Source organism: Acidobacteriota bacterium, assembly GCA_039030395.1.
Lineage (GTDB): Bacteria > Acidobacteriota > Thermoanaerobaculia > Multivoradales > JBCCEF01 > JBCCEF01.
In genome coordinates, this window is record JBCCEF010000012.1 from 57672 (window position 1) to 115342 (window position 57671).

Consider the following 57671-nt stretch of genomic DNA (forward strand, 5'->3'; position numbering starts at 1 on the left):
TGCCGGTACTCGATGCCGGTGGCCGCCACCAAATCCTCTACGAGTGGAACGACACCCTACTGCCGGAGGGCCTCGCCGACGGGCTTCTCCACGGCGACTTCGAGCGGCGTGCGGCGCAGACGCCGGAAGCAACGGCCATCGTCTGCGGCGATCAGGTGGTGCGTTACGGCGAGTTGGCGGCCGGTTCCCGCCGCCTGGCGCGCCATCTGCGCTCCCTGGGGGTGGGGCCGGGAGTGCTGGTGGGAGTCCATCTCGAGCGCTCGCCGCGCATGATCGAAGCGGTCCTCGGCATTCTCCAGGCCGGCGGCGTGTATGTGCCGCTGGAGTCGCTGTGGCCCGCCGAGCGCATCCGCTGGATCGTGGAGGCGGATGAGATTCGGCACTGTGTGGCCGAGGCGGCGACCCTCGACCGGCTGGTGGAGGTCGCCGCCCCGGGAGAACTCCATCCGACGGCCCACGCCCTCGCAGCGGTGCTCCTCGGCGGCGAGGACATCGCCGGTGAAGTGCCACCGGAAGTCACCGTCAGCCGGCCCGACCCGTTGGCCTCGACGGAGGCGCTCGAACCGCTGACGGACGCCGAGGACATCGCCTACATCATCTTCACCTCCGGCTCGACGGGAAAGCCGAAGGGGGTGGTGGTGCGGCACCGGGCGGCGATCAACCTGGTGCGCTGGGTCAACAACACCTACGACGTGGGGCCGGCGGACAAGTTGCTGTTCATCACCGCTCTGTCCTTCGATCTGTCGGTCTACGACATTTTCGGCACCCTGGCGGCCGGCGGCACCATCCGCCTCGCCCTCGACGAGGAGCGGGTCGACCCGCAAAACCTGCTCAAGATCATGCAAGACGAGGGCATCACCTTCTGGGATTCGGCGCCGGCGGCGCTCCAGCAACTGGTGCCCTACATGCAGGCCCAGCCGCTCGCCACCCCGGCCCTGCGGCTGGTGTTCCTTTCTGGCGACTGGATTCCCACCACCCTGCCGGACACGGTGCGAGAAGCCTTTCCGGCGGCCCGGGTGATCAGCCTCGGCGGCGCGACGGAAGCCACCGTCTGGTCCAACTTTCATCCCATCGAAGAGGTCAATCCGGACTGGCCCTCGATTCCCTACGGCCGGCCGATCGCCAACGCCCGCTACCACGTGCTCGACCGCCGCTTCCGGCCCTGTCCGATCGGCGTGCCGGGGGATCTCTATATCTCCGGCCCCTGTCTTTCGATGGGTTACGCCCGGGCACCGCATCTCACCGCCGCGCAGTACCTGCCGGACCCGTGGACCGCCTCCCCCACCGCGCCGGCGCCGCTCGCCGGCGGTGAAGCCGGCAATCGGCTGTACCGCACCGGCGACCTCGCCCGCTACCACCCGACGGGCATCCTCGAGTTCCTCGGCCGCAGCGATACCCAGGTCAAACTGCGCGGTTTCCGCATCGAACTGGGCGAGATCGAAGCGGTGCTGAAGGAACACGTCAGGGTTGCCGAGGCGGTGGCCTTGGTGCGTGAGGATTCCCCCGGCAACCAGCGCCTGGCGGTCTACGTGCGGCCCGAGAGCGCCGCCGAACCGCCGTCGCTGGCGGAACTCCACGAACTGGCGGAAGCGAATCTGCCGACCTACATGGTGCCGATGGACTGGGTGGTAGTGGATCAGTGGCCGCAGTCCGCCACCGGCAAGCTCGACCGCAAGGCCCTACCGCTGCCGGGACCTTCCCGCCCGGCCACCGAACCCCCGGCGGAATCCGCGGCGGAGACCACTCCGCCGCAGCGCCCCACCAACGTCCGGGCGCGGCGGGTGCACCCGGCGGAACGCATCGCGGCGGTGTGGCGCAAGATCCTGGATGTCGACGAAATCGATCCGGAGGTCAGCTTCTTCGACCAGGGCGGCAACTCCCTGACCCTGGCCGAGGTCCACGTGCGGTTGCAGGAGATTTTCGAGATCGAGATCCCCATGCTCACCCTCTTCCGCCATCCTACCGTCGACGATCTGGCGGCGGCCCTGGCGGAAGAACTCGGCGTCGAATTGGAGTCCGAGGTCTACGTGGACGAAGACGAGCTGCGGGCGGAGGCGCGGGAAGCGCCGCCAGGCGTCGCCGCCCCACCACCGGCCGAGGCGCCGAGCCGCGAGGTCGCCGTCGTCGGTCTGGCCGGCCGCTTCCCCGGAGCCGCCGATCCGGCAGAGCTGTGGCGGATGCTCGTCGCCGGCCGCGAGGGCGTGCGGGAGTTCACCGACGAGGAGCTGCTGGCCGCCGGGGCGGACCCCCGCGACCTGACGGACCCCCTGTTCGTCCGCGCCCGCGGTGCTCTCGAAGAACCGGAGATGTTCGACGCCGCCTTCTTCGGCATGACGCCGCGGGAAGCGCAGGTTCTCGACCCGCAGCACCGCCTGTTCCTGGAAGCCGCCTGGCAAGCGCTGGAAGCGGCGGGCTATCCGCCGGCGGCCGCCGGCACCGGCCGGGTGGGGGTCTTCGCCGGCGCCAGCGAGAACGGCTACGGCCACGCCCTCAAACAGGACCGCGAGATGATGGCCGCCGTCGGCAATTTCCAGATCGGCCTCGCCAACCGCGCCGACTACCTGCCGACGCGGGTGTCCTACGAACTCGATCTGCGCGGGCCGAGTCTCGACGTGCAGACGGCCTGCTCCACCTCGCTGGTGACGGTCCACCTGGCGCGCCTCGCTCTGCTCAACGGCGACTGCGACATCGCCTTGGCCGGCGGTGTCTCAGTGCAGCTACACGAAAAGCAGGGCTACCTTTACATCGACGGCGGCATCGACTCGCCGGACGGCCACACCCGCGCCTTCGACGCCGCGGCCGCCGGCGTGGTGGGCGGCAGCGGTCTCGGAGTGGTCGCCCTCAAGCGGCTGGACGACGCTCTCGCCGACGGCGACACCATCCACGCCGTCATCAAGGGTTCCGCCCTCAACAACGACGGCTCCGACAAGGTCGGCTTCACCGCTCCATCGGTCGCCGGTCAGGTGGCGGTGATCCGCGCTGCCCTAGCGGACGCCAACGTCGAACCGGGGACCATCGGCTACGTCGAGGCCCACGGCACCGCCACGCCGATGGGCGACCCCATCGAAGTCGCCGCCCTGACCGAAGCCTTCGGAGCGGGCCTGCCGCCGGCTTCCTGCGAATTGGGGTCGATCAAGACCAATATCGGCCACCTCGATGCCGCCGCCGGCATCACCGGTTTGATCAAGGCGGTGCTGGCCCTGCGCGAGGGCGAGGTGCCGCCGAGCCTCCACTTCGAGCAGCCCAACCCGGAGATTGCCTTCGACGGTACGCCCTTCAAAATCACCACCGAGCGCACCCCATGGCGATCCGGTGAGACGCCGCGACGGGCCGGCGTGAGTTCCTTCGGCATCGGCGGAACCAACGCCCACGTCATCCTCGAAGAAGCGCCCCTCGCGCCCTCGGAATCGCCCTCCGAAGAACTTCGGCCGGCTCACCTACTGCTGCTTTCGGCCCATAGCCCCGCCGCCCTGGACGCCGCCGGCAAGCGCCTGGCGGACCATCTCGAAACCACTTCCTCGAAACCGGCCGGCAACCTCCTCGCCGATGCTTCCTTCACCCTGTCCGTCGGCCGTGAGTTCTTTCCCTTCCGCCGATCGGTGGTGGCAAAGGACGTGTCCGGAGCCATCGCCGCCCTGCGTTCCGAATCGCCGCTACCGATTCTGCGCACCGAAGGCGGCCGGCCGCCGGTGGCTTTCCTGTTCCCCGGCCAAGGCACCCAGTACCCGGGTATGGCCGCCGAACTCTACGCCGTCGAAGAACGTTTCCGCCGGCGCATCGACGAGGCCTCGGAGATTCTGCGCGAAGACCTCGGCTTCGATCCGCGGGAAGTGCTGCTGCCGGTGGGCGGCCACGACGAAGCCGCCAAGCGCCTCCGGAACACCGCCGTCACCCAGCCGGTGCTGTTCGCCGTCGAGCACGCCCTGGCCCGGCTGTGGATGGATTGGGGGGTCACTCCCTGGGCGATGATCGGCCACTCCCTCGGCGAATACACCGCCGCCTGCCTGGCAGGGGTGTTTTCGACGGCGGATGCCCTGCGCCTGGTGGCCGCCCGCGGCCGCCTGATGGCCGGGCTGCCGAACGGCGACATGCTCGCCCTGGCGCTGTCCCAGGAGGAGACCGAAGACATCCTGCAGGAGGAAACGGAGATCTCCCTGGCGGCGGTCAATGGCGAGCGTTCGTGCGTCGTGTCGGGACCGGCACCGGCGATTGAGGCGTTGGCCGCTCGCCTGGAGGAAAAGGGCCTCGAACCGACCCGCCTCCACACCTCCCACGCCTTCCACTCGGCGATGATGGATCCAATCCTCGACACTTTCGCCACGCGGGTAGCGGAAACGCCCCGGCGGGCGCCGCGCATTCCTTTCGTGTCGAACTCTACCGGCACCTGGATCACCGACCGGGAAGCGACGGATCCACAATACTGGGCGCGCCACCTGCGCTCGGCGGTGCACTACGAAGCCGGCCTCAGAACCCTGCTCGAGGAACAGCCGGGGGTGCTCTTCGAGGTCGGCCCGGGAAACACCCTGTCCCGGTTGGCGAAGCAGCACTCGCGGGCGCCGGAAGCCGTGGACATCGTTTCGAGCCTGCCCGGTCCGGCCCGGCCGACGGACGATCTCGAATCGGTGCTGGAAGCCAACGGCCGGCTGTGGACCCGCGGCGTCCCGCTCGATTGGCAAAGCTTCTGGGCGGGTCAGCACCGGCGGCGGATTCCGCTCCCCACCTATCCCTTCGAGCGGCGGCGCTACTGGGTGGACGGCGCCGAGGCGCTGCCCACACCGCAAGACGAACCCGCCGGCCGGTCCTTCGAGGAACCGCAGGGCGAGGCAGAAAACGCTGTCGCCGCCGCCTTCCGGGAAATTCTCGGCCTTGCCGAGGTGAGCCGCCACGACGACTTCTTCGATCTCGGCGGGAGCTCTCTGCTGGGGGTGCAGCTACGCACCCTCGTCGGCCGCAAGCTCGAGGTGGAATTGTCGGCGGCCCTGCTCCTGGAAGCCTCCACCGTCGCCGCCGTGGCGGCCAAGGCGCGGCCTGAAGGCGGGGCGAACGGCACCGCCGCACCGCCACCGTCCTGCCTGGTGCCGATGACCCGCCAGCGCGCCGCCGGCCGGCAGCCGCTCTTCTTGGTACACGCGGTGGGCGGCCACGTCTTCACCTTCCGGGAGCTGGCCGCCGAGCTGGAAGGACGGCGAACGCTCTTCGCGCTGCGCTCCCGCGGCCTGGAAAGCGGCGAGGAACCGCACCGCTCCCTCGCCGCGATGGCCGGCCACTACCTGGACCTGATGCGGGCCGAGCAAGGGAAGGGTCCCTACCTGCTGGGCGGGGCGTCGATGGGCGGTGTGGTGGCCTTCGAAATGGCGCGGCAGCTTCTAGCGGCCGGCGAGAAGGTCGAGCGCCTCGTTCTGATGGACTCGCCGGTTCTCGACCAGATGCCGGCGCGGGAATCAAACGCCGATCCCCTGTGGCTGGTGGTGCGGGACCGCACGGGCCTGGAGCTGGACGACAAGGTGCTCGGCGACGGCTCCCTCGACGAGCGCTTCGCGCGGGCCGCACAGGCCGTCGCCGACGCCGGCGAGAGCGACCGCTTCGACGCCGGCGAAGCCCTGCGCCTGGCGCGAGTGCTCGAAGCCAACGTCGAGGCGATGTACGCCTACCGACCGGAGCCGGCGGACCTGCGCATCCTCTTCTTCCGCGCCGCCGAACGCCGCCCCGTCGATCCGCCGCGACCGGAGCTGCCGTGGATCGAACTCGGTCGCCTCGGCACCGAGACGGTCATCGTGCCGGGCGATCACGACAGCATGCACCACGCACCGCACCTAGCGGTGATGGCGCACCACCTGCTCCGCCGCCTTCCCTGATGTCGCCCTCGACGCCGTCGCGACGGGCGGCGCACCTGCGCGGTACTGGAGAGAGCCCATGATCCGAATACCCACCTACCTCCTCCTCGCTGTCGTCCTCGTCCTCGCGACCGTGGCGGGACCTGTCGGGGCTCAGCCGGACGCAGGCCGGGCGGACGCTGCGAGGGCCGTCACCACCGAGGTGCGGCCGGTCTCCGGTATCGCGGTGGATGGCGTCATCGGCACATCCGAGTGGGCCGGCGCCAGTGTGCTCTCGATCCCCTGGGAGTGGTTCCCGGTAGACAACGCCGCAGCGCCGGTGGACACGGAGGTGTTCCTCACCTTCGACCAGGAGCTGCTCTACGTCGCCTTCCGGGCGGCGGACGCGCAGCCGGCCGCCATCCGCGCCCACCTGGCAGACCGCGACTCCACCCTGCGGGACGACGCCGTCGGCTTCGAGATCGACACCTTCGACGACCGCCGCCGGGCCTATCGCTTCCAGGTCAACCCTCTCGGCGTCCAGGTAGACGCCCAACTCTCGGATGTCGACGGCAGTGAGGACTTTTCCTGGGACGCCATCTGGACCTCCGCCGGCCGCTTGACCCCCACCGGCTACGAGGTGGAGCTGGCAATCCCCTTCAAGCAGCTTCGCTTTCCGCGCGCCCAGGGCCCCCAGACCTGGGGCTTCCTCGCCTACCGCAACTACCCGCGTTCGGTGCTGCACGAACTCAAGTCCGTGCGCAATGACCGCGACCGCGACTGCCGCATCTGCAAGTACAGTTCGATCACCGGCTTCCAGGATCTGGACACCGGCTACAACCTGGAGCTGACTCCCACCCTCACCGGCCGCCGCACCGACAGCCGGGCCTCCCTTGGCGAGCCCCTGGAGAACGGCGACGACGAGTTCGACGCCGGCTTGACGGCGCGCTGGGGCATCACCTCGAACATCTCGCTTCACGCCACCGTCAATCCGGATTTCTCGCAGGTCGAGGCGGACGTCGCCCAGCTCGACGTCAACGAGCGCTTCGCCCTCTTCTTTCCGGAGAAACGGCCGTTCTTCCTGGAGGGAGCGGACTACTTTTCCACCCCCTTCACTGCCGTCTTCACCCGCACTATCGCGGACCCTGAGGGCGGCCTGCGGCTGACCGGTAAGCAGGGCAAAAACGCCTTCGGCGTGCTGGTCACCCAGGACCGCATCACCAACCTGCTCTTTCCCGGGCCCGAGTCTTCGAGCTTCGCGTTCTTGGACGACGAGGTGACTACCGGCGTGCTGCGCTACCGCCGGGACATCGGGGAAACCTCCACCCTCGGCTTCCTCTACACCGGCCGCGACGGCGACGGCTACTCGAACGATGTCTACGGCGTCGACGGCAGCCTGCGGCTGACCGATTCGGACACCCTGCGCTTCCAGATTCTCGAGTCGCGCACCGAGTATCCGGACGCCGTCGCCGTCGCCAACGGCCAGCCGACCGGCTCCTTCGACGACCTCGCCTACCGGGCGGACCTGACCCGCTCGACCGGCGACTGGTTCTTCCAGCTCTTCCACAGCCGCCGGGGGGACGACTTCCGGGCCGACACCGGCTTCATCCCGCGGGTCGGGTTCGAGCAGACCTTCGGCTTCGCGCAGCGCAACTTCTGGGGCGAGGCGGACTCCTGGTACAGCCGCCTGGCGGTGGTCGCCAACGCCGTGCGGCTAGAAGACCTGGACGGTGACCTGATCGAGCAGGGCGGCAACCTTGAACTGATCTACGAGGGACCGCTACAGAGTTTCGCCCGCCTCGGCCTCCGGCCCAACGAAGAGAGCTTCCTGGGCTCCACTTTCGACAACTTCCGAGCGGACCTGACCACCGCCGTCCGCCCCACCGGCGACTTGACCCTGGAACTCTTCCTGCGCGGCGGCGAGGTGATCGACTTCACCAACGTGCGGCAGGCGGATGTCGCCCTCGTGCGGCCCAAGGTGTCCTTCAAGATCGGCCGCCGCACCACCGGCGAAGTGCAGCACGAGTGGCAGGAGCTGTCCGTCCCCGGCGGCCGCTTCCTGACCGCCAACTTGAGCCAGGGCCGGGTGACCTACTTCTTCACCCGCCGCGCCTTCCTGCGCACCATCCTCCAGTACCGCGACATCAGCCGCCGGCCGGAGCTCTACAGCCCGGCCAACGCCGGCATCGCGCCGGAAGAACAGGATCTCTTCACCCAGCTCCTGTTCTCCTACAAACTGAACGCCCGCACCGTCTTCCTCGCCGGCTATTCGGACAACTACCAGGGGGATGAGAGCTTCGACCTGACCCAGCGGAGCCGGACGTTTTTCGTCAAGCTGGGGTATGCCTTTCTGTGGTGAGAAGGCCGGCTCGCAGGGTGCTGAGCAAATTTTCAGCACCCTGCTCCGAGCCCAAAGGGCGAGGCGGCGGCTTCGCCGCCGAAGATGGGGGTGAGCCCGTAAATGCTAGGCATTTCGGGCGAGGGGGGCGCCAGCCCCCCTGACCAAGAAAGCTAGCAGGGCAGCTGAAATCATAGGCCGAAAGCCTTTTCAGCGACCTGCTAGATACGGCGCCTGAGGGAGAGTCCGTAACGCACATCCCCGACCTCGTCTTCGTCCGTCGAGTCGAGGGTGAGGCGGATTGATGGCCAGATATCCAGGCGGAAGGGTCCGTTGACCAAGAAGCGGAAGAAGAGCCTCGTATCGCGGATCGATCCCACGCTCCGCCGCGTCTCCTCCAACCAGCGGAAGGTTTGATCGAGGCGCAGGTTGATCGGAGTCTTCCACAGACGCGAGCCCCAGCCGACGCTCGCCACCACCGCCTCATCGGCGCCCTCGACATAGCCGAAGCCGGTCAGGCTGCCGCGCCCCAAGTTGTTGGACAGGCGCGAGATGCGGTCCAGACGCCAGCCCTTCCAGTGCCCCACCGCGGCGCTCAGGCTGTTCGATTCACCGGCCCGCCAGAAACCTCCCACGCTCGAACGTACCCCGCTGTAGCTGTCGTTGAGCGGTTCACCACCGTCCACACCCCAGGCCGTCCAGTCGTCGCGCAGGCCGTACTCCACGCCGACCTGCGTGCTGTAGTTGCGCCAGCGGTAGGTCAGCGCCAGGTCCCAGGTATGTTCCAGGGTGTCCGTCGGCAAAACGAACCGCTCGCTGGTCGAATCGCCCTCGCCGAAGGTGAGATTGCGCAGCGTATAGATGGTGTTGAGGGAGGTGCGCTTGCCCAGGGGCATTCCCAGGCTCAGCGAGAAGGCCTCCTGGCGAATTTCGAGAGACGTATCGACCAGCCCACCCGGGGTCTCCACCGAGCCGCCGCGCTCGTCGGCCTGGTAGGGCACGAACAGCAGCGCCGACAACGTCCAGTCGTCGCGCAGGAAGCGCGGCACGCTCAAACCGACGAAGGCGTCCTCCAGAAAGAAGCTCACGAACGCCTGGTATCCCCGATTCAGGAAGTCCTGGTCGGAGATGGTGATGCCCGGGAAGAGGTCCGCCTCCTCGTCGTCGGAGTTGAAGCCGAAGAGCGAAAAACGGGTGCGGGTGGAGTAGGCGTGGATGTCGGCCAGGGTCCGCTCGCCGTAATTCCCGGCGGCATCCTCGTCCGTCGCCGCCTCGCCGGCCGCGGAGACCTCCTCGCCAGCCGCGGCATCCCCCGTCGCCTCGGATCGAGCGCTCGGCAGCGCCCTCGCGGTCCCGCCATCCTGCCGCGCGGCCAAGGGCTCCAAACGCCGCTTGCCGTCCTTCGTCTTGACCAGCCAGCGATGGCCCTCCGGCGGCGTCTCGACGTGGATCATGATGTCGCTGGCGTAGGCTTCTTGCGCTACCTGCTCGATGTCCGGCCGGTTGTACTTGAAGTCAACGCGCCGGGTTTCCGTCTCGCTGCTGTAGAGCGTTCCATAGCTCACCCCGGTCAGGGTGCCGCGGCGTTTCGTCCAATCCCACCAACACTGGCCGGCACTGGCAATCCACTCGTAGGAGTACGTTCGATCCTGGTTGATGAAGGTGCCGTCGATGCCCTTCTGGATGGTCCGCAATCGGTGATGCGCGTGGTTGCGCCGATCGAGCCACACCTCTCCCCGGACGAAGGTTCCGTCGTCCGGGGAGCCCTCCCGCAGCGGCCGGAAACCGATCCTGTAGGCCGCCCGGCCGGCGATGGTCTCTTCTCCCAGGTACCGATACTCGTAGGTCTCGTCGAGTTCGACATCCAGCGGATTGAGTTGGATCAGCGCCTCGCTGCGAAACAACCGCCCCTTGAGCAGTTTCTTCTCCGGGTAGGGAACGCCGTTGATGGAGTACGCCAGGTGGTGGTAGTCCGTCAGGCGGCCCTTGCGCTGCAGGATGCGGTGGGTCCACTGATACCGGTCGGCCCCCGGCAGATGGACCAGACCGCTGATGTACTCCATCACGTCCAGGGACTCGAAGCGGTTGAGCTGGCGCTCCCGAAACACCTGATTCTTGACCACCTCTTCGTAGGGATCGACGATACCGGTGTCGCTCACCTCGACATCGAAGTTGGCGGCTCCCGGCCCCTGGACCTCCAGCTCGAACAGATAGTAGGGAGACGTGCCGTCGACCTGAAGAACCGAATGGCCTCCGGAACTCCAGAAATCGAAGGCGGCACCGCGCGGGAACAACAAGCGTGCCGCGTGCTCTTGCGGCAGCTCGAAACGCATCTGTTCGGCACCTTCGGCGTAGAGCGCCAGGTACCGATGGTCAGTTTCCGGATCGAGGAAGAATCGGACCCGATTCTGCGCAATGCCCTCCACCACCGGCTGATCGTATAGAACCCCGGCGGCGGTGTTCTGAATCTCCAGCAAGAAGGCATGGTGCAAGTCATCCAGCCGCAGATCCTCCAGAACCACCACCTCGTCACCACGCTCCGCACCGGTGAGCAGTCGCGACAGAACCTCGGTGGGCGCGGAGCGGACCCGCCACCAGCGACGGGCGGTGTCGTCCGCCGCCGGAACCGGCTCGTGGTCGCGATAGGCATAGGCATCGACGTAGGGAGCCAAGCCGAAGGAGACGAGACGGGCCAAGGCGTCCCGGTCGCCGGCGAGGGCGACCCGGACACCCTGAGCCAGGCTTCGGCCGTCGAGGATCAAGTTCTTGAGTTCGAAGGCCGCCCGCTGCCAGTCCTCAAACCGCTCGGTGGCGACCCGGACCACCAGATAGCGGCTCGCCGCATCGAGGGGCGCTTGGGATGCCGTGGCTGGAAAACTCCACTCCACCAGTTCGGAACTTTCGAGCCACACCGGCAGGACCCCCTCGACCCCTGCATTGCCGCGCCGAGGCAACGGGCGCGATCCGGTCGAGTGTCCGCCGGCGGTCCGGTGACGCACCACCATCACCACCCCTGCGGCGCTCTCCTCGGCCGCCAGTCCGAAGGGCTTCAGAATCTCCTGCAGAACGCTCATCGGCGACGCTGCGCGATGGGACGCGGTGACCTGCATGTCCCCCTCTACCAGATCACTGCTGTAGATCACCCGCAGACCGTGCTGCTGCAAATCCGCCAGCACCTCTTCGAGCTGCCAGCACAGATAGCGATCCCGGTCGAGGCTCTGAGCCGCCGCGCCCGCGGCCATCGACCACACTACGCAGGCGGCGAGGATAAACGAGGTCGAGCGTCGAAGACTGAATCGTGAAGAGTTGATCATCGGCTGCCTCCGGATTCGATGCGAACGACTCCGTCCCTCTCGCGATGGACGAGGCCACAGGTTTCAAGAACCGCCGGGAACGCCTGTTCGGCGGTGACACCGGTCAAATCACCGTGGAGCGTGATGCCCAGCACCCGGCGTTCGAGCTCCGCATCCGAAAACTCGATCCGCCAGCCGGTCTCGCGAGCAGCCCAGCCGAGAAACTGCCGCAGGGTGCTGCCTTCGAGTTCGAAGGGAGGGGAGACGGCGAGGTGCCATTTCCACGGATCTCCGTGCAGCGAGACGGAACTCCGCTTCACGGCGCCGCTCGAGTGGATGGTCAATTCCTCCCCAATGCCGGCCTCCAGGGAGCGTTTTCCCTGGTCGACCCGAACCAAGCCTTCCCGCACCCGCACCCGCAAGCGCTGGTTCCGAACGCGCACCTCGAACTGGGTACCGATATCCCACACCGTTCCGTAGTCGGTACGGATCTCCAGCCGAGGGTCGGCGGCGGCGGAGAATTCGCCGGAATCGAAGTAGACCGCGCCGCGCGCCAGTCGTAGGTGACGAGGAGACTCCAGGTGAACCAGCGAATCGACATCCATCCGCAGCGACTGTCCGTCCGCCCAACGTAGGGAGACGCGGCCATCAGACGCCGTTTCGAGCACCGTTCGGGAATCGAGTTCGTCGCCCGTCCGCAGCAGCCGGCCGGCGCGCTCCCCGCCCTGGGACAACGTCACCGCGCCGTGGATCGCTTCGACGACGGCAACCTGCCGCGGCGCGGTCGAACCCCAGGGATCGAAAGCGAACCAGCTCGCGACCAGCCCCACCGCCGCCGCTGCGACGGCGCCGAGAGCCCAGCGCCGGCGACGCCCTCGGCGGACAACGCTCCGCCACTCCTCGCGGGCGAGGGATCGACTGCGCGCCAAGGCCTCGACCGGTACCGGTTCGGGCGCTGGCACCAGGCTCAATAGCCGGGCGACTTCATCTTCCTCGGACGGAATGCGATCGGATTCGTGAGGCTTCATGGTGCCGCTTCTCCGAGTTGTGCCGCTTTGTGAAGCGAAGCGAAATGGTCGCGGAAGGAGGCACGGGCACGAGTCAGCATCGACTCCGCCGCCTTCGGCCCGACCTCCAGGCGACCGGCGATCTCCGCCACGGACAACTCCTGCATGTATTTCCAGGTGAGAACCTGCCCGTAGCGCCGCGGCAGATGATCGAGGGTGACCTGCACCCAGCGGGCGACCTCCTTGCGCCGGAGCTCGGCTTCCGGCCCCGGCGTGTCCGAGGCGACCATCGATTCGAGTGCGGCTCGAATCTCCGGCAGGTCCTCGATCGGCACCACCGCTTCGGCTCGCCGTACGTCCCGGCGGCGTTGGTCGCTGATCTCGTACCGGCAGAAAGTGCACAGCCAGGTGAAGAGCGCCGCTTCGCCGCGGTAGGTCGGGAGCTTTCGGATGGCGCGGCAGATCGCGCCCTGGGCCACCTCTTCGGCGACCTGGGCATCGCCGGCCAGGCGCGCCAGCGCGAACCGGTAGAGGCCAGGAAAGTAATGGCCGAAGAATTCGTCGAAGGCCGCCTCGTCACCGGCGATCATGCGCCGAACCAACGCCCTGTCGTCGAGATGAAGAATCGCCATCGCCCCTTCTCCGAAGCCTGCTCCGGTCCAAAGTACCCGCTCTACGGATTAGAGGGATGGTGGCGGAGAAATCCTTCGCGGAAGGGAACGTCTGAGCCCTATTTCCCCGCCGGTTCCTGCTCTGCTTTGACCATTCGCCTGACCTCCTGCCGCAGCGCTTGAGCGTCGTAGAGGACGCCGTCACGGATCGTCCAGGTGACGCCGCCGATCCTCTCGAGAGTGCCGTCGTCCCGAAGCCGTGGGGTGCCGGTGCCGTAGAGCACTTTGAAGTCCGCCACGGGATTCTCGGGCACCACCACCAGGTCCGCCCGTTTGCCGGGCTCGATGGTGCCGATCTGGTCGGCGAGGCCCAGTTCGTCAGCGCCTTCTTGGGTGGCGGCGCGGAGAATTTCGAGCGGCGTGAAACCGGCCTCGCGCAGCAGTTCCATTTCGCGCACGAAGGCGAAGCCGAAGACGGTGTACATGAAGCCGGCATCGGTGCCGATCGCCACCCGGCCGCCGGCGTTGGCGTAGTCGCGCAGGAAGCGCATCCAGCGGCGATAACCCTTGCGCCAGGCGACCTCGTCTTCGGTAGTCCAGGCGAAGAAGTGGGCGGCGTGCGAGCTGCGGTTCGGGGTGAAGGATTGCCACAGGGAAGGCAGGGTGTACTCCGCGTGCCACTCCTTTTGGCGCGCCCGCATCAGGTCACGGTTGGCCTCGTAGAGGGCAAGAGTTGGCACCATCGCGACGCCGCCTTCGACCATTTCGGCGATCACCCGCTGCCAGCGCTCGCTCCCCGGACGCGTCGCCTGACCCCACAGCCGGCCGAGGGTGGCGAAGCGATGCTGTTCGTCCAAGTAGTTGTAGTCCGCCGGGTAGGCCGGCAGGGTGGTGTCCTCGATCAGCGCTTCCGGCAGACCGTAGAAGTGTTCGAGCTGGTCGAGGCCGTGGCGCGCCGTGAACAGGACGTCGGTGCGCGATACCCACAGCGGCGAGTGGTGGCAGGAGGTGGGCAGGCCTAGATCCTCCGCTTCGTCGAGGGCGGCGGCAAAGATCTCCGGCTTCTCGCCGCGGAACTTGATGCCGGCGGCGCCCTGTTCCTTGGCCTCCCGCACCCAGGCCCGAGCGTCGTCCGCGTCCGCAACCTTGAGGCCCGGCCGGCCGAGACCGAAGTGCAGCCAGGGCACGACCCGCGGCGACACTACGCTGTGCTCCTCCGCCGCTCGGCGCCACTCGTTGCAGATCTCCATCCCCCGCTCGCACACCGGCTCCCGCACGGTGGTGATGCCGTGGGCGAGCCACAGGCGGGAGGCGTAGTCGCGGTTCCGGCCGGCGTAGCCGTAGAGATCCACGAAGCCCGGCAGCACCCAGGATCCGGTGAGGTCGATCTCGCGGCCGTTCTCGCCCACCTCCGGCCGGCGCGCCGGATCGATCTCGGTACCCGGCGCGCCGATGTAGGCGATGCGGACGATCTCGTCCTCCTCGATCACCAGATCCATCGGTCCCTGGGGCGGCGCGCCGGTGCCGTCCACCACCATCACGCCGCGCAGCACCAGGCGATCGTAGGGACCCTCGCCGACGGCTGGTGGACCGTTGTCCTCCGCCGCGACGGACAGCGCCGCCAACAGCAGCCCCAGGATCAAACCGCCGAAGGTCCAAGGCTGTGCTTCACGACGACGTAGCGCCCCCCAAACATCAAACATCGCTGCTCTCCTCTCGGGTCTGCCTGCGGATTGTGCGTCCGGATTCACCCCTTCGGTGCCGACTTACCGGAGAGGCGGGACAAGGCTCTCATACCCATCCGCCGTTCTTCGGACCTCCGCCGTAACTTCGTCCTCGATTCTCCGCCGGAGAGTCCGTCTGCCTCGGTGAATGAGCTACTCTAGGCGGCGCCAACGCTACGAAGACCAAAGACGGGCGCCCTTCCTTCGATCGACGGGCGCCGGTCGCTGCCGTTCTCCCGTCGCCGAAGGACTGTTGTTTCCACGGAGGATCGCCACCATGCCCGCCGGATATTCCGGAACTCCCCTCGCCAAGAAGTTGGGCATCACCGACGGCTGCCGCCTGGCCGCCCTCTACGCGCCGGCGCACTACCGCCGCCTGCTCGATCCGCTCCCCCTGAGGGTGCGGATATTGAGCCGCCTGTCGCGCGATCTGGACCTAGTGCACCTCTTCGTGATGGAGCGCCGCAGGCTGGCCGACCGGCTACCGGCCTGCCTGAGCCGCATTCGCCAGAACGGCGGCATCTGGGTGTCCTGGCCCAAGAAGGCGTCGAAGGTGGAAACGGACATGACCGAAGACGTGGTGCGGGAAGTGGCCCTGCCGCTGGGCCTGGTGGACGTCAAGGTGTGCGCCGTGGACGAGGTCTGGTCCGGCCTCAAACTGGTGATCCGCAAAGAACTGCGGCGGTAGCTCAGGCCGCCGCCTCCGGTACCATCCGTCGATGGCCCCGGCTCCTACAGCTCCCCTGCCGATCGACGAGGTTCTCCCCCGTCTGACCGCAACCTTGGAGGAAGCATCTTCGGCGGTGCTGCGCGCCCCTACCGGCGCCGGCAAGACCACCCGGGTGCCGCCGGCCTTGCTCGACGACGTATCGCTGGAGGGCGCCGTGTGGATGGTCGAGCCGCGGCGGATCGCTGCCCGCGCCGCCGCCCGAAGAATCGCCGGCGAGCGGGGCTGGACCCTGGGCCACGAAGTGGGCTATCGGGTGCGCTTCGATCATCGCGCACGGGAAGATTCGAAGCTGGTGGTGATGACCGAGGGCATCGTGCTCCGGCGGCTGCAGCAGGACCCCTTCCTGGAAGGCGTCGGAGCCCTGGTGTTCGACGAGTTTCACGAGCGACGGCTGGACTCGGACCTGGCCCTCGCCATGGCGGCGCGGGTGCAGCGCGAAGTGCGCCCGGATCTGCGGCTGGTGGTGATGTCCGCCACCCTCGATCCGGCTCCCATCGCGGCCTTCCTCGGCGACTGCCCGGTGATCGAGAGTCGCGGCTTCCTCCACCCGGTGACCGTCGAATATGGCGACGAGCCCTTCCATCTCGACCCGCGGCCCTGGGACATCGCAAGCGCCGCCGCGCGAGGCGCTCGCCGGGCCCTCGAAGACACCGCCGGCGACGTGCTGGTGTTTCTGCCCGGCGTCGGGGAGATCCATCGCGTGGCCGAACATCTGGACGACCTGGCGACGGTCGCGGTGGTTGCGCTGTACGGCGATCTGCCGCCGGACCGGCAAGACACGGCCTTAGAGACCGGTCCCCAGCGGCGGGTGGTGCTGGCGACCAACGTCGCGGAGACCTCGGTGACGGTAGAGGGCATCACCACGGTGGTCGACAGCGGCTGGATGCGCCGCATGCGCTTCGACACCGGCAGCGGCCTCGACCGCCTGGAACTCGCCCGCATCAGCCGGGCTTCTGCGGAGCAGCGCGCCGGCCGCGCCGGCCGCCTCGCGCCGGGCCGCTGCCTGCGCCTGTGGACGGAGCACGACCACCGCCGCCTGACGGAACGGGAAGCGCCGGAGATCCGCCGCATCGACCTTGCCGGAACCGTACTTCAGCTCCTCGCCTGGGGAGAGCCGGACCCCCTCCGCTTCGCCTGGTTCGAGGCGCCGGGCAAGCGGGCCGTGGAGCAGGCGCTGGCCCTGCTGCGCCACCTGGGGGCCGTCACGAACTCCGGCATCACGGCTCTCGGCCGGCGGATGGCCGCCCTGCCTCTCCATCCGCGCCTGGCGGCCCTGGTGCTGGCCGGCGACGATCTCGGCGCCGGCCGGCGGGCCGCCCTGGCGGCGGCGCTGCTGTCGGAGCGGGATCCCTTCCGCCGCGGCGGTTCCGTCGGCCGGTCGGCGGCGGCCCACGAGTCGGACCTGCTCGACCGAATACAGGCTCTGGAGAAATTCGAAGAGCGAGGGTATCTACCCGGCTCCGGCGGGGAACATGGCGCCGCCAGACATGTGCTGCGGGTGCGCGACCAGCTCGCCAAGGCCGTCCTCAAAGGTGGACCCGGTGGCCGCCGCAGCGCACCCCAAGAGAGTTCCGACCCGGCGTTCCTACGTGCTCTCCTCGCCGCCTATCCGGATCGTCTGGCGCGCCGCCGAGAACCCAACGAACCTCGAGCGGTGTTGGTGGGCGGCACCGGTGTCACCCTGGCGCCGGGCAGCGGGGTTCACCGGGCGGAGCTGTTTCTGGCCCTCGACCTGGCCGGCCGGAGCGGCGCCGAGGCGGTCGTCCGGTCCGCCTCGGAGGTGCGCTTCGAGTGGTTGCCGGAAGCCGCTCTCCGGGCCGAGATCGAGACGGAGTTCGACCCCGAACGCCAGCGCGTGGTCGGCTACCGCCGCCTGCGCTGGCATGATCTGGTTCTGGAAGAGCGCGAGGTGCCGGTGGCGGCCGACGTGGCGGCGGAGGTTCTCGCCGGCGCCGCAGCACTGGACCTGGAAGCCGCTCTCGGCCTCGACCGGCCGGCCATCCGGACCTTCCTGGCGCGCCTCGACAGCCTGCGCGAAGGCTGCGAGATCCCGTCCCTGGACGCTGCATTCTGGCAGTCCGCCCTGCCTTCCCTCACCGCCGGCAAGCGGTCCTACGAGGAGTTGCGAAAAGCCCCGCTGATCGACACGATTCTCGGCGCCCTGGGCTGGGATGTCGGCCGGCGCCTCGAACGCGAGGCGCCGGAGCGCATCCGCCTGCCGAGTGGGCGGTCGGCCCCCCTCGACTGGACCGGCGACGGCCCACCGGTTCTGGCGGCGAGGATCCAAGAACTCTTCGGCCTGACCGAGACGCCGCGGGTGGGCGCCGGCCGGGTGCCGGTGCTCCTCCACCTGCTGGCCCCCAACTTCCGGCCGCAGCAGATCACCCAGGATCTGGCGGGCTTCTGGCGCCGCACCTACCCGGAAGTCCGCAAAGAACTCCAAGGGCGTTACCCCAAACACGACTGGCCGGAGGATCCCGTCTCGGCTTCACCGCAAAAGGTCGGCCGACGAAGAAGATAGTCTGCCAATCCACAAAATTATTTAGAGATTATTATCTATATGCTATAATTGTCGAAGTTTCGGAGACTCCATCCTGCACGGACGACCGAAATTTCGCCCTCGATCGGTCCGCGCAGGATCGAAAATATCTCGTCGGAAGTCGATTTCATCCCCGCTGGGAATCTGACGGCGCCCGTCTCTGACCTCTGTCCTTCGACCCTCCCCGAGGGGGATCGTCCGCCTCGCGGGAGCCGGTCGGTTCACGCGATGACCATGAGGAGAAACCCATGAGAGAACCGCAAACCCTGCGAACCGCCGGTCGAACCGCGACCCCGATGGCCTTGGCCCTTGTCTGCCTCCTGCTGTGCCTGGTCGCCGCGTCCCTCTCGGCGGCGCCGCATTCCCCCTCCGTCGTGACCGAAGGCGCTGAGGTCCCCGGAACCCGCCTGTATGCATCGACCCAAGCCTATGGGGAGTTTCGCATCAACCTGCCGAATGGCGAGACCATCACCATCCCGTGCGACGGGATTCCCGGAATCTCCGGGGTTCTCACTGAGGACGCGGTCAGCCGGAATGGGGAAGGCCGACCCTCCGTCGCGCTGCGGCGATTGGTCACCCACTTTCACCAGGATCTCGGATCGGACCATCCGCTGATCCTGATCGAGCAAGACCATGAGCGGACGTCGACGGGCGAGCTGACGGGACACGCTAAAGGCGGAGCCGGCGCCCTACTGCCCGGCACTGCGCGCTTCGATCAATACATCATCATCTACCTCGACGGACGCGCCTTGACCAACCGGGAGCCCTTGACGCTGATCGCCGACCAGGTCAAGTCTTGGCCGCCGCTGGGGTCGTCCTTCCAGTTGCAGGGGCCGACGGCGTTCTACGACCTTGACGACGTCCGGGCGGGCAACCCCGCCGCCGCGGTCGTCGGCACCCTCGATGCCTGCAATGTCGAAGTGCGGGAGGAGCTGACCCTGCTCGGCGAGTAGGACGCTCAGTCCGGCCGTCAACTCCAAGATCGCCGCAACTACATTTCGGGCCCCGATGCGGATAGCCACAGCGAGGCCCGGGTTCGGCCTTTACGGCAACGCCAAATCGAGCCACAACAGGCGGTGGTCCGAGGCCTCCGCGGCGAGGGCGTGCCCTTCGGGGTCCTCGGACGATGCCGGCCAGAAGACGCCACCGTCGAGCACCCTCAACTCGAGGCTCGGCAAGAGGTAGTCGACCCGCGAACCGCCGAGGAATTCCGCCGTCGCCGTTCGCGGCAGGGCCGCGGAATCGGCGCGCTCCGCCACCTCCAGGGAGTTGCCACGACTCTGACGGTCTTCCCGACGATGCTCCTCGGCGCCTTGGCTGACCAGAATCTCCGAGGGATCTCTCAGGGCGGGATGGTCGAGCAACTGAGCGATGGCCGTCTGGCCGTCGTACCGTTCGCCATCGGCGTCCGGTCGCGCATTGAGGTCCCCCACCACGACAAAGGGTTCGTCGTGGGCCTTGCCGCCGCGGCGGCCGTTGTCGTCGATCAGGGCCGAAGATCCATCGAGGTACTCGACCCAGAGTTTGATCTCGTCAAAGTTCCGACGGCCGTTGCGGTCCTCGTCACCGTCGAAGGCCGGCGGCGTGGGGTGGCTGATCAACAAATGCACCAAGCCTTCGCCGACCACCACCGGGAGATCCCAGTGGGACTTGCTCGACAGGCGGAAGACCTCCAACGCCTGCTCCGAGTAGAAGCCCGGAGGAATGTGATGGCCCGGCAGGTCCTGCCAGAGAAACCGCTGAAACGAGCGCAGTCGGTCCGCCTGCAGCGGGAACCGCGACAGCACCGCCATCGCGTACTGCCCCCGGTAGGTGCCGAAGCCGAAACTGTCGCCGCCGTAGCCGCGACTCCCCTCCTCGGTGACGATCTCGCCGTCGCCATCGAGGTCCTGGCCGCTCGCCAAGCCGGTGTTCGACGGTGCCGCGAAGGCGTGCGGATAGGCGAGCGGTGCACCGTGCCGCTCCGCCGCCGGCTCGAGATACGCGTCGGCGAAACGGCGGGCATTCAACGCCGGGTCGTCCGGCGCCGAGGCATCGTGATCGATCTCCTGCACCACCAGCACGTCCGGCGCGATACGCGCCACGATTTCCGCCGCCGCCCGGAGCTGGCGATTCCGGCCGACGCCGTCGTCGTCCACATCGTTGAGGGCTACCGTCCTCAGTTCCTCGATGTTGAACAACGCCAGGCGTAAGACCTCCGGGGGTTCGTCCGGCTCCGTCGGAGGCTCGGGACCGGCGCAGGAGGTGGCGGTGACGACCAGGAATCCGAGGAGCAGCGATCGAATCGGCATGGCCGGATTCTACTCGCCCCATCGCGCCTTTCGACCCCAGTGGACACCCTCTCCGCCCGTGGTTAGACTCCGCTGCCATGAACTCCCACTCCCTCGCCGAACGTCCCGCCACGGGCATCGCGTCCATCGGTCTCGCCTTTCCCCCTCTCGCCCTGCCGGTGGAGGAGCTGGCGACCCTGCGCGGCGTCGACCCGAACAAGTACACCCTCGGCCTCGGCTGTCGCGAAATGGCCCTCTGCCCAAAGGACTACGGCGTGGTGGACATGGCCGTCGAGGCGGCCCGGCGGGCCCTCGACCGCTGGGACGGCGATCGCGAGCGCATCGCCCTCCTCGCCGTCGGCACCGAAACGGCGCTGGACATGAGCCGGCCGCTGAGCGCCTGGGTGGCGGAGAGCCTGGGCCTGGCCGGGCGGGTACGCTCCTACGAGGTCAAACACGCCTGCTACGGCGGCACCCTGGCGCTGCGTCAGGCCACCGAGTGGCGGCTCTCCGGCGCCGCCCGGACGGCCTCCGGCGATACCCAAGCCGCCCTGGTGATCGCCGCCGACGTGGCGCTCTACGAACCGGAGGATCCCGGCGAGCCCACCCAGGGCGCCGGCGCCGTGGCGATGGTCGTCGACGGCCCCGAAGTCGCCGCCATCGACACCGCCAGCTACCCCTACAGCGAACCGGCCTTCGACTTCTGGCGGCCGGTGGGCCAGGACTTTCCCAATGTCGAAGGTCCGCTGAGCCTCGACTGCTACCGGCGCGCCGCCGAAGCCTGTTTCACCGCCTGGATCGGCGACCGCGAACCCCGCCCTGCCTTGGCCGAGCTGGCGGCCCTGTGCTTCCATGTGCCCTTCCCCAAAATGGTCAAGAAGGCCGTCGTTCAGATGGGCGAAGCCCTGGGCCTCGCCGAGGAGGAGATCACCCGCCTCTACGACGGCAAGGTCGCACCGACCATGGGTTGGAATCGCCGCTGCGGAAACGCCTACACCGCCAGCCTGTGGATCGCCGTTGCCGAGGCTCTGCGTGGGCTCGATGAGGGCCGGCGCATCGCCGCCTTCTCCTACGGCTCCGGCTTCGGCGCCGAGCTGTTGACCTTGGCCGCCGGTCCGGCGGCCGCCGCCGGCGCCTGGGCGGCGGACATCGAAACGGACCTCTCCCACCGCCAGCGGATCGACGCCGCGGCCTACAGCCAACTCCGCGCCTAGGGAGGTCGCATCGATGATCCGCAGCGCCACCATTTTCCTGACCCTCTTCGCCCTCCTCGCATGCGGCCCAAAACCCCCGACGGACGACGAGCCGTCCTCCCCCGAAGCGAGTGCAGCCATGGCCGAAATTTCCGAAGACTACGTCCGCCTCGTCCTCGCCGTCGGCCGCCACGACGACAACTTCGTCGACGCCTACTACGGTCCCGCCGAGTGGCGGCAAGAGGCGGAGGCCGGTGAGCCGGTTCCGCTGGAGGATCTCTCCGCCCGGGCCGATGCGCTCCAAGAACGGCTATCGGCGGTGCCAGCGGGCGACGCCACGGGAGACGCGGCCGCGCAAGGCGATCTCTTCGGCCTGCGCCTCTCCTTCTTCCGGGCACAACTGCGCGCCGTCTCCAGCCGCATCGCGATGCTGAACGGCGCGGACTTCACCTTCGACGAGGAGTCCAGGCGCCTGTACGACGCCGTCGCACCGCACCATCCGGAAGGGCACTACGAAGCGCTGCTCGCAAGCCTCGCCGGGGAACTGCCCGGCGACGGCCCCCTCACCGAGCGCTACACCGCGTGGCAGGAGCAGTTCGTCATCCCGCCGAACAAGGTGTCCGCCGTCTTCGACGCCGCCATCGCCGAGTGCCGGCGGCGCACCGCAGAGCGCCTGGAGCTGCCGGAGAGCGAGAGCTTCACGGTGGAGTACGTCACGGACCAACCGTGGAGCGCCTACAACTGGTACCAGGGCGACTACAACAGCTTGATCCAGGTGAACACCGACCTGCCCATCGCCATCGACCGGGCGGTCGACCTGGCGTGCCACGAGGGCTACCCCGGCCACCATGTGTTCAACGTCCTGATCGAACGCGATCTGGTGCGCGACCGGGGCTTTCAGGAACTCTCCGTCTACCCGCTGTTCTCGCCCCAGTCGTTGATCGCCGAGGGCACCGCCAACTTCGGCATCGAGGTCGCCTTTCCGGGGGAGGAGCGCACCGCCTTCGAGCGCGACGTGCTCTACCCACTGGCCGGTCTCGATCCGGCGCGGGCCGAGGAATACTCGCGGGTGCGTACCTTGATGGCGGACCTGGCCTACGCCGGCAACGAAGCGGCGCGACAGTACCTCAACGGCGAGATCGACGCCGACCAGGCCGCCGCCTGGCTGGAGCGCTATGCCCTCTCCAGCCGGCCGCGGGCGGAGCAGCGGGTCCGTTTCTACGACCGCTACCGCAGCTACGTCATCAACTACAACCTGGGTCAGGACATCGTCCGGCGCTGGGTGGAAGCCCAGGGCGGCACGGCAGACAACCCGGAAGCGCGCTGGGCGGCCTTCGAAGCGCTGCTCAACACCCCGCGCATCGCCTCCGGCCTCGCCGTCGACGGCGACTGAAGCCGACCGATGGTTGAGCAGACGGTCTACCTGATCGATTCGAGCCCTTACATCTTCCGGGCCTTCTTCTCCCTGCCGTCCTCGATGCGAGACGGCGAGGGGCGGCCGGTCAACGCCGTCTATGGCTTCGCGTCCTTCTTGATCCGGCTGATCACCGAGGAGGAGCCGAGCCACCTGGCGGCGACCTTCGACGGCCGATTGTCGGAGAGCTTTCGCAACGATCTCTACTCGGCCTACAAGGCCCAGCGCGAGGCGCCGCCACAGGAGCTGAAGGACCAGATCGGCCTCTGCCGCGAGATCGCCGAGGCCCTCGGCGTGGCGACCTTGATCGACATGTCCTACGAGGCGGACGACCTCTGCGGCACCCTTGCCGCCCGCTTCGCCGAACAGGGCCATCGCGCGGTGGTGGTGACTTCCGACAAGGACCTGGCACAGCTCGTCACGGACCGGGTGAGCCTCTACGACTTCGCCAAGGGCAGCCACTTCGGGCCGGCGGAAGTGCGCGAGAAATTCGACGTCGCGCCGGAACAGATCGCCGACTACCTCGGCCTGGCCGGCGACGCGGTGGACAACATTCCCGGCGTACCGGGCATCGGCAAGAAAACCGCCGCCGCTCTGCTGCAGGGGATGGGCACCCTCGACGCCGCCCTCGACCGCCTGGACGAAGTGGCGGAATTGCCGCTGCGGGGCGCCAAGTCGCTCGCCAAGAAGCTCACAGAGCACCGCGACCAGGCGCTGCTCTCCCGCCAGCTCGCCACCATCGTGACGGACGCTCCGGTGGCGGCGGAGATGGAGGATCTGGAGCTGCGCGGAGCTTCCGAGGAGAAGGTCGATCCGCTGTTTGAGCGCCTCGGCTTTGGAGCGACGCTACGCGACCGCATACCCGCTTGGGCCTAGTCCATCGACGGCAACGCCACCGGTCGCCAGTCGGCCAACACCAACTCCCGCGCCGCCACCTGCCACACCACCACCTGGACCCCGTCGAGGGACATCGTCCCTGCCGCCAGACGCGCGGCGAGGCGTTGCCGCACTTCCGTCGCGCCGCCGCCGTCGATGGCGAGGCGCTCGACCGGCCGCTGGAGGTGGAAGGCGAGCTGTTCCGCCAGGCCGGCGCCGCGGCCCCACCCCAGGCGATCGTCCGAGAAGACGTTGGTGAAACTGTCGCCCAGCAGCAATACCGGTGCGCCTTCCGCCTCATCGGGTCCCCGCACCACCTGCAGGGAAATCGAGTGCCAGGGCGCCGCCTCCGGCTCCAGGGTGCGGCGCTGGTCGCCGACGCCGGTCACCTCGACCGGCGAGCGGATCCACTCCCCCGCCGGCGCCCCCGTCAGCCGCGGCGTGATGCGCTGCGCCAGCCGGCGGGCGACCGCGTCCACCACCTCCGGCCGCCAGTGGGTATCGTCGATCAGGTAGGCGGCCTTGTTCTCCTCCAGCACACCCGCGAGGATCTCCGGTGCCGGATCGTAGACCTCCACCCCCACCGCCTCCAGCTCCACCCGTAGACGTTCCCAGCGGGCAACGTTCAGCGGCGCCTCGACCCCGCCGAATCGCGGCGCCAGAAGGCGCGGGTGGACCGCCGCCTTGGTCGGTGCCGGCAGCAGGATCAGGTGGACTCCGCGTTCGGCGAGCTGTCGCGCGAAGCCCGCGATGGCCTGGACGGGACCGCCAGCGGTTTTCTCCTGTGCGGAAGCCGGCAGCAGCAGAGAGTCGACCCCAGGCTTCAGGAAAAGCCAGTCCCGTCGGCCAATCAGCACATCACCCCGCGCACCCCCGACCCGGCTGACGAGCGGACCGAGCGCCGAGCGCAACCGCGCGCCGGCGTCGCTGGTGTCTTCCAGGTTCTCCTCGAAGCGCTCCATGCGGGCCGCCAGGTCGGCGACTAGACCGCCGCCGCCGGCCGCCGAAGCGGCCGCGGCGAGAGCTTCGTAGGACGGGCTCTCCACCGGACCGACGGCATCCCACAGGGGCACCACCAGGATGATCGCCAGGAAGGCGCCGACCAACCAGCGGGCGGTCACCGGCCCGACCACGGTCGGCGGCATGATGCGATCCGGGCGGAGATCGGGAGCGGCGGCCATCAGCGGGTACCCATCAGAAGGTGCCCATCAGAAGATGAAGTAGATGAAGGGATTGTGGCCCTGCAGTTCGAGCACTGCCAGGGAGGCGGCGAAGAGACCGAGGGCGGCGACGGCGCGCAGCGGGGTGAGCACCCGGCTCCAGTCCCAGGTCTGCGGTGAGCGCCAGACGATCACCGCCGCCAGGGCGAAGGGCACCGTCAAGGCCGGCACGTAGACGATTCCCGAGAGCAGGCCGGCGGCGGCGCTCGCCTCGGAGAGGCCGAACATCGAGCGGTAATAGCGGCCGGCGGCGGCGATGTCCTCGGCCCGGAAGAGCACCCAGCCGAGGGTGACCAGCAGGAAAGTGCCGGCCATTTTCAGAGGGGACACCTGCAGCGGGGCCGGCAGCCAGCGCCGCCATCGCTCCGCCCAGCCGCGCTCTCGGATGAGCCGCTCCGTCGCCAGCAGCCCACCGTGGAAGGCGCCCCAGGCAACGAAGGTCCAGGCGGCGCCGTGCCACAGGCCTCCCAGGAGCATCACCAGGGCGAGGTTGCGGTAGGTCGGAAGGCGGCCCCGGCGGTTGCCGCCGAGGGGGATGTAGAGGTAGTCGCGCAGCCAGGCCGACAGCGAAATGTGCCAGCGGCGCCAGAAGTCGGTGATCGAGGTGGCGCGGTAGGGCGAGTCGAAGTTCTTCGGGAAGGCAAAGCCCAGAATCAAGCCCAGGCCGATCGCCATGTCGCTGTAACCGGAAAAATCGAAGTAGATCTGGAAGCCGTAGGCGAAGGCACCGTACCAGGCCTCCAGCGGACCGAGGCCGACGGTCCGGAAACAGGCATCGGCGATTTCGCCGCAAGGGTTCGCCAGAAGAATCTTCTTGGCCATGCCGAGGGCGAAGAAGGCCACGCCGCGGGACGCCTTTGCGAAGCTGTGGCCCCGCTCCACGAGCTGGTCGGCCAACTCCGAGTAGCGCAGGATCGGCCCCGCTACGAGCTGCGGGAACATCGACACATAGCAGGCGAAATCGACCAGATTCTTCTGCACCTCGGCGCGGCCGCGCCACAGGTCCAGCGTGTAGCTCATCGACTGGAAGGTGTAGAAGCTGATCCCCAGCGGCAAGGTGACGGCGAACAGGGTGCCGTCGATGGGCGGCAGGCCGAGGGCCTCGGTCAGCGACGAGTAGACGAAGCCGGCATACTTGAAGTAGCCGAGCATCAGCAGATTGCCGGTTACCGAAGCGGCTACCGCCCAACGGCCAACGACGCTCCGGCCATGGCGGGCGATCACCCGGCCGGCGCCGTAGTCGAGCACCGTGGAGGCGAGCATCAGCGGCAGGAAGACGGGATTGGCCCAGCCGTAGAACAGGTAGCTCGCGACAGCCAGCGCACCGTTTCGGGCCGCCCTCGGCAGGGCGAAGTACACCGCCAGCACCAGCGGCAGGAAGTAGAAGACGAAGAGGTGGGAGCTGAAGACCATGGCGCGGGCGGTATGGAGCTAGGGCGCAGCCTCCACCAGCGGCCGGGCGGCGAAGTACAGCGGCCCGGGACCGTCGATCTCATCGGCCAGGTAGCGCCCTTCGAGCTGCGGGTTGGCCGCGAACGGCTCCAGACGCAGGCGAGCGCGCTGGCCGACGGTCCAGGCGCCCTCCCGCGTGCTTCGGCCGTCGAGCAGCACCCAGTGGGCCACCCGCAGACGGTCGTTGGCGGTGAGCTCCACTCCCCGGCCCGCCAGCCGCCGCAGAATCCGGTACTCGTATACCGCCAGGGCGCGATCATAGGGAGTGATCTCGTCCAGAGACGGGGTCGGCGAGCGCGCCACCAGCTCCGCCTCCACGATCGCAGCGGCGACCGGCGTTGCCGTTTCCCGGTCCAGGCGCCGATGGCTCTCCGCCACCTCCGCCGGCGACAACACCCGGCCGTAGAAGGCCACCGCATCGATAGCCCCTGTCCAGGCGGCGGCGTTCACTCCGTTGCCGGCCCAGCCCTCGCCGAAGCGCAGGGGCTGGTCCCGCCAGTGGAAGAAGTCGCCCAGGCGGCGGCCGGCGGCGCCCAGATCCACCGCGTGGCCGTCGCGATAAGCGCGCAGCGCGCCCGGTTCGAAGGTGACCGTCAGATGCACCGCCTCGCCGGCCGCCACCGGGAACAGCTCCACCGGCGGCACCGGCCGGTTGCGGCCGGCGGTGCGCAGCCGCAGCACCAGGCGGTCGCCCTCCTGGGTGACGGCGAGATGCCCTCCCCGCCGGCCGGCGCCGAGGGCCACCACGGTCCTCGGGCGCGGCTGCGAAGTGCCGAGGGGCACGAATCTCACTTCGAAGGACAGGCGGTTGGCTCCCTGGGCAGCGCGGCGGATGGCGCCTCCCGCCTCCGCCGACTCGAAGTAGCCGCCGGACGGACGCATGGCGCCGCGGCCGTCGATGCGGGCCTCGCCCCGTGCCCGCAGCACGAAGGTGCGCTCGCCGGCTCCGGACGGCGCCGGCACCAGGTTGGGCGCCGAGCCGTCGCGCCACAGAAAAGCCAGAGCCTCTCGCCCCGCCGGCCAGCGAGGAGCGGGAATCGGCCGGCTGACCGCCGCCATCTCGTTCGGCGGCACGGCCCGGTCCAGGATGCCGGCGAGGTTCAGGGTATCGGCCGCTTCGAGATCCGCCGCCAGATCGAGGATCAGCCGCCGCCCGGACTCGTCGAGGCGCCGGCCGGCCACCGCCAGGTCCGAAGCGAGAAAGATACGGGCCATTGCCGCCACCCTCACCGGCTCGTCGAAGGACACCTCCAGCCGGCGCGGCCCCACCACCCGCAAGCCCGTAACCTGCGGGGGCTTGCGCGACCTCACCCGCACCTGCCCCTCGAAGCGCTCGCCGGCCGGCGTTTCGGCGATCACCCGGTAACTGCCCGCGGCCTCGAAGGTATGGCGGGCGGCGGTGCGCACTTCGCCTTTCAGACCGTCGCCGAAATCCCACCGCGCCGGTCGCGGTGCGGCGAAGTCGACGATGACCGGCGCTTCCCCGCCGTGACGGCCGAGGGCGAGAGGGCGGCGGTAGACGTCCGGAAAGCGGTCCGTCGCCGGATCCTCGCTCACCGCCACCGGTGGCCCCACCAACTCCAGAGACTCGGGATCCACCTCCGCCAGCCACACGTCGTAGTCCGCCTGCTGGAAGTCGTGCTCACCGCCGGAGGCACCCCAGGCGAGAAGGCTCTGGTCCCGGGACAACATCGGGAAGTAGAGATAGCCGCGATCCGGCGGCAACCGGTGGTCGCCCTTGTCGAGGATTCCGCGGCTGGTGCCGGTGGCCAGTTCGACCTGCCGCACCGGGCCGCCGGCGCCGGCGATCCAGAAGCCCCAGCGCCCATCGGCGCTGAAGTAGGGCTGGCAGCCCCCCAGAGGTTGGCGCGGCAGGATCTCACCGGTCGCCGCCTCGAAAGGCGAAAAATCGGGAACGCCGCTGGTGGCGAAGGTCAGCGGCGCGTTGACGATCCAGCCGTCCTTCGGGTGCGGCTCGCCGGTCAACGGGCGGATCTCACCGCTGGACGCTTGCAAGAGCGCCGTGTGGCCGTCCGCACCGATGAAGATCAGCTCCTCCGACGATCGCCACAGGGCCACCCGGTGTTCCGAAGGCACCCGGGCGGCGGCCAGGCGGCGGCTTTCGCCGCTTGCGACGTCCTGCAGCATCAGTTCCCCGGACCAGGGACGCGGGCCGCCGGGCCGGAAGCGCAGGTAGACGAGGGAGTCACCCTCTGGCGAAATGTGCGGGCAGCAGTGCCGCCAGCCGGGGTCCTCGGGGCTCAGCCGCTCGGCCGGCGAGCCGTCGAGGGAGCGCCGGTAGATCCGCCACTCGCCCTCGCGGTTCGATTCCCAAGCCACCCAGCCGGGACCGAGGGCGGCCTCGGCGAGGGTCCGTCCCGCCCCGGCCGGCGCGGTGGAACCCGTGGGCGCGGCAGGTCGAAAACCGGCATCGGCCGGCGTCAGGTTTAGCCAGGAAACTGCTAGCGCGGCGACGAGGGCCAGCACGATCCAGCCGAAAGTGACGAGCGAGGAAGGGAGGCGGGCGGCGGAGAAGGCCATTCCGGATACACTAACAGTCCGCCGCGCGCCGTAATCCCCTCGTCCCCCGCACCATGCTCAGCCGCTACGCCTCTCTCGTCGCATTCGCCACGGTGGTCCTGTGGATGATGGCGACGGCGCTGTCCGGCGCCGACGAGAACACCGAGCCGCGACTGACCGACACCCTCGGCCGGAGCGACGTGCGGGTGCTCTCCGCTGCCTTCGAGATTCCCCTCGGCGCCACCGTCGAGGAACTGGCGCTGGCGGAGCGTCTGGAACGGCAGAACTACCGCCGGGTACGCCAGCGGCCGGAGCGGCCGGGAGAGTTCTTCTGGGGCCACGAGGTGTTCTGGATCTATCGCCGTGCCCACCGCAGCGGCGGCCAGGATCGACCCGCGCGGCTCTTCGCCCTGCGCCTCGAGCCACCGGCGGGGCGCATCCTGCAGGCCGAGAACGCGGACGGTGCTGCACTGCGCAAGGCGCTCCGGTTGGAACCGGAACTGCTCGCCGAATCCCTCGGCGGGGATCGTGCTCCCCGCATCCCCATCGTCTTCGACGACCTGCCGGAACACGTCTGGCGGCCGCTGCTGGCGGCCGAGGATGCTCGTTTCTTCGACCACGTGGGGATCGACGGCCGGGGCATCGCCCGGGCGCTCCTCGCCAACGCCAGGGCCGGCGGCGTGGCCCAGGGCGGCAGCACCATCACCCAGCAGTTGATCAAGCGGCGGGATCTCACTCCCAAGCGAACCCTCGGCCGCAAAGCCTCGGAAGTGATGCGGGCGCTAGCCCTGGAGGCCGACTACGACAAGGAAGAGATCCTCGAGGCGTATCTCGATCACGTCTACCTGGGGCACGTCGACGGCGTGTCGATCGACGGTTGGGGCACCGCCGCTCGGGTATTTTTCTCGAAGCATGTCGAGGACCTCGATCTGGCCGAGTCCGCCCTGCTCGCCGGTATGGTCCAGGGACCCAACCGCCTGTCGCCGGTGCGCAACCCGGAGGCCGCCCAAAAGCGTCGAGATTGGGTCCTCTCGCGGATGGAAGAGCTGGGCTGGACCGCGGCGGACGAGGTGGCCGCGGCCCGCCGCCAGGCGGTGCGCCTGAAACGCTCCTCACCGCCCCGGCGGATGGCGCCGCAGTTTCTGCGCTGGGTGGCGGAAGCGGCCGAATCCTCGGCACCGGAGCGGCTGGCGAAGGGGCGCGGACTGGTGGCCGAAACCACTCTCGACCCGCACCTCCAGCGGCTGGCCGAAGACGCCGTCGGCCACGGCCTGCGCAACCTCGGAGCGCGCGGCGCCCAGGCCGCCCTCGTCGCCCTCGACGCGACCACCGGCGAGGTGCTCGCCCACGTCGGCGGCGATCCGCGCGGCGCTGGCGACCAGTTCGACCGGGTGCGCCAGGCAGAGCGCCAACCGGGCTCGGCGATCAAGCCGCTCTTGCTGCTCGAAGCCTTCGACCGCTGCGCCGGGCCGCGGGATGCCGAGAGAAGCGACCCTCCCCGGCGGCCGCTGTTCCCGGCCAGCCGAGTGCTCGACGCGCCCTACCGCCTGGAGTTGCCTTCCGGGCCGTGGGAGCCGGAGAACAACGACCGGCAGTTTCGCGGCGTCGTGCGGCTGCGCGATGCTCTTTCCCAGTCCCTGAACGTGCCCTTCGCCCGCCTCGCCGGCTGGTGCGGCCTGGAAGCAACGGCGGAGCGGGCGCGGGAAGCGGGGCTTTCGCTGCCGGAGGAAGTGCCGCCGGCCTTCGTCCTCGGCGCCATCGAAACCACGCCGCTCCGCATGGCCGAGGCGTTCACCGTCTTCGCGACCCCGGGCAAGGCCCTGCGGCCGTTTCCGGTGCGCCGCCTGGAGCGCCCCGGCGGCCGCCTGCTGGCCCGTTCAAAGGCGATGTCGCGGCGGGTCGTTCGGCCGGCCACCGGCTACCTGGTGCGCGACATGATGCGCACCGCCGCCGAAGTGGGAACGGCGCGCGGCGGCGCCGTCCAGGGCATCGACGTGGCTGGCAAGACCGGCACCTCCTCCCGGCGGCGGGACGCCTGGTTCGTGGGCGATACGGGCTCCCTGGTGATCGCCGTGTGGGTGGGAAGGGACGATGGCGAGCCCCTCGGCCTTTCCGGTGCCGCGGCGGCGGCGCCCATCTGGCAACGCTTCGCCGCCGCGGCGGCGGGCAGCCGGCCGCGGCGCAGCGTCGAGCGGCCGAGCCGGGTGGTGGAACGGGCCTACGACCCGGACACCGGTCGCCGGGTGCGCGAGACGCGTCGCGGTTCCGAGATGGAACTCTTCCGCCTCGGCGCCCTGCCGCCCCACAAGCGAGTTTTCAGGAAGGATCCGGCGCTACCGGTGGTGCGTTAGAGCAAACCGCAGTCCGCCAGAAAGCCGGCGGTCAGTTCCCACAGACGGTCGAGGCGATCGAGCAGGCGGTGATCGCCGTCGGCGAAGAGTTCCAGCCGAATCTCCTGGAAGGCGCAGCCGGCGACGAACTCCATCACCCCGCGCCAGGGCACGGAGGCGTCCTGCATGCCCTGGAAGATGAGCGTCGGGGTGCGGTAGAGGGAACGCAGGTCTTCGACCGGGTACGCCTCCAGATCGCGCCACAGGTCCCAGCCGAGGTCCACTTCCACCAGTTCCGTGGCGAAGCGCAGGTATCCGTCCCGCTCCCAACGCGCCATTCCGTCCTCCCCCGCCACGGCGGCCAATCCCGCCGCCAGTTCGAGGGCGGGGGCCAGGTGAATCGCCGCTTCGACCCGGCCGGGGTGGCGCGCCGCCCACCACATCGCCGACGCACCGCCCATCGACGAGCCAAAGAGCACCCGGCGGCCGAAGCCGCGCTCCGTCAGGGCCGCATCCACCCGGCCGATGTCTTCGAGGTTGCGGCTCAGAGAGAGTTCCTCCATCGAGCCGCCGGAGGCGCCGTGGCCGCGGAAGTCGAAGGAGCAAAAGGCGAGACCCGCCGCCACCGCCCGGCGCCGGAAGAGATCCGCCTTCTCGCCCTCCTGACTGGAGCCGAAGCCGTGGAGGTAGAGCATCGCCCGGTCGCTATCCGCATCCTCCGGCCGGCTGAGGCGCACCGCCAGGGCGCCGGCACCGGTCTCGAGCCTGAAGGTCTCGTCGCTCACCGTAGCCCTCATCGCTGCCCTTGGGGGGACTCCACCGTCCGCAGCTCGATGCCGTCAGCGGCGGCGACGATGGAGGTACGGCCGGCGAGCCAGTCGAGCACCGGCTGACCGGCCAGCTGCCGCCGCCAGCCGGTGAGGATGCCCAACTCCGGCGCGCTCGCCAATTCACGGTCGCCGCTGCCCCACCAGCGGACCAGCGCTTCGACCTCGTCGCGCGAAGCGACGAAGCGCGGCGCCACCCCCGCCTCCCGGCTCATCGCCTGGACGATGGCGGAAACCATCGAACTCTGGACCTTCTGCTCATCGGAAAGGGCCGGCGGCCGGGGCGAGGGTTCTAGCGGGTGAGCGAGACCCTCTCGCACCCGCTCCAACAACTCCCGACCGTGGCGTCGCACGAACCCTTCCTTGATGCCGCGAACGCGTTCGAAATCCGCCAGTTTCTTCGGCGGCCGGCGGGCGATCTCCAGCAGCACCCGGTCCTGCAGCACCCACTGCGGCGGTTTGTTGCCGGCCAGGGCTCGGCGCTCGCGCCAGGCGGCGAGGACCCGCACCACCCCTTGGCTGCGCGGCGCCATGCGGTCCCATCCCTTGATCTTGCGATAGATCTCCTCCGGCTTCGGCCGCTCGGCGTTGGCGGCCGCCAGCCGCTGAGATTCCTCCCGCACCCAGGCCATTCGTCGGCGCGCGTCGAGCTGTTCTCCTAACCGGCGGCGGATCTCTGGCAGGTAGCGCACGTCGTCCAGGGCGTAGCGGATCTGTTCGTCGTCGAGGGGCCGCCGCGACCACTGGGTGAACTGAGCCCCCTTGTCGAGGGTGACGCCGAGCACTTTCTGCACCAGGTTGCCGTAGCCGATTTGATCGCCTATCCCCAGGTAGGCGGCGGCGATCTGGGTATCGAAGACGTTCCGCCCGGCCACCGCGAAGCGCTGGCCCAGGAGAGCGAGGTCCGCCTGCGCCGCGTGCAGCACTTTTTCGACCTCCGGATCGGCCAGCAGTTGCGCCACCGGCTCGACATCGACGGCGAGGGGATCGATGGCCGCCACCGCCGGAGAATCGGGATCACCCCAGCCCACCTGCACCAGCGACAGCTCCGGGATGTAGCGGCTCTCGGAAACGAACTCCAGGTCGAGGGCGAAGCTTCCCGCCCGGCGCAGGGCTGCGACGATTTCGGAAACCCGCGCCGGATCGTCCATCAGTGTTCGCTCGTTCATCGGCCTCCCCTCTTCTTGCCGGACTGCGACGTCTCAGCGCCCTTCGAGGACCGAAGGGCCTGGTCCAGGCGCTTGCGCACCTCCGGCTCCTCGGAGGATTCCCGCCAGTGGACGGTGCGGCCGGCGAGTTGACGGCTCAACGCCTGCCAGGCCGACTGGTTCTTGACCGCCTTGCCGCCGGCCGTCCGCCAGCCCCGGCGCCGCCAGGCGGCCAGCCACTCGCTGGCCCCCAAACGCAGGTAGTCGGAGGGGGCGAAGAAGGTCACCGGCTCGGCCTCCGGCAACTCGGCGAGCAGTTCCGCCCCGGCCAGCACTTCCAGCTCGTTGCCGGTGGTGCCGTTGCGTCGTCCCTCGACCAGGCGCTCTTCCCCGCCGTCGCGCACCAGAGCCACCCAGCGTCCCCGTCCGCGGTGGCAGGAGAGACGCAAATGAATGGATCGCGCCGTCGGCGGCGAGCCTTGCTGCGTCGGACCGGATTCTGCGCCCTGAGCCTTCAGGCCCCGGCCGCCGCGCAGGGTATCCGCCGCCGCCGTCGCCAGGGCGTCGGCGCGCTCATTGTGGCGGTGGCCGGCATGGCCCTTGACCCAAGCCCAGTCGACCTGCCTGCCGGCGGTCAACTCCGCCAGGCATCGCCAGAGGTCGGCATTGAGAACCGCGCTGCCGTCCTTCTTGCGCCAGCCCTTGGCGATCCAGCCGGCCAGCCACTCGGTCACCCCGCGGCGCAGGTACTGGGAGTCGGTGATCACCTGGACGGCGTCCGCTTCGGTCACCACCGCTTCCAGGCCGCGAATGGCCGCCGTCAGCTCCATGCGATTGTTTGTGGTGTGGGCCTCGGCGCCGGACAACTCGCGCTGGTCATCGCCGGTGAGAATCACCACCCCCCAGCCGCCGGGACCGGGATTGGGACTGGCGCCACCGTCGGTGTAGAGAGTGATTCGCTGCTGGTTCATATTCAGCCTTCGAGGCCTCCGGCTTTGAGGCCCTCAGGGTTCAAGATAGGTGTAGCCGGCGAGTCCTGCCTCGTACACCTTCAGAAGTTGCCGGGCATCGTTTCGGCCGAGGTGCCCGTCGCGCAGCGCGAGTTCGGCCGCCCGGCGCACCCGGGCCACCAGTTCCTGGCGACTGTACCGGAGGTAGCCGAGGACGTCACTCACCGAATCGCCTTCCTCGACCCCCTCGATGGTGTAGCCGCCCGCCGGATCGATCGACACCTGCACGACGTTGGTGTCGCCGAACAGGTTGTGCAGGTCTCCCAGCGCCTCCTGGTAGGCGCCGACCAGAAACACTCCGAGGTAATAGGGCTCGCCGGATCGGGTCGGGTGGAGGTCCAACAGAGATTTCGGTTCCCGGCCGTCGATGAAGCGAGCGATCTTTCCGTCGGAGTCGCAGGAGATGTCCACCAGCGTGCCGGAGCGGCTCGGCCGCTCGTCCAGCCGGTGAATCGGCATCACCGGGAAGACCTGGCCGATGGCCCAGGCATCGGGCAGCGACTGGAAGATCGACCAGTTGCAGAAATAGGTGTCCGCCACCAGACCTTCCAGCGGACGCAGGTCCTCCGGTAGGTCTCCATCGGCCCGGGCCAGATCCAATACTCGCTGGCCGATCCTCAGGAAAATGTCCTCCGCCAGGCCACGGTGCTCGAGGGACATGTGGCCAAGGGAAAACAAGCTCAGGCACTCGTCCCGGTAGGACAGGGCATCGTGGTAGGTCTCGACGAGATTCGACCGGCTGAGATCCCGCAGGCTGTCATACAGATTGCGCAACGGCGGCTCCACGCCGGCCGGCAGATGGTCGGGGATCTCGCCGGCTTCCGTCTCCGCCACTCCGAGGGTCTCGACCACCAGTACCGCGTGATGCGCCACCACCGCCCGGCCGGACTCGGACACCAGCACCGGATGGGCGATGCCCTCGCCATCGCACACGTCCATCACCCCAAACACCACGTCGTTGGCGTACTCCTGGAGGGAGTAGTTGATCGACGAGGCCTCGGCGCTGCCGGAGCCGTCGTAGTCCACCCCGAGGCCGCCGCCGACGTCGAGATAGGAGAGCGGCGCTCCCATGCGCGATAGGTTGGCGTACAGCCGGCTGGCCTCCCGCAGCGCGTCCTTGACGGACCGGATGCTCGAGATCTGAGAGCCGATATGGAAGTGCAGCAGTTCGAAGCAGTCGAGCATCTCCGCCTGTCGCAGAAACGACACCGCCTCGACCAGGCCGCGGGCACTCAACCCGAACTTCGAACCTTCGCCGCCGGACTCCTGCCAGTAGCCGGAGCCGCGCGCCGCCAACCGGGCGCGGATGCCGATACAGGGGCGCAGGCCGCTGCGCTCCGAGACCCGCTGGAGGAGTCGCAACTCCGACCGCTTCTCCACCACCAGCACCACCTTCGGCCCGAGCTTCGAGGCGAGGAGCGCTGTCTCGACGTACTCCTCGTCCTTGTAGCCGTTGCAGATCACCAGCGCCTGACGGTCGTCGAGCATCGCCATCACCGCCAGCAGTTCCGCCTTCGAGCCAGCCTCCAGGCCGTAGTGGAAGGGCCGCCCGTACTCCACTAGCCGCTGCACCAGATTGCGGTTCTGATTGACCTTGATGGGATACACCCCTTGGTAGCGACCGCCGTAGCCGTAGGATTCGATGGCGGCCGCGAAGGCGAAGTGCAGCTCCTCCACCCGCGCCTTGACGATTTCCGAGAAGCGGATCAGCAGCGGCAGCTCGATGCCGCGCTCGCGCACCTCGTCGACCAGCGCCTTCAGGTCCACCGCCGGCCCGCCGGGCCCCTCCGGATGAACCTGCACCGTGCCCTCGGCGCCGACCGAGAAGTAGTCGTTTCCCCAACCCGCGATGTGGTAGAGCGCGCTCGAATCGGCGGGAGTCCACCGAGAGCCCTTCACCTTGCTGACCATTGATTGCCCCCTCCTGACCGCCCCAGCGCCGCCGAAGGCGGCCAGACTCTAGCAGGCTTGGCGGGTCATCGCGCCAGAAGCCGCACCATTTCCCGCCAGGCGGCGGCGCGGCCTTCGGTTTGGTGATCGAGGAAGATCACGAACACCCGCGGATTCTCGGAGTCCGGGCGACGGTAGCCGGCCAGGGCGTGGGTGTGGCGCAGGGTGCCGGTCTTAGCGGCGAGGTCCGCCGGGCGACGCCAGGCTTCGAGGGTGCCCTTTCCCGGCCGGGCCAGGGCGTCGCGAAAGGCCGAAAACCAGGGCTGATCGACAGCCCAAGTCAACACCGCCGCCACACTGCGGGGGGTGATCAGGTTGGCATCCGAAAGACCCGAGGCATCGCCCACCACGAAACTCTCCGCCGGCACGCCGACGACGTCCGTCAGGAAGTCGCGCAGCAGGGTGAGACCGCCATCGTAGCGGCCCTCGCCGATCTTGGCCAGGGCGATCTGCCGCAGGATCATCTCCGCGTACCAGTTGTGGCTGTCCTCCAATACCGGCACCAACAACCTCGCGAGGGGTGGCGAGCGCAGGGTGGCAAGATGGACTTCCTCCTGGCCGCTCGGTCGGTGGCGCAGGCGGATCTCCCCTTCCATCGCGATCCCCTCGGCGGCGAGGGCTGTCCGCAGAGCTTCGGCGGCCTGGTACTCCGGGTCGGGAGTGGCCACCTTCAGGGTGTAGGCCGCCTCCGAAATCGGATACTCGCCGCGGGCGCGTATCGCGGGCGTCCCCCAATCCGGCAGGAAATCCACCGTGCCGCGACCGTGGCGTTCCGCTCCGACGGTCTGGATCTCGTTGATGAGCCGCAGACGGGGCGGCCCGGCGAAGGCGCCCCGATCCCCCACCTTCGCCCCCGGCGCAATGGAGACCTCGACGGCGTTTTCGTCTACCGCCAGGGCCGAGGTGGGGGCGCCGAAGGCGTAGGCGCTCTCGGAGAGCGGACGACCGGCCGGCATGGCGCGACCGGGGAATCGGTGAAGATCGACGACCAAGTCTCCGGTGACTCGCAGGAGTCCGTTCTGCCGCAGGCTTTTGCCCAGGGCGCGCAGCGGAGCGTCCCCCTTGCCACCGTGCCAGCGGCCGGCCCAAGAAGGATCACCCGCCGCCCGCACCACCAGATCACCGACCAGCACCCCTTCGCGGGGCGCGGTGGTGCCGAAGACCGCCGTGTCGATCCGGTACTCCGGTCCGAGGTGGTGTAACGCCGCTGCCGCGAGAAAGACCTTCTGGACGGAAGCTGGGGCAAAGCGGCGATCGGCGTTGCCTTCAGTCGGAGACGCTCCCGAGCGAGCGATGAAGACTCCTCGAAAGAAACGGTCCGGTTCCTCGGCTCCTGCATCCAAAGGCAGCAGAGCACCGAAAATCAAGGTCAGAGCCAAAAGGCACCTCGAGCGAGCATTACTCATTGCGCATTTCTTCATGAGAAAATGGCTGGCACGTTGCTCCGATACACTAGGATTATGTCTGTATATATGCATGCATCGAGGGAAACGAATCACATTGATTTTCCCCTAAGGAACCTAGCTGACACACAAGACCGTTCTCCCGCTCGCCGGCGGGGGTCAGGGATTCCAAGGAGAAATACCATGAAGCGTGACGAGATTCGCAGCAAGATCAAGGAAATCATCGCCACCGTTGCCGACCTGGACGCCGACGGAATCGGCGACAACGCGCATCTGTTCGACGATCTGGATCTAGATTCTCTCTCCCTCCTGGAGATCGGGGTGGACATGGACTACGAGTTCCGACTCGGCGCTCCGGACCTGGATGAGCGCATCAAGGGAGTCCAGACCATCGGCCAGGCGGTGGAGCTGGTCGAGGCGCTACAGGCCGAAAAGACCCAGGCCGAAGTCGCCTGATCCGACGTCCGGAACCCCAGCCATGGAACCCATCGTTATCACCGGAATCGGTGTCGTTAGCCCGGTGGGAATAGGGCATCGCTCCTTCTGGAACAGCCTGTTGGAAGGACGCTCCGGCATAGCGCCCGTGGAGTCCATCGACACCTCTGGCTACCGTGTTCACAACGGCGGCGAGGTGAAGGACTTTCGCCCACAGGACCACGACGTCGATCCGACCTGGGGGCGCGCCTCGCAGCTCGCCGTCGCCGCTTCGCGCCTCGCCTTAGCGGATGCGGACCTGACGGGGGCCGAAGGCGATCCACTGCGCTGGGGAGTCGCCATGGGCACCACCTCCGGGGAGCCCAGGGTCATCGAGCACTTCAACGCGCAGTTCGTCAACGAAAAGCTGGCCGACGTCGGGCCGGAGTTGATGACCTTCTACCCCAGCCACGTGATTGCCGCTCACGTCGCCGAAGCGCTCGCCTTCGGCGGTCCCAACACTATGATCCCGGCCGCCTGCGCCGCCGGCAACTACGCCATCGGCTTCGCCTGCGACGCCCTCGCCAGCGGCCGGGCGGATCGCATGCTGGCCGGCGGTGCCGACGCCTTCTCGCGTATGACCTACACCGGATTCGCGCGCCTTGGAGCAGTTTCACCGGACGTCTGCCGGCCCTTCGACCGCGACCGCCAGGGGATGATTCCCGGCGAGGGGGCGGCAGTGCTGGTGTTGGAGCGGCAGTCCTCGGCCCGCCAGCGGGGGGCTCGCATCTGGGCGGAAGTCGCCGGCTACGGCCTGTCCTGCGACGCCCACCACATGACCGCCGCCCACCCCGCAGGCGACGGTGCCGCGAGGGCGATGACCACCGCCCTTGACGACGCCGGGGTGCGGCCGGAGGAAGTGGGCTATGTCAGCGCCCACGGCACCGGCACGCCGACCAACGATCGGCTGGAGACCTTGGCTCTCTACCAGGCCTTCGGCGAGGGTGCCCGGCGGGTGCCGGTGAGTTCCGTCAAGTCGATGCTCGGCCACACCATGGGTGCCGCCTCGGCGATGGAGGCCGCCGTCTGCACCCTGGCGGTGGCCGAGAACAAGGTGCCGCCGACGATCAATTTCGAGCAGCCGGACCCGGAGTGCGACATCGACTGCGTCCCCAACGAGGCGCGCGAAGTGCCGGTGGGGGTCGCCCTCAACAACGCCTCGGCCTTCGGCGGCAACAATGCCTCGGTGGTCTTTCGGCGGGTCGCGTCATGAGCGCCGCCGAGGTCGTCATCACCGCCGCCGGGGCGATCCATCCGCTCGGAGATTCGCCGCAGGCACTCCACGAAGCCGCCTGCGCCGGCCGCTCCGGCCTGGCCGCGATCACCGACTTCCCCACCGCGGGCTTACCGCGGGACACGGCCTTTCCGCTGCAGGATTACTCGCCGCGGGAACACCTCGGCCGCGGCAACCTGCGCGCCCTGGACCGCACCTCGCGGCTGGCCGCCACGGCGTGCCAGAAAGCCCTTGACGCCGGCGGCTGGGAGGCCGGGGAAGGCAGGAAGGAGGTCGGGCTGGTGCTCGGCACCATGTTCGGCAGCATCCGCACCATCTCGGAGTTCGACCGCCGCTGCCTGGAGGCCGGACCGCAGTACGTCAAGCCCCTCGACTTCGCCAACAGCGTGATCAACGCCGCCGCCGGTCAGGCGGCCATCTGGCACGGCCTGCCGGGCATCAACGCCACCCTCACCGGCGGCCCCACGGCCGGCCTCCAGGCGATCGGCTACGGCACCGATCTCATCCGCCGCGAACGGGCCGCGTTGGCGTTGGCCGGCGGCGCCGAAGAGCTGTCCTTTGAGGCCCTCTTCGGTTTCGCCCGAAGCGGCCATCTGAGCGACGATCCGGCCGGACCCCGACCCTTCGACGAAGGCCGTTCCGGCTTCGTCCTCGGCGAGGGCGCCGCGCTGGTGATGCTGGAAGACGCCGAACGCGCCGCCGAACGCGGTGCGCCGACCCTGGCCACGGTGCTCGGCCAGGGCAACGCCTTCGACCCCACCCGCGGCCGCGACGAGGATTCCGCCGTGGCCGCCGTCGCGCGCTCCATCGAGCTGGCGCTCCAGGAAGCGGAGCTCCCGGCGGCGGCGATCGACGCCGTCAGCGCCGGCGCCAGCGGCCTCAGGTTAGGGGACGAACGTGAGGGGTTGGGCCTGGCCCGCGCCCTCAACGGCGGAGCCCGGAAAGTGCCGGTGGCCGCCGTCAAGTCGCAGCTCGGCGAGACCCTCGGCGCTTCCGGCGCTCTCCAGACCCTTCTCGCCCTGGAGATCCTGCGCACCGGCAGGGTACCGGGGGTCCACCGGCTGGAGAAAGTTCCGAAGTCCCTGGAAACCTCCGGCCTGGATTTGTCGCCCGATGCCCAAACGACGACGGTGGATCGGGTCCTCGTCACCGCCGCCGGCCTCGACGGCAATCACTTCGCCTTGATTCTCGGAAAGGTGTCGTCATGAGCGCTTCCCTTCCCCGCTCGACCGGTCAGACCTTCGACAGCGAGCACTACGATGTCGTGATCCTCGGCGGCGGCCTGGCCGGCCTGACCTTGGCCCGTCACCTGCTTCTGGATACGGACAAACGCGTCCTCCTGCTAGAGCGAAACGCGAGCCTGCCGCACCACCGCCAAAAGGTCGGCGAGTCCTCCGTCCAGCTCGCCGGCTACTACTACTCCAAGGTGCTCGATCTCGAAGAGCTGCTGCTGACGGAACACTTCATGAAGTACAACCTGCGCTTCTACTGGAAGAGCGGTGAGCGGTCGAACGCCGGCTTCGAGGACTATTCGCAGGCCTACATCCGAAAGTTCTCGAACATCGCCAGCTACCAGCTCGACCGCAATGAATTCGAGCGCGCGGTGCTCGCCCGGAACGAAGAATTCGAGCGCTTCACCTGCCTCACCGCGGTCACCAAGATCGAAGCGCCTCTCGACGGCCCGGGCCCCCACGCCCTGGCCTTCGCCCACCGCGGCGAAGGGCGGGAGATCACCGCCGACTGGGTGGTCGACACCACCGGCCGGGTTCGGCTGCTCGCCAAGCGCCGGGGCATGGCGCGCAAGAACCCCATCCGCCATGGTGCCTTCTTCTGGTGGGTGGACGGCCTGGTGGACATCGACAAGCTCACCGGGCAGTCGCGGCGGGAGGTGCGGCTGCATCCCAGCCGCCGGGAGACCGGTCACCTGCCCTTCTGGATGGCGACCAACCACTTCATGGGCGAAGGCTTTTGGTTCTGGGTGATTCCGCTGCAGGGCAAGACCAGCCTGGGCCTGGTCTACGACACCGAGAAGATCTCCCACGGCGATGTCTTCTCGGTGGAGAAAGCCACCGACTGGGTGTGCAAGGAGTTTCCGCTCTTCGCCCGCGACCTGCCCGCCCGCGAGGTTCTCGACTACGGCGGCTACAAGGACTTTTCCCACGACTGCTCGCAGACCATCAGCCGCGACGGCTGGGCGTTGGCCGGCGAAGCCGGGCGCTTTACGGATCCCCTCTACAGCCCCGGAAGCGACCTGATCTCGATCTACAACACCCTGATCGTCGACGCCATTCAGACGGGAGATGCCGACGAGCTGGCCGCCAAGACCCGCCTCTACGAGCAGCTCATGAAGGCCGCCTACGCCGCCTACGAGCCGTCCTACGCCCTGTCCTACGACGCCCTGGGCGACCCGGAGGTTTTCTCCCTCAAGTACGGCTGGGAGCTTTCCGTTTACTTCGGATTCTACGTCTTCCCGTTCATCAACGACCTGTTCACCGACCGCCGCTTCGCCGTCTCGTACTTGAAGGCGTTCTCCAAGCTCGGTCCGATGAACCGCGCCGTCCAGCAGCTTCTCTCGGACTACTTCCAGTGGCGCAAGAATGCCGTCGGCCTGCCCGCCGAGCCGGTGTACTTCGATTTTCTCAGGTTCGGCACTCTGGACGCCGCCGAGAAGACCTTCTACCGAGTCGGAGCCGACGTCGCCGAAGCCCGCCGGGTGCTGCAGGATCAGCTCGCCAACCTCGACGAGCTGGCGCGCTTCCTGTGGGCGCGGGTGGCGTCGGTGGTGCTGGGCGAACCGGCGGTGATGACTTGCCGCCCGATGATCGAAGCGATCGATCCCAACGCGCTGACCTTCGATCCGGCGGCGATGGCGCGAGGCTGGGCCCAGGCCGATCGCTCCGCCCCGCCCTGGGAGTGGTCCTTCGATCCCGCCGTGATGGATGTGTTCCCGAGTGAGGTCTCGGCGCCCGATGAGGTAGCGGCGGTCGCCGGAGCCGGCGCGTGATCGCCTCGCCACGGGCTGCGGCGCCCGCCCTCGAACGGATGTTCGATCTGCCGCCGTCCGAGGCCGACGAGCGGCTCGAGGTCGAGGGCCAGGCGCTCCCGGAATGGCTGGACGGCACCTGCTACTTCAACGGCCCGGCCCGCTACCGGCGCGGCGACCTCGCCTACCGCCACTGGCTCGACGGCGACGGCGCGGTCTCGAGCCTGCGAATCACCCGCGGCGAAAGGCCGCGCTTCCGGCGGCGTTTCGTCCAGAGCACCAAACTGCGCGACGAAGAGGCCGCCGGACGCGCCCTCTTTCGTACCTTTGGCACCGCCTTCGATGGCGATCGACTGCGCCGCGGCTTAGGGCTCGAGTCGCCGGTCAACGTCAGCGTGGTGCCCTTCGCCGGGCACCTCCTGGCCTTCGGCGAGCAGGGGCTGCCCTGGGCGCTCGACCCGGACACTCTGGAAACCCGCGGCGAGCACACCTTCAACGGCCGCCTCAACGCCGTCAGTCCGCTGTCGGCCCACCCGTCCATCGATCCGGAGAGCGGCGAGATGTTCAACTTCGGAATCTCCTACGCCGCCCGCCGGCCGCTGGTGAACCTCTACCGCTTCACTCCGGACGGCGAGCTGGCCGGCCGGCGACGGATTCCCCTACCGTACCCCTGCTCGATGCACGACTTCGGCCTCAGCCGGAGATGGGCGACCTTCTACGTCAATCCCCACCTGCTCGACGTGACGGGGATCATCGAGAGCGGCCAGTGCGTGATGGACTCCCTCTCCTGGCAGCCGGATCTCGGCAGCCGCCTGCTGGTGGTGGACCGCGAGAGCGGCGAGATCGCACTGGACGTGGCCCTGGAGCTCCCCCGAGCCTGCCTACACCACATCCACAGCTTCGAAGCGGACGGCCTGCTCTACGTCGACCTACTGGAACTGGACGAGCCGGTCTACGGCCAATACCAGCCGCTACCGGATCTCTACCGATCGGTGGCGCCGGGCCGACCGGTGCGCTGGGTGGTGGACCCCGAAAAGGGGGCATGGATCGAGCGGCGTACCCTGCCCTACGATGCGGCGCCGGACTTCCCGGCGGTCGACGTGCGCATCGTCGACGGTGACTACGATGACTTCTGGATGCTGGGAATCTCCGCCACCGGCCGCTCCGGCCGCAAGTTTTTCGATCAGCTCGTCCACCTTCGCTGGTCCGACGAGTCCATCGACCTGTGGCAGGCTCCCGCAGGCCGACTTCTCGCCTCGGAACCCATCTTCGCCGGCCAACCCGGCCGGCCGGGCCGCGGTCTGGTCGTCTGTCACGAACTGGATCTCGGGGCCGGCGACGCCTCACAGGGTGGCGGACTCTCCTCCAGTTTCCTGGTCTTCGACGCCCAGAACATCGCCGCCGGACCCATCACCCACCTGCCCCTGAGCACCGCCATCCCCGCCTGCTTCCACGCCGGCTGGGCACCAGCCTAGGCCCCGGCGCCGGGGTTTGACCCCGTTTCTTTCCCTCCTTCGCTTCCAAGGAGCAAGGGAGAAGTTTGTCCGGTGGCCGGTACACCTTTTTCCTCCTGCCGGCTCTCTCTCTGTACAGCGAGTGCTGGCTCCTCAGCCTCGAAGCCTCGTCGCAAAGGCTGAGGAGCCGGCCGTCTCATTCCATCGAGGGAGGAGAGGAATCGTGGATCCTGCGAGACGTCAACAAGCATCGAGTCGAGCGCGACAGCTTCTGAACCGACTGCAAGGTCACCGCAGCGGAAAACTGTTCGATCTCAGTCACCGACAGCGAGAACGGGCCGCCCGGAAAATCCTACATATCGACTCACCCGAGAGCCTGCTCGGAGGCGACTCGATCGCCTGGGCAGACGACTTGAGCCAAGAGCAGCCGGCAACCGCTGCCGCCCTCTACGCTCTCGAACACGACCATTTGGTCGACTCCAGCGCCTCGCACCGCTCCGCCGGTGGCAAGCTTTGCGCCGGGTTACGCTTTCAGCTCGCCTGCGCCCTGATGGGCGAGGGATCGAAGACCCTGCTCCGCCTCGCCGTGGAGGTCTTTCACAGCACCCTCGACGGCTGCGCCGTCCACTCCACCAGTGCCCTGCAGTTTCACTGCTGGCAGAATCTAGGCTATGCCCTGTCGGCCCTCGGAGATCCCCTCGCCTCGGCCTACGCCTTCCAGAATTCCCGCACCTTTGCGCCGAGCGCCGAGACCTGCGCCGCCGTTCAGGTGCTGGCCGCCGAAGCCCTCGACCAGGGCGGTGACCTGCCGGCGGCGCAGCGCCTTGTCCGCTCCTCCTGGCGCGATCTCCACGGCCTCTCCAAAACGCCGGAAGGCCGCGAGATCTTGGCGAGGTGGTCCCCCTACCTGTCGATTTCGGAAGACTGAGACGCCCGCGGCGGACGCCTTCGCCGTCCTTCCATCTGAATTACCGCCTTTTATCGCTTACTTCCAATAGAGGCCTAGAACAAGCAGCCGGGCTCGCGCCCAGGCCGCCTTCGATGGGTTTCCTCTGTCGTCGCATCGGCGTCGGCAGACGCGACCGAAGCATGGAGAACTCCGCCGCGTTCTCCATCCGAGAAATTGGTGTGCTCTAAGGAGGCAACACAATGGCGGACTGCCGAAGTTCCCGTAGGAAGACTCCAACCAAGCCATCCCTGTTCATAGTTCTCGGCGCGGCTCTGGTCGCCGCGCTGCTGATCACCCCGGCGTGGGCCGACTCTCCGGCCGACCAGCGAACGCCGGCGGAAGTCATTGCCAGCGTGCAGGTGATCCACGCGCCCGGCGCGGGCGTCGAAACGGAATTGACCGCCCTGAAGGTCGCCCTCGACCCGGAGACGGGCAAGCTGCGCCCGCTGACCGCCGAAGAATCCCGCAAGCTCGGTGAGCAGGAGAAGAACCTGCGGACCGGCCGATCCATCGCCCCGCTCAAGGCCATCGAGATGGAAGACGGCGGCGTGCGCCTGGACCTCCAGGGCCGCTTCTTGAGCCTGTCCACCGCCGAGCAGGCGGAGGACGGCAGCTTGAGCGGACAGTGCGTGGAATCCGTCGACAAGGCCTTCGCGGCCGCGACCGGCGAGGAGGTGCACCTTGACCACTAAGCTGCGCCACGCCCTACTCCTTCTCGCCGCCCTTTCACTGCTCGCCGCCCCGGCCGCCTTCGGCGCCACGGTCACCATCGTCAACGTCGACCCACCGAATGTCGGCTTCAATGATCCCACTCCCGCCGCCCCGGTCGGCGGCAACCCCGGCACCACCCTCGGTCAGCAGCGGCTGAACGCTTTCCAGTACGCCGCCGGCCTGTGGGGAGCCACCCTCGACAGCCCGATCACCATTCGGGTGCAGGCGTCGAACCCACCGCTGCCATGTAACGCCACCTCGGCGGTGCTGGGCGCCGCCGGCACCATCCAGGTGTTCGCAAACTTCGCCAATGCCCCCTTCACCAACACCTGGTATCCGGGCGCCCTGGCCAACAAGCTGGCCGGCGTGGACTTGGCACCGGGAGCCCCGGGCACCAACGCCGACGACATCGTCGCCCAGTTCAACCGCTCGATCGACAACAACCCCAACTGCCTGGCCGGCACCAACTGGTACTACGGGCTGGACCACAACAACGGCAACGACATCGACTACGTCACGGTGGTGACCCACGAAATCGGCCACGGCGTGGGCTTCGCCAGTTTCACGAACGAGTCGACCGGTCAGTTCGTCGGCCCTCCCTTCCTGCCGAGCGTCTTCGACCGCTTCACCTTCGACAACGACCAGGGCCTGTTTTGGGACCAGATGACCAACGCCCAGCGCGTGGCTTCGGCGATCAACTGCTGCGGCGTGGTGTGGGACGGTCCGCAGGTCAACATGTTCGCACCGTTCATTCTCGACAGCGGCGCGCCGGGCCTGCGGGTGACGGCGCCGGCGGGCATCGCCGGCACCTACGCGGTGGGCACAGCCAGTTTCGGTCCACCGCTGGCGAGTCCCGGAGTCTCCGGCACCGTCGAACTGGTGAATGACGGCGTGGGCACCACCACCGACGGCTGCGAGGCGCTGGTGGGCTTCACCGCCGGCAACATCGCTTTGATCGACCGCGGTTCCTGTGCCTTCACGGTGAAAGCGCAGAACGCCGAAGCCGCCGGCGCGGTGGGCGTGGTGATCGCCGACAACGTCGCCGGCTGTCCGCCGCCGGGCCTGGCCGGTACGGATCCGGGCCTCACCATCCCGTCGGTTCGCATCTCGCTCGACGACGGCAACACCATCAAGGCGAATTTGCCGGGAGTGGTGGCGAACCTCGGGGTCGCCGGCGACCAGCTCGCCGGAGCGGATGACGACGGCAACGTCAAGCTGTTCTCGCCGGATCCGGTGCAGCCGGGGTCCTCGATCTCCCACTGGGATACGAGCGCCACGCCGAACCTGCTGATGGAGCCGTTCATCTCGGCGGATCTCGATGACGACCTCGACCTGACGCCGATGGCGCTGGCGGACATGGGCTGGATGCTTCTCCAGACCTGCGGCAACAACACCCGCGAGGGCCTGGAGAAGTGCGACGGCACCGACCTCTTCGGTCAAACCTGCCGCAGCCTGGGTTTCGACGGCGGCACTCTCGCCTGCTCGGCGACCTGTGACGCCTTCGACACCAACGCCTGCTTCACCTGCGAGGACGGCAAGTCGGAAGGCTCCTGGAACGAGCCCAACGGATTGTCCTTCGGCAGCGCCGGCGGCTACCTCTACGACAGTTCCGGTGCGATCGCCTACAAGATCGTGCTGACGCTGTCGCCGACGGGGCCGAACACCGGCATCGTGGCGGGCATCATCTACGACGGCAACGCGCCGGATCCGGACTTCTGGGTCTCCGGCGGATACCGGCTCAACGGTACCTCCGGGGGTGTGGATTTCGGCACCTGGGGCGCCAAGATCATCCCCTTCGGCGGCACCAGCGCCGTCGGCAAGATCAGCGGCGACTGGAAGGACCGTCCGTCCTTGAGTTCGATCGGTAGGTTCGCAGCGAAGTGGGAGATCTGCCAATAGCGGTTCGGCAGCTCGTTCCTTGGAAGCTAGTGCGGGGGATCGGCTTCGGCCGATCCCCCATTTTCGTGCTCGGTGTTCTCGGGCTCGTCGTAGGCTGCGGACATCTCAACGATGATCTTGCCGGCGACTCCACCAGCCATCAGAGCGCGGTAGGCGTCGGCGATTCTTTCGAAGGGCAAGACCCGATCCACCACCGGCCGCAGCCGCCCGTCCTCCAGCCGTGGCTGGGCAAAGTTCATAAAGCATCTCACCAACTCGGCCTTCTCCGCCCGCGAGCGCGGACGGAGCACCGAACCGATGATCGACAAGCGCCGGCTGAGGATCACCCCCAGGGGCACCTCCACGCTCTGGCCGGCATCGATTCCCACCAGCACCAGCCGGCCGCCGGAGCGCAACGCCAGCAGCAGTCGCGGCAGGTGCTCGCCGCCGATGAGATCAAGGGCCAGATCGACCCCCTGGCCACCGTTCGCCCGGCGGATCGCCGCCGGCAAATCCGGCGCCAGCACCACCAGTTCCGAGGCGCCCAGTTCCCGCAAGGGTTCCAGCCGTTCGAGTCCGCGGCCGGCGGCGATCACCCGCGCCCCGAACTGCCGGGCCAGCTGCACGGTGAAGGTACCCACGCCGCCGTTGGCGCCGGTGATCACCACCGACTGACCCTCCTCGAGGCCGCCTTCGGCCACCAGGTTGGTCCAGGCGGTCAAAGCCACCTCCGGCACGGCGGCGGCTTCGGCGAATGACCAGTTCGGCGGCATCGCCATGAGCTGGCCGACGGGAACGACCACCTTCTCGGCGTGTCCACCTCCAGCCAGTAGGGCCATCACCCGGTCACCAGGCTGCCAGAAGGTCACCTCCGGACCGAGGGCTTCGATCACCCCGGCGCATTCCAGGCCCGGCACCTCGCTCTCCCCCGGAGGTGGCGGATAGCTGCCCCGCAGTTGCCACAGGTCCGCCCGGTTGAGACCGGCGGCATGCACCCGGACCAGCACTTCGCCGCGGCCCGGCAAGGGATCCGCAAGATCGCCCACTTCCGGCCAGGGAGATGAAGGATCGCGGGTGGGCAAAACTGCGCGCATCATGCCGGTCAGGATACACTCTGGCGCCACCGACAATTTGTTTTCTTGGAACCGACGCCTCACTCCGGGCACCGCATTCGCCGTGAGCCCGCAGGAAGAGCTTGCAGAGAAAGGAAGAACCACCATGGGAGGAGATGCGCTCCGCTCCATCGAGGAGCTGGCCCGGGAGATGGGCATCGCGCCGCAACATGTCGTGCCCTACGGCACCGAGAAGGCCAAGATCCGCCTGGGGTCCGTGGCAGGCCGACCGGCCGGCAAACTAGTCCTGGTTTCCGCCATCACCCCCACTCGCGCCGGTGAGGGCAAGACCACCACCTCCATCGGCCTCGCCCAGGGCCTCGCCAAGATCGGCAAGAAGGTCTGCCTGGCGCTGCGCGAACCCTCCCTCGGCCCGACCTTCGGCATGAAAGGCGGCGCCACCGGCGGCGGCCGTTCGGTCGTCGTGCCGGAGACGGACATCAACCTCCACTTCACCGGCGACTTCCACGCCATCTCCACCGCCAACAACCTGCTGGCGGCGATGCTCGACAATCACCTGCAGCACGGCAACGCTCTGGGCATCGACGTACGTCAGATCACCTGGCGGCGAGTGGTCGACTTGAACGACCGGGCGCTGCGCAACGTCATCGTCGGCCTCGGCGGACCGATGCAGGGGGTGCCCCGGGAAACCGGCTTCGACATTACCCCGGCTTCCGAGATCATGGCCGCCCTCTGCCTGGCCGAAGGGTTGGACGATCTGCGCCGCCGCCTCGGCCGCCTGCAGGTAGCCATGGACCGCGACGGCAACCCGGTCACCGCCGACGACCTCAAAGCCACCGGCTCGATGATGGTGGTGCTCAAAGACGCCCTGATGCCCAACCTGGTGCAGTCCGTCGAGGGCGTTCCCGCCTTCATCCACGGCGGCCCCTTCGCCAACATCGCCCACGGCTGCAACTCGGTGCTCGCCACCAAGGCAGCCCTGGCGCACGGCGACTGGGCGGTCACCGAAGCGGGCTTCGGCTTCGATCTGGGCGGCGAGAAGTTCTTCGACATCAAGTGCCGCTCGGCCGCCCTGCGACCGGTGACGGTGGTGCTGGTGGCGACGGTGCGGGCCCTGCGGCACCACGGCGGCGGCGGCACGGACACCGATCCGCGCGCCGTCGAAGCGGGTATCCCCAACCTCCTCAAGCACATCGAGAACGCCCGCAAATTCGGCTTCGAGCCGGTCGTGGCCCTCAACCGCTTCGGCGACGACACGGACGAGGAGATCGCCGTCGTGCGCGCCGCCTGTGAACAGGCCGGCACCACCTTTGCCGAGTCCGACCACTTCGGCCAGGGCGGCGAAGGAGCCATCGACCTGGCCCGCGCGGTGGTGGCCCAAGCAGAATCGAAGCCCGGCAACCTCAAGCTCCTCTACGAGCTGGATCAGCCACTGAAGGCCAAGATCGAAACCATCGCCACGGAAGTCTACGGCGCCGCCTCGGTGGCCTACTCGAAACAGGCCGAGAAGGACTTGAAGCGCATCGACGGCCTGGGCCTGAGCGGACTTCCCCTGTGTGTCGCCAAGACCCCGGCGTCGCTGTCCGACAACCCGCAGCTCGCCGGCCGGCCGGAAGGCTTCGAGATCACCGTCGAGAGCGTCGTCTCGGCCGCCGGAGCCGGCTTTGTGATCCCGCTCCTGGGCAGCATCCTCCGCATGCCGGGCCTACCGGCGGAACCGGCGGCCCACCGCATCGACCTGGTGGACGGCGAGGTTCAAGGGATGCACTAGCAGGTTGCTGAAAAAGGCCTTTGGCCTATGATTTCAGCTGCCCTGCTAGTTCTCTCTCTAGGGGGCTGGGCGGCGGACCCTCGGGTCCGCCGTTTCTCGTTGTTGCCTAAGTTGGGCGTTCTATCCGGCCTTGACCGGCGCCAGGCGCGGCTTGGCGGGCTTCTTCTCTGCCTCGGCCTGCTCACCCGGGTGCAAAATGCCGTCTTCCAGCCAGCGGTGCTTGCCGGCGAGCACCCGCATCGCGACACCGTACTTGCGCACATCGTCGTTCGACCACAGGTCGCGGAAGAGCTGACGAATGCGGCGGCGGGAGGTGCGGCAGAACAGATCCGCCATCTCGGTGGCGTTCCTGGCATCCCGGTGGCGCTGCTCGGTCAACGCCTGAGCCCGGCAGATCGACGCGGCCATCGCAAACAGCTCATTGGCGACATCCACCAGGCGGAACAGGAAGGCCTGCTTGTTCTGCAGCTTGGCCTGGTGCACCACCATGCCGTGGAACACCTCGCGCGCCAGCTTGCGGGAGCTGCGCTCGACGAAACGCAGGTGCCCACCGAGGCGACCGAACTCGTCGTAGCGCGGGTAGCGGCCCCAGCCCAGCCAGCGGGTCGGGTACCAGGAGGCGTAGAAGGCGCCGATTGTGGGCAGAGCGGCGGCCTTCTCGGCAATGCCCTGCTTCGGATCGATCAGGGCACCGGCCACCTGCAGGTGCTTGTCCACCGCCTCGCGGGCCATGAACAGATGCATGATCTCGCTCGAGCCCTCGAAGATCTTGTTGATCCGGTAGTCGCGCATCATACGCTCCACCCCGATGGGCTCTTCACCGCGGGCGGCCAGGGACTTCTCCGTCTCGTAGCCGCGGCCACCGCGGATCTGCATCGTCTCGTCGACGATGTGCCAGGTCCAGTAGGTGTTCCACTCCTTGGCCGCCGCCGCTTCCAGGCGAATGTCGTAGCCGCCGCGGTCGGCCATTTCGGTGGCCAGTGCGGCGACGGATTCCATGGCATAGGTGGTCGCCGCCATGTCCGCCAGCTTGTGGGCGATGGCCTCGTGTTTGCCGATCGCCTTGCCCCACTGCTCACGCTCGGCGGCGAAGGTGCGGCAGATCTCCAGGCAGGTCTTGGCGGTGCCGACGGAACCGTTGGGGATCGACAGGCGGCCGTCGTTCAAGGTGGTGAGGGCGATCTTCAAGCCGCGGCCCTCACCGCCGATCAGATTCTCCGCCGGAATGCGCACATCCTTGAAGCTGATCACCGCGTTGGCGAGCGCACGCAGGCCCATGAAATGGCAGCGGTGCTCGATCTTCACGCCCTTCCAGCCGGTCTCCACCACGAAGGCGCTGATCTTCTTGGTCGCCGGGTCCGTCGCCATCACCACCAGCAGCTTCGCGAGGGTGCCGTTGGTGCACCACAGCTTCTCGCCGTTCAACCGGTAGTCGCCGTCTTCGGTCTTGACGGCGGTGGTGGTCATGCGGGCCGGATCGGAACCCACCTGCGCCTCGGTCAGGGCGAAGGCCGAAATCTCGCCGGCGGCGCACTTCGGCAGGTACTTCTTTTTGAGTTCCGGACTGCCGAAGAGCTTCAGCGGCTGCGGAACGCCGATCGACTGATGGGCCGACAGCAGGGCGGAAAGATTGCCGTCCACGCTGCCCATGAAGCGCATCACTTTCTGATACTCGGCGGAGGAGAAACCGAGGCCGCCGTACTCCTTGGGGATCTTCATGCCGAAGGCGCCGAGCTTGCGCAGGCCGTCGATCACCTTCTCCGGGTACTCGCCGGTGGCGTCGATCTCCACCGCGTCGACCTCGTCGCGCACAAATTCGCGGAAGGCGCGGAAGAAGGCCCGGAACTCCGGGCGCTCCTCGTTGTCCTCGCGGGGCAGCGGGAAGGGATGGATCAGATCGAGCCGAAAGTTGCCGAGGAACAGCTCCCGCATGAAGCTCGGCTGTTTCCACTCCTTCTCCCGGGAGGCTTCCGCCACCTCCATCGACTCGGCTTCACTGACCTGGATCTTCTTATCGCTCGCCATCGCCACTCCCCTTTGCTCGGTGATCTTCGCTCGGTCTTTCTTCGGTCAACCGCTAGATGCCGCGACTCGGCATTCAGTGTAGCAGATCGAGAAATTCCTGCAAAAGTCTCTGCTGTATGGGCCTTCCCGAGCTCGAGGGAGAGGCGGCAAGGCGCGGCGGAGCCTCTTTGCCGCAGTCCGGCAAGCCGCGCCACGGCATCGCCTGGCGGCAGCCTAGGCGGGATCCTCCTGCAGCCGCCGCCGGCCGGGAGTCGCCGCCAACGCCACCCCGGCCACTACCAGGGCAGCGCCCGCGAGCACCCGCGCGGTGAGGGTCTCGCCCAGAAACAGAGTTCCCGTCACCACCGCGACCACCGGCACCGCATAGGTGATGAGCGCCAGGCGGTTGGCGGGCATGCGGTTCAAGAGCCAGAAGTAGAGCGAAAAGGTAATCGCCGAACCGCACAGCGAGAGGTACAGCAAGGCACCGATGGACGAACCGTTCCAGATCACTTCCCGGTCCCCTTCGACCAGCGCCGCCAGGGCGCCCATGATGGCTGCCGTCATCACCATCGGCACAGCGGTGATCGACAGCGGATGCAGATCCTTGCCCCAACGCTTGGTGGCGACATTGGCGATGGCCGAAACGAAGGGTGAGATCAAGAACACCGCCGCGGCCAGCGCCACCCCCGGGCCGCCCAGACGGCTCAAGTCTTCCGAAAAAATCACCGCCACACCCACAAAGCCCACCAGGGTGCCAAAGGCACCGCGGGGCGTTAGGCGTTCGCCCGGCAGCCAGAAATGGCCGAAGCCGGCGACGAACAGCGGAAAAGTGGCGAAGAGCACCGCCGCCAGGCCGGAGGGCACCCGCTGCTCGGCCCAGTACACCACCCCATAGGAGAGCGAGAAGGAAAGCAGGCAGTTGACCAGCCACAGGATCTTCTCCCGGCGACTGCGGCCGAGCTTCACCTTGAACACCGGCACCAGGGCGAGCAGCAACGCACCGGCGATGGCGAAGCGCAGGGCGACGCCGGTGAACGGCGGAATGCCCTCCAGCCCAATCCGAATCGCCGCCCAGGTGGTGCCCCAGATGAGCACCAAAACGGTGACCGCCAGGCGGTTCATCGCACGACCGATTCTGTTGAACGAGTGAAGCAGCAGGTCAAGGGTAAATCCGATAGAGCATCCGCGGGTACGGGATGGTCTCCCGCAGATGGGGTAGGCCACACATCCAGGCGACAAAGCGCTCCACCCCCATGCCGAAGCCGGAATGAGGGAATCCGCCATACTTGCGGACATCAAGATACCACTGAAAGGCCTCGACGGGCAGATCGTGCTGGTGGATGCGTTCGAGCAGTAGATCGTGATCGTGGATGCGCTGGCTGCCGCCGATGATCTCGCCGTAGCCCTCCGGTGCCAGCAGGTCGAGACCGAGCACCACCTCCGGGTCTTCCGGATCCGGCTCCATATAAAAGGCTTTCATCGCCGTCGGGAATCGCGAGACCATCACCGGCTTGTCGAAGTGATTGGCGAGCACCGTTTCCTCGTCGGCACCGAAGTCATCTCCCCACTCGATCGCCTTGCCCTGCTGGCGCAGGATCTCCAAGGCCTCGCGGTAGGTGATGCGCGGGAACGGCGGCACAATGCGCTCCAGCACCTCCCGGTCGCGCTCCAGCACCTTCAGGTCCTCGCCACAGCGGTCGAGCACCCGGCCGGTCAGCTCGCAGACGAATTCTTCGGCCAGTTCGCACAGGCCATCGAACTCGAGAAAGGCCACTTCCGGCTCGACCATCCAAAACTCCATCAGGTGGCGCCGAGTCTTCGACTTCTCCGCCCGGAAGGTCGGACCGAAGCAGTAGACCTTGCCGAGGGCCGCCGCCGCCGGCTCGAGATAGAGCTGGCCGGACTGCGACAGGTACGCCTTGTCGCCGAAATAGTCCGTCTCGAAGAGGGTCGAAGTGCCCTCGCAGGCCGCCGGGGTGAGGATCGGCGAGTCGATCAGGGTGAAGTCGCGGCGGTAGAAGAAATCGCGGATCGCCTGGCACACCTCACTCCGCACCCGGAGGGCGGCCCGCTGGCGGCTGGAGCGAAGCCACAGGTGCCGGTGCTCCATCAAGAACGCCGTGCCGTGCTCTTTGGGGGTGATGGGGTAATCGTCGGCGGTGCTCAGCACCGTCAGGCCGGACCCCTGGATCTCCACCCCGCCGGGAGCCCGAGCGTCCACCTTCACGGTGCCCTCCACCGCCACCACCGACTCCTGTCCGGCCGCCTGCACCGCCTCCCAGGCCGCCTCGTCGAGATCCGCCTTGCTGGCGACGACCTGCACCACTCCACTGCCGTCGCGCACCTGCACGAAGGCGATCTTGCCGCTGGAGCGCTTCTTCTCCACCCAACCGCGCAGCAACACCTGCTCGCCATCGTGATGGTGGAGGGATCGGATACTCGGGGTGGGTAGCGTTTCAGCCATAGCGCAGGGATACTAGCAGGGTGCCAAAGAGCGCTACATGCCGGATTCCAACCGCGCCCCGAGCCGTTGTCTGGGCGCTCCGTCAGGGGTCGGGCTCGGCGCCTTCGGGAGCTTTCTCCAGCCGCGCGATCGCCTCCTCCGGATCCTGGTACCAGGGATTCGATTCCAGCGCTTTGGCGTAGGCGGCGATCGCGCCGTCGCGGTTCCCACCGTCCTCCCGCGCCTGCCCGATGTGCCACCAAAGCGGCGCGCTTCTCGGATACATTTCGGCGCAGAGGTCATAGAGCTGCCCGGCGAGGTCGCGCTGACCGCGGTAGTAGTACCGATAGCCGAGAAAAATACAGTTGTCCGGGCTGATCAGCGGTTCCCCGGCCACCTCTTCGGGGATCCCGGCGACCGCTTCCCGTGCGGCCCTCACGTCGCCTTCAAGGAGGGCGTCTTCAAAGGCCGTGGCGAATGGAAGAAGCAACTCTTGTCTGTTCCGAAGATTCTGTTCGATCTCCACCAAGCCTTGCTCAGAGATCCACCGACCGGCGAGCGCCACGCCGGCGATGGACTCGGTGGCGGCAATGTTCTCCAGAGGGTTGTCGCGCAGCAGCAAGAGATCGGCGCTGAAGCCGGATTCGATCCGACCCCAGGGAGGTTCGGCGGCGCCGATCTCCTGGAGGTAGCGACCGAGGTTCAGCGTCGCCGTCTGCAAGGCTTCCAGCTCGCTTAACCCGGCCGCCACCAGGCTGCGCAGTTCCAGGTGCACGCCGTAGCCCGGCAGGGCACCGCCGAAGCCGGCGTCGGTCCCCAGAATCAAGGGCACTCCCCGGTCGCGCAGCGCCGCCGTCAGATCGGAGACGAACTCCGCCGCATCCTCCATCTGCGCGGCGAAGGCGTCCGGCGATTCACGGTTGGCGAACCAGCCTTGGCGGGCTCCGAAGGAGAGCTTCATTCCGGCCGGCAGCGCCGCGAAGGCGTCCTGGGCCAGGAAGGAGTCGAGAGCCAGCACCTGCGGTGGGACGTCCTGGAGGTACCGGATCATCGGCGTCACGGTGACGCCCCGCTCAGCCAGCCGCGCGGCGAGGGTGGGAATCTGGGAGCGGTCGAAGCGCCGCGGTTCCTCTTCGAAGGCCTCGAAGGCCAGCTCTTCGCCGTGAGCGACATAGCGCAGGCCCGCTTCCAGCGCACCTTCGATGCCGCTTTCGCGGGACACGTGGCCGGTGGTGATCATGCCTTTGTCCCGCGCCGCATCGATCACTGACCGCAGGGTCTCCGCATCCATCTGCTGGTAGACCTTGACGGCGTCGTAGCCCTGTTCGGCCATCCAGCCGACTATCTCCGGCGCGGTCTCCGGGGTCACGGAGGTGAACAGCGGATTGGTCGGTCGGGGACCATCCAGGGTGGGTCCGACGGTGACGATCCTCGGCCCGTCGCGGCGGCCCTGGCGGACGTCGTCCCGCAGGGCCAGATGTGTCGGCCCGCCGGACATGTTGACCACCAGCCCCACGCCGTGGCGCCGGTAGTTCTCCAGTTCGCTCGGGTATTGCAGGTGGACGTGCGCATCGCCCAGGGCGGGGATCAGGAAACTGCCGTCCGCATCGACCATCTGTGCCGCCTCGAACTGCCCTTCGCGGGTGTCCGGCAGCACGGCCTCGATCACGCCCTGATCCACCACGACAACCTGCCCGGAGACTACGGCGCCGCTCTCGACATCGATCACCTTCACGTCGCGAAGGACGAGGTCCACCGACCGTTTCGGCTCACAGGCCGCCAGCAGCAGCGTCGGCACCAGCAACCCGAGCAAAGCGCAGAGATTTCGCTTCATCGTCATTCCCTCGCTCTGATTCCGAGGCGGTTGAGAAGCTGTCGGGAGAGACGGCTAGGAGCCGCCGAACAGCTACAGGGCGTGGGGACCTTCGACGATCTCCAGCGCCGCCGCGGCGGCGGCCTGCTCGGCCACTTTCTTGCTCTTGCCGGAGCCGACGCCGACGCGGTCACCGTTCAAACGGCACTCGAAGGTGAAAAGTTTCGAGTGGTCCGGGCCGCTGGATTCGATCAACCGGTAATCCGGCAGGGACCAGCCTTCCGCCTGAGCGAGTTCCTGGAGGCGGGTCTTGGCGTCGCCGAGGAAGCGGGTGCGGCGCTGTTCGAGGGCCTCGGCGAGAAGTTCGCGGATCAGCTCTCCAGCCGGCTCCAGGCCGCCGTCGAGGTAGACAGCGCCGATCACCGCTTCCATACAGTCCGCCAGCAGGGAGTCCTTGGTGCGTCCACCGGAGCGTTCCTCGCCAACTCCCAGCCGAAGCAGTTCGCCGAGTTCGAGGTAGCGGGCGCGCCGCGCCAGCACCGGCCGCGAGACCAGGAAGCTCTTGAGCTTCGACAGCTCCCCTTCGGCGACATCGGGCATGGTGTCGTAGAGCCAGTCGGCGGTGACCAGCCCGAGCACAGCGTCGCCCAGAAACTCCAACCGCTCGTAATTGCCCAGCAGGCCGTGCTCGTTGGCGTGGGAGCGGTGGGTGACGGCCAGGTCGATCAGGTCCGGTTGCCGGAAGCGATAGCCGAGCTTCTCCTCGAGCGGGCTGAGACGCCGGCCGAAGATGCCGCCGGAGGTCAAGCGCTGAGCCATGGCGAGTCCCTTCCGAAGCGGCCGCTTCGGAGAGTGCTGGGAGATGGCGGAAGCAGAGTCATGGCGAAGGATCCAGTCCAGGGACAACGGTCGGGCCGCGAAATCCGAAGGCCTACCCCGACTTGTACGACGAGGAGAGGCCGCGCGTTCTCATCGCCGCTTGAAGCGGCGCTCGAGATCGGCGTCGGTCATCTCCAGGACCACCGGCCTTCCATGCGGGCAAGCGTAGGGATTCTCGCAGATGAAGAGCTCCGCGACCAGTGCTTCCATCTCCGCCGCCGAAAGCGGGTGGTGCATCTTGACCGCCGCCTTGCACGAACCGTCCGCCGCCATGTTCTCCAGAATGCGCTGGCGCATCACCTCCGGACCGGAACCGCCGGCCTCGTCTTCGGCC

The 57671-nt window shown here is 68.1% G+C and carries 38 protein-coding genes and 1 pseudogene (2 of these 39 cut by a window edge); 18 read left to right on the forward strand and 21 right to left on the reverse strand.

The annotated features are described in order from the left end of the window. Positions 1-5855, forward strand: the 3' portion of a protein-coding gene (locus AAF481_12705; protein MEM7482028.1) for an amino acid adenylation domain-containing protein. It extends 1360 nt beyond the left edge of the window; only the last 5855 of its 7215 coding nucleotides appear in the window; its start codon lies off the left edge, out of view; it ends in the stop codon at positions 5853-5855. A gap of 58 nt (positions 5856-5913) precedes the next feature. Further along, positions 5914-8172: a DUF5916 domain-containing protein gene (locus AAF481_12710; GenBank protein ID MEM7482029.1), complete on the forward strand. Its 2259-nt coding sequence runs from the start codon at positions 5914-5916 to the stop codon at positions 8170-8172. Between the two features lie 200 nt (positions 8173-8372). Here the strand turns inward: AAF481_12710 and AAF481_12715 are convergent, their stop codons facing one another. The 4 genes from AAF481_12715 to AAF481_12730 form a co-directional block, all read right to left on the reverse strand. Further along, positions 8373-11465: an STN domain-containing protein gene (locus AAF481_12715; GenBank protein MEM7482030.1), complete on the reverse strand. Its 3093-nt coding sequence runs from the start codon at positions 11463-11465 to the stop codon at positions 8373-8375. Next, a complete protein-coding gene (locus tag AAF481_12720) occupies positions 11462-12472 on the reverse strand; it encodes a FecR domain-containing protein (GenBank protein ID MEM7482031.1) in 1011 nt (336 codons plus the stop codon). The genes AAF481_12715 and AAF481_12720 overlap by 4 nt, the downstream gene beginning before the upstream one ends. Next, positions 12469-13083, reverse strand: coding sequence for a sigma-70 family RNA polymerase sigma factor (locus AAF481_12725; GenBank protein MEM7482032.1), 615 nt, complete (start codon positions 13081-13083; stop codon positions 12469-12471). The genes AAF481_12720 and AAF481_12725 overlap by 4 nt, the downstream gene beginning before the upstream one ends. 98 nt (positions 13084-13181) lie before the next feature. Continuing rightward, entirely contained in the window at positions 13182-14765 is a 1584-nt protein-coding gene (locus AAF481_12730) for an amidohydrolase family protein (GenBank protein MEM7482033.1), read from the reverse strand. Between the two features lie 298 nt (positions 14766-15063). Between AAF481_12730 and AAF481_12735 the strand changes: the two genes are divergently transcribed. The 3 genes from AAF481_12735 to AAF481_12745 all read left to right on the forward strand — a co-directional run bounded on the left by AAF481_12735 (position 15064) and on the right by AAF481_12745 (position 19008). After that, a complete protein-coding gene (locus tag AAF481_12735; protein MEM7482034.1) occupies positions 15064-15474 on the forward strand; it encodes a DUF3052 domain-containing protein in 411 nt (136 codons plus the stop codon). Positions 15475-15505: 31 nt separating this feature from the next. Next, on the forward strand, positions 15506-18037 hold the full coding sequence (gene hrpB, locus AAF481_12740; GenBank protein ID MEM7482035.1) for an ATP-dependent helicase HrpB: 2532 nt from the start codon (positions 15506-15508) through the stop codon (positions 18035-18037). 266 nt (positions 18038-18303) lie between these two features. Then, complete coding sequence (locus AAF481_12745; protein ID MEM7482036.1) at positions 18304-19008, forward strand: hypothetical protein; 705 nt, start codon at positions 18304-18306, stop codon at positions 19006-19008. Between the two features lie 90 nt (positions 19009-19098). On the opposite strand, the gene AAF481_12750 is transcribed toward AAF481_12745, so the two are convergent. Continuing rightward, positions 19099-20346, reverse strand: a complete 1248-nt coding sequence (locus AAF481_12750) for an endonuclease/exonuclease/phosphatase family protein (protein MEM7482037.1) — start codon at positions 20344-20346, stop codon at positions 19099-19101. A 77-nt stretch (positions 20347-20423) separates the two neighbouring features. Between AAF481_12750 and AAF481_12755 the strand changes: the two genes are divergently transcribed. From AAF481_12755 to AAF481_12765, 3 genes are read left to right on the forward strand one after another with little or no spacing between them, the layout of a single operon-like run. Next, a complete protein-coding gene (locus AAF481_12755; protein ID MEM7482038.1) occupies positions 20424-21539 on the forward strand; it encodes a hydroxymethylglutaryl-CoA synthase in 1116 nt (371 codons plus the stop codon). 13 nt (positions 21540-21552) lie between these two features. Further along, entirely contained in the window at positions 21553-22911 is a 1359-nt protein-coding gene (locus AAF481_12760; GenBank protein MEM7482039.1) for a hypothetical protein, read from the forward strand. Positions 22912-22920: 9 nt separating this feature from the next. Beyond that, positions 22921-23808: a 5'-3' exonuclease H3TH domain-containing protein gene (locus AAF481_12765; GenBank protein MEM7482040.1), complete on the forward strand. Its 888-nt coding sequence runs from the start codon at positions 22921-22923 to the stop codon at positions 23806-23808. Here the strand turns inward: AAF481_12765 and AAF481_12770 are convergent. From AAF481_12770 to AAF481_12780, 3 genes are read right to left on the reverse strand one after another with little or no spacing between them, the layout of a single operon-like run. Next, a complete protein-coding gene (locus tag AAF481_12770) occupies positions 23805-24989 on the reverse strand; it encodes a hypothetical protein (protein ID MEM7482041.1) in 1185 nt (394 codons plus the stop codon). The genes AAF481_12765 and AAF481_12770 overlap by 4 nt on opposite strands. Before the next feature lie 27 nt (positions 24990-25016). Then, complete coding sequence (locus AAF481_12775; GenBank protein ID MEM7482042.1) at positions 25017-26441, reverse strand: MBOAT family protein; 1425 nt, start codon at positions 26439-26441, stop codon at positions 25017-25019. Positions 26442-26459: 18 nt separating this feature from the next. Beyond that, positions 26460-29021 (reverse strand): LamG-like jellyroll fold domain-containing protein, encoded by a 2562-nt coding sequence (locus AAF481_12780; GenBank protein MEM7482043.1) that lies wholly within the window; start codon positions 29019-29021, stop codon positions 26460-26462. Positions 29022-29074: 53 nt separating this feature from the next. Between AAF481_12780 and AAF481_12785 the strand changes: the two genes are divergently transcribed. Next, positions 29075-31351 carry a transglycosylase domain-containing protein gene (locus tag AAF481_12785; GenBank protein MEM7482044.1) on the forward strand — a complete coding sequence of 759 codons (2277 nt, stop codon included), beginning with the start codon at positions 29075-29077 and terminating at the stop codon, positions 31349-31351. Here the strand turns inward: AAF481_12785 and AAF481_12790 are convergent. The 6 genes and pseudogenes from AAF481_12790 to dacB all read right to left on the reverse strand — a co-directional run bounded on the left by AAF481_12790 (position 31348) and on the right by dacB (position 37644). Next, positions 31348-32115 (reverse strand): alpha/beta hydrolase, encoded by a 768-nt coding sequence (locus AAF481_12790; GenBank protein MEM7482045.1) that lies wholly within the window; start codon positions 32113-32115, stop codon positions 31348-31350. The genes AAF481_12785 and AAF481_12790 overlap by 4 nt on opposite strands. A gap of 8 nt (positions 32116-32123) precedes the next feature. Continuing rightward, on the reverse strand, positions 32124-33326 hold the full coding sequence (locus tag AAF481_12795; protein ID MEM7482046.1) for an HRDC domain-containing protein: 1203 nt from the start codon (positions 33324-33326) through the stop codon (positions 32124-32126). Further along, on the reverse strand, positions 33323-33754 hold the full coding sequence (locus AAF481_12800; GenBank protein ID MEM7482047.1) for an RNase H family protein: 432 nt from the start codon (positions 33752-33754) through the stop codon (positions 33323-33325). Before AAF481_12800 ends, AAF481_12795 begins: the two co-directional genes overlap by 4 nt. 63 nt (positions 33755-33817) lie before the next feature. Continuing rightward, positions 33818-34276, reverse strand: a pseudogene (rnhA, locus tag AAF481_12805) (ribonuclease HI). A gap of 33 nt (positions 34277-34309) precedes the next feature. Then, positions 34310-36226, reverse strand: a complete 1917-nt coding sequence (gene speA, locus AAF481_12810; GenBank protein ID MEM7482048.1) for a biosynthetic arginine decarboxylase — start codon at positions 36224-36226, stop codon at positions 34310-34312. A 65-nt stretch (positions 36227-36291) separates the two neighbouring features. Beyond that, positions 36292-37644, reverse strand: a complete 1353-nt coding sequence (gene dacB, locus AAF481_12815) for a D-alanyl-D-alanine carboxypeptidase/D-alanyl-D-alanine-endopeptidase (GenBank protein ID MEM7482049.1) — start codon at positions 37642-37644, stop codon at positions 36292-36294. A gap of 207 nt (positions 37645-37851) precedes the next feature. Here dacB and AAF481_12820 point away from each other — a divergent pair, with 207 nt between their 5' ends. The 8 genes from AAF481_12820 to AAF481_12855 all read left to right on the forward strand — a co-directional run bounded on the left by AAF481_12820 (position 37852) and on the right by AAF481_12855 (position 47372). Next, positions 37852-38124 (forward strand): phosphopantetheine-binding protein, encoded by a 273-nt coding sequence (locus AAF481_12820; GenBank protein MEM7482050.1) that lies wholly within the window; start codon positions 37852-37854, stop codon positions 38122-38124. A gap of 22 nt (positions 38125-38146) precedes the next feature. Continuing rightward, positions 38147-39355 carry a beta-ketoacyl-[acyl-carrier-protein] synthase family protein gene (locus AAF481_12825; protein MEM7482051.1) on the forward strand — a complete coding sequence of 403 codons (1209 nt, stop codon included), beginning with the start codon at positions 38147-38149 and terminating at the stop codon, positions 39353-39355. Beyond that, positions 39352-40584 carry a beta-ketoacyl synthase N-terminal-like domain-containing protein gene (locus AAF481_12830; GenBank protein MEM7482052.1) on the forward strand — a complete coding sequence of 411 codons (1233 nt, stop codon included), beginning with the start codon at positions 39352-39354 and terminating at the stop codon, positions 40582-40584. Before AAF481_12825 ends, AAF481_12830 begins: the two co-directional genes overlap by 4 nt. Then, the gene (locus AAF481_12835) at positions 40581-42380 is read left to right on the forward strand and encodes a hypothetical protein (GenBank protein ID MEM7482053.1); all 1800 of its coding nucleotides are present in this window, start codon (positions 40581-40583) and stop codon (positions 42378-42380) included. Before AAF481_12830 ends, AAF481_12835 begins: the two co-directional genes overlap by 4 nt. Further along, positions 42377-43834, forward strand: coding sequence for a carotenoid oxygenase family protein (locus AAF481_12840; GenBank protein ID MEM7482054.1), 1458 nt, complete (start codon positions 42377-42379; stop codon positions 43832-43834). Before AAF481_12835 ends, AAF481_12840 begins: the two co-directional genes overlap by 4 nt. 202 nt (positions 43835-44036) lie before the next feature. Further along, on the forward strand, positions 44037-44741 hold the full coding sequence (locus AAF481_12845; GenBank protein MEM7482055.1) for a hypothetical protein: 705 nt from the start codon (positions 44037-44039) through the stop codon (positions 44739-44741). 221 nt (positions 44742-44962) lie between these two features. Continuing rightward, positions 44963-45454: a hypothetical protein gene (locus AAF481_12850; GenBank protein MEM7482056.1), complete on the forward strand. Its 492-nt coding sequence runs from the start codon at positions 44963-44965 to the stop codon at positions 45452-45454. After that, positions 45444-47372 carry a PA domain-containing protein gene (locus AAF481_12855; GenBank protein ID MEM7482057.1) on the forward strand — a complete coding sequence of 643 codons (1929 nt, stop codon included), beginning with the start codon at positions 45444-45446 and terminating at the stop codon, positions 47370-47372. Before AAF481_12850 ends, AAF481_12855 begins: the two co-directional genes overlap by 11 nt. Positions 47373-47398: 26 nt before the next feature. On the opposite strand, the gene AAF481_12860 is transcribed toward AAF481_12855, so the two are convergent. Continuing rightward, entirely contained in the window at positions 47399-48448 is a 1050-nt protein-coding gene (locus AAF481_12860) for an NAD(P)H-quinone oxidoreductase (GenBank protein MEM7482058.1), read from the reverse strand. Positions 48449-48569: 121 nt separating this feature from the next. Between AAF481_12860 and AAF481_12865 the strand changes: the two genes are divergently transcribed. Then, positions 48570-50195 (forward strand): formate--tetrahydrofolate ligase, encoded by a 1626-nt coding sequence (locus AAF481_12865; GenBank protein ID MEM7482059.1) that lies wholly within the window; start codon positions 48570-48572, stop codon positions 50193-50195. Positions 50196-50315: 120 nt separating this feature from the next. On the opposite strand, the gene AAF481_12870 is transcribed toward AAF481_12865, so the two are convergent. The 6 genes from AAF481_12870 to mutL form a co-directional block, all read right to left on the reverse strand. Continuing rightward, positions 50316-52220, reverse strand: a complete 1905-nt coding sequence (locus tag AAF481_12870) for an acyl-CoA dehydrogenase family protein (protein ID MEM7482060.1) — start codon at positions 52218-52220, stop codon at positions 50316-50318. 213 nt (positions 52221-52433) lie between these two features. Next, on the reverse strand, positions 52434-53324 hold the full coding sequence (locus tag AAF481_12875) for an EamA family transporter (GenBank protein ID MEM7482061.1): 891 nt from the start codon (positions 53322-53324) through the stop codon (positions 52434-52436). A 37-nt stretch (positions 53325-53361) separates the two neighbouring features. Then, entirely contained in the window at positions 53362-54666 is a 1305-nt protein-coding gene (asnS, locus tag AAF481_12880; GenBank protein ID MEM7482062.1) for an asparagine--tRNA ligase, read from the reverse strand. A gap of 82 nt (positions 54667-54748) precedes the next feature. Further along, positions 54749-56479, reverse strand: coding sequence for an amidohydrolase family protein (locus tag AAF481_12885; protein MEM7482063.1), 1731 nt, complete (start codon positions 56477-56479; stop codon positions 54749-54751). Positions 56480-56551: 72 nt separating this feature from the next. Continuing rightward, the gene (gene rnc, locus AAF481_12890; GenBank protein ID MEM7482064.1) at positions 56552-57277 is read right to left on the reverse strand and encodes a ribonuclease III; all 726 of its coding nucleotides are present in this window, start codon (positions 57275-57277) and stop codon (positions 56552-56554) included. Between the two features lie 150 nt (positions 57278-57427). Next, on the reverse strand, positions 57428-57671 hold the 3' end of the coding sequence (gene mutL, locus AAF481_12895) for a DNA mismatch repair endonuclease MutL (GenBank protein MEM7482065.1). It continues 1580 nt past the right edge of the window; only the last 244 of its 1824 coding nucleotides appear in the window; the start codon falls outside the window, past its right edge; its stop codon occupies positions 57428-57430.

Bases quoted from the DNA above. Each gene is read 5' to 3' on its own strand.
- AAF481_12710 (MEM7482029.1), top strand. From the start codon at position 5,914: ATGATCCGAATACCCACCTACCTCCTCCTCGCTGTCGTCCTCGTCCTC.
- AAF481_12715 (MEM7482030.1), bottom strand. From the start codon at position 11,465: ATGATCAACTCTTCACGATTCAGTCTTCGACGCTCGACCTCGTTTATC.
- AAF481_12720 (MEM7482031.1), bottom strand. From the start codon at position 12,472: ATGAAGCCTCACGAATCCGATCGCATTCCGTCCGAGGAAGATGAAGTC.
- AAF481_12725 (MEM7482032.1), bottom strand. From the start codon at position 13,083: ATGGCGATTCTTCATCTCGACGACAGGGCGTTGGTTCGGCGCATGATC.
- AAF481_12730 (MEM7482033.1), bottom strand. From the start codon at position 14,765: ATGTTTGATGTTTGGGGGGCGCTACGTCGTCGTGAAGCACAGCCTTGG.
- AAF481_12735 (MEM7482034.1), top strand. From the start codon at position 15,064: ATGCCCGCCGGATATTCCGGAACTCCCCTCGCCAAGAAGTTGGGCATC.
- hrpB (MEM7482035.1), top strand. From the start codon at position 15,506: ATGGCCCCGGCTCCTACAGCTCCCCTGCCGATCGACGAGGTTCTCCCC.
- AAF481_12745 (MEM7482036.1), top strand. From the start codon at position 18,304: ATGAGAGAACCGCAAACCCTGCGAACCGCCGGTCGAACCGCGACCCCG.
- AAF481_12750 (MEM7482037.1), bottom strand. From the start codon at position 20,346: ATGCCGATTCGATCGCTGCTCCTCGGATTCCTGGTCGTCACCGCCACC.
- AAF481_12755 (MEM7482038.1), top strand. From the start codon at position 20,424: ATGAACTCCCACTCCCTCGCCGAACGTCCCGCCACGGGCATCGCGTCC.
- AAF481_12760 (MEM7482039.1), top strand. From the start codon at position 21,553: ATGATCCGCAGCGCCACCATTTTCCTGACCCTCTTCGCCCTCCTCGCA.
- AAF481_12765 (MEM7482040.1), top strand. From the start codon at position 22,921: ATGGTTGAGCAGACGGTCTACCTGATCGATTCGAGCCCTTACATCTTC.
- AAF481_12770 (MEM7482041.1), bottom strand. From the start codon at position 24,989: ATGGCCGCCGCTCCCGATCTCCGCCCGGATCGCATCATGCCGCCGACC.
- AAF481_12775 (MEM7482042.1), bottom strand. From the start codon at position 26,441: ATGGTCTTCAGCTCCCACCTCTTCGTCTTCTACTTCCTGCCGCTGGTG.
- AAF481_12780 (MEM7482043.1), bottom strand. From the start codon at position 29,021: ATGGCCTTCTCCGCCGCCCGCCTCCCTTCCTCGCTCGTCACTTTCGGC.
- AAF481_12785 (MEM7482044.1), top strand. From the start codon at position 29,075: ATGCTCAGCCGCTACGCCTCTCTCGTCGCATTCGCCACGGTGGTCCTG.
- AAF481_12795 (MEM7482046.1), bottom strand. From the start codon at position 33,326: ATGAACGAGCGAACACTGATGGACGATCCGGCGCGGGTTTCCGAAATC.
- speA (MEM7482048.1), bottom strand. From the start codon at position 36,226: ATGGTCAGCAAGGTGAAGGGCTCTCGGTGGACTCCCGCCGATTCGAGC.
- AAF481_12820 (MEM7482050.1), top strand. From the start codon at position 37,852: ATGAAGCGTGACGAGATTCGCAGCAAGATCAAGGAAATCATCGCCACC.
- AAF481_12825 (MEM7482051.1), top strand. From the start codon at position 38,147: ATGGAACCCATCGTTATCACCGGAATCGGTGTCGTTAGCCCGGTGGGA.
- AAF481_12830 (MEM7482052.1), top strand. From the start codon at position 39,352: ATGAGCGCCGCCGAGGTCGTCATCACCGCCGCCGGGGCGATCCATCCG.
- AAF481_12835 (MEM7482053.1), top strand. From the start codon at position 40,581: ATGAGCGCTTCCCTTCCCCGCTCGACCGGTCAGACCTTCGACAGCGAG.
- AAF481_12850 (MEM7482056.1), top strand. From the start codon at position 44,963: ATGGCGGACTGCCGAAGTTCCCGTAGGAAGACTCCAACCAAGCCATCC.
- AAF481_12860 (MEM7482058.1), bottom strand. From the start codon at position 48,448: ATGATGCGCGCAGTTTTGCCCACCCGCGATCCTTCATCTCCCTGGCCG.
- AAF481_12865 (MEM7482059.1), top strand. From the start codon at position 48,570: ATGGGAGGAGATGCGCTCCGCTCCATCGAGGAGCTGGCCCGGGAGATG.
- AAF481_12870 (MEM7482060.1), bottom strand. From the start codon at position 52,220: ATGGCGAGCGATAAGAAGATCCAGGTCAGTGAAGCCGAGTCGATGGAG.
- AAF481_12875 (MEM7482061.1), bottom strand. From the start codon at position 53,324: ATGAACCGCCTGGCGGTCACCGTTTTGGTGCTCATCTGGGGCACCACC.
- asnS (MEM7482062.1), bottom strand. From the start codon at position 54,666: ATGGCTGAAACGCTACCCACCCCGAGTATCCGATCCCTCCACCATCAC.
- AAF481_12885 (MEM7482063.1), bottom strand. From the start codon at position 56,479: ATGAAGCGAAATCTCTGCGCTTTGCTCGGGTTGCTGGTGCCGACGCTG.
- rnc (MEM7482064.1), bottom strand. From the start codon at position 57,277: ATGGCTCAGCGCTTGACCTCCGGCGGCATCTTCGGCCGGCGTCTCAGC.